This window comes from Luteimonas sp. S4-F44 (assembly GCF_022637415.1).
Lineage (GTDB): Bacteria > Pseudomonadota > Gammaproteobacteria > Xanthomonadales > Xanthomonadaceae > Luteimonas.
On sequence record NZ_CP093340.1, the window covers coordinates 797611 to 852887 of the forward strand.

The following is a 55277-nucleotide window of genomic DNA, read 5'->3' on the forward strand; positions in this document are numbered from 1 at the left end:
CCCGGCGACGGTCGAGGCGCTGGACACGGCCGCAGGCTCGGTCGCGCTGCGGCTGGCCGACGGCCCCCGGATCGAGGCGCGATTGGCGATCGCCGCCGACGGCGCCGGCTCGGCACTTCGCCGCCTGGCCGGGATCGGTGCGCAGGCCCACGACTACGGCCAGAGCGGCGTGGTGGGATATGTGCGCGGCGAGCAGCCGCACGAGGACACGGCCTGGCAGCGCTTCCTGCCGACCGGCCCGCTGGCGCTGCTGCCCTGCGGCGACGGCAGCTGTTCGATCGTCTGGACCTTGCCGGCCGACGAGGCCGCGCGCGTGCGCAGCCTGGACGATGCCGCGTTCGCCGACGCGCTGACGCGCGCCGCGGAAGGGCGCTTCGGGCGGCTGACGCCGGTCTCGGCGCGGGCGGCGTTTCCGCTGCGTCGCCAATTGGTCGACAGCCAGCACGCCGGGCGCGTGCTGGTGGTCGGCGATGCCGCGCATGTGGTCCATCCGTTGGCCGGGCAGGGCGTGAATCTGGGACTGCGCGATGTGGCCGGCCTGGCGGAGACGGTGGCGCAGGCCCGCCGCCGTGGCGCGGTCTGGGACGCGCCGCACCGGCTGGCGCGCTGGGCACGTACCCGGCGCAGCGACAACACCGTCGCGGCCTACGCGTTCGACACCATCAACCGCGTCTATTCGACCGACGCGCTGGCACCGACGCTGCTGCGCAGCCATGCGCTGGGCATCGCGCAGGCGCTGCCGCCGCTGCGCAAGCTGCTGTGGGCGCGCGCCGCCGGTCGCTGAGCCGGCGCGGCGTCGCCTGCCTGCGGACGGCGACCTGCGCGGCCGCGTGGCTGGGCGCGGGGCCTGCGCGCGCGCTGCAGCAATGTCCTGCGATCAGCGACGACGCGGGCCTGTTCGTGTTTCTCGGGGGCGCCTGCCTCGTGCTGGCGGTCGTCGTCGGCAGTGCGGTGCCCTGGATGACGTTCCGCAGGCTCCGCGGGCGGCGGGCCGCCGTGGTCGCCTTCGGGATGCTGCTGGCGATCGTCGCGATGCTGGCGATCTGGGTCGCGGGCATCTGGGTCTGGGGCGCCTGGGCGGTCATGCGCTGCTGACTGGGCGATACCCGTTGTCGCGTCAGTCCGCCGGGGCGTGCGCCTTGCCCGTCCGCAGGCGGCGGATGCCCGACATCACCGCGACCGCCAAACCGCCGGCGACCACACCTACGACTGCGTTGATCAGCGTTGGCACCAACGCGCCGAGCACGGTTCCGACGGTCGGCAATGCGCCCAGGCCGGTCGCCGCTTCTTTGATCCAGGTCGACAGGTCGTGGAAGGCGTGGGTGATGATGCCGCCACCGACCAGGAACATCGCCGCGGTGCCGACGATCGCCAGGCCCTTCATCAACCAGGGCGCGGCGCGCAGGATCGCGCGGCCTGCCGCCTGCGCCGCTGCCGAGGTGCGGCGGGTCAGCGCCAGGCCGGCGTCGTCGAGCTTGACGATGCCCGCGACCAGGCCGTAGACCCCGGCGGTCACCAGCGCCGAGATGCCGACGAGCACGCCCAACTGGGTCGCGAACGGCTGACCGGCGACCGTGCCCAGGGCGATCGCGATGATTTCGGCCGACAGGATCAGGTCGGTGCGCACCGCGCCGCGGATCTTCTCGCGCTCGAACGCCACCGGATCGACATCGGCCGCGGCCAGTGCCGCGGTCCGTGCGGGTTTGTCGGCATCGTCGCGCGCGCGGTGCACGAGCTTGTGCAGGACCTTCTCGAAGCCCTCGTAGCACAGGAACAGCCCGCCGGCCATCAACAGCGGGGTGACCAGCCACGGCAGCCAGGCGCTGATCGCCAGCGCGCCGGGCACCAGGATCAGCTTGTTGCGCGCCGAGCCCTTGGCGACCGCCCAGACCACCGGCAGTTCGCGATCGGCCTGCACCCCGGTGACCTGCTGCGCGTTGAGCGCTAGATCGTCGCCGAGCACGCCTGCGGTCTTGCGCGCGGCGACCTTGGTCATCAACGCGACGTCGTCGAGCACGGTGGCGATGTCGTCGAGCAGGGTCAGCAGGCTAAAGGCCATCGCCAGGACGCCGAAAAAGGAAGGTCGGCGCGCAGTATCCGTCAACGCGGTGAGCGCGCAATCACGCGCTCGGGGACGTCACCGGGCCAGTGCGTAGGCGGCGAGCGCGAAGGCCAGCGCCGCGGCGGTCGCGGCGGCCACGGCCAGCCGGTTGGACAGCACCAGCCGGCGCTCCAGGCGCTCGGCGCCCAGTTGCAGCACCTCGATGGTCTTCTGCATGTCGGCGGCGAGCTTGGCGATCGAGTCGGCGTTCTGGCTCGCCGCGTCCTGCAGTTCGCCGATCTGCGCGTCGATCACATCGAGCCGCCGCTGCTGGCCGAGGTCGGCCTGGGGCGGCGTGCGGGTGAAGATCGGCCGTGCCAGCCGCACGATCTCGGGCAGGTAGGGGGCGACGGCGGTGATCCAGCCTGCGGCCATGGGGTGTCCTCCGGTGCGCGTCTACTCGACGCTGGCGTAGACCGTGATCTCTTCGCGGTCGTGGTAGAGCTGGCGGGCGCGCAGCGTCAGCGTCGCGTGCTCGCCGGCGTTGTTGGCGAACAGGTCCAGCGCCAGCAGTGTTTCCTGCCAGCGCTTCTTCATCGGCAGCTTGAGATTGAAGATCGCGTGCCGGCACCAGCCCTCGCGGAACCAGGTGGCCATGCGTTCGGCTACGCGGCGCGGCTGTTCGACCATGTCGCACACCAGCCAGTCGACCGGGCCGACGGGCTGGTAGCGGAAGCCGTCGACGCGGTGGTGGTCGACCAGGCCGGTGTCGAGCAGGTCGGCCTGCATCGGCCCGTTGTCGACTGCGACCACCCGCATGTGCTCGCGCGTCAGTACCCAGGTCCAGCCGCCGGGGGCTGCGCCCAGATCGACCGCGCGCATGCCGGGCTTGATGCGGGCGTTGCGCTCGCGCTCCGTCAACAAGGTCATGAAGGCCTCTTCGAGCTTCAGCGCCGAGCGCGACGGTGCTTCGGTGTGCGTGCGCAGGCGCGGGATGCCCATCGCCCACGGGGCGCTGTCGCCGACGACCGATTGCGCGATGAACGCGTGGGTACCGCTGACGAAGAAGACATGCAGGCGCGGGAAGCGCGCCTCGTCCTTCTGACTCAGGAAGCCGCGCTTGCGCAGCGCCGGACGCAGCGCGTTGCCGAAGCTACGCGCCAGGCCGGCGAGCTGCTTGCCGTCGTCGGAGTCGGGATGCTCGACGATCAGTTCGCCATGACGTCCGCGGCCCGCCAGCGCCTCGAAGATCGGCGTGATCCGGTCGCTCGGGTCCAGATCGCGCAGCTCCGCCAGCAGCATCAGCTTCTGGCGCGCGAAGATCAGTTCGCGGAACGGCAGTTCGTGAGTCAGGGCCGGGCCGTTGTCGGAATGGAACAGCACGTAGCCGTCGCCGCGCCTGGCCTGCGCATAGCCGGCGACGTGGACGCCGGCCGCGCGCTCGGTCAGCTCCGCGGCGAGATCGGATTCGAAGCCGGGGCGGCAGTAGCACAGCAGGCCGCTGACCGGCGGCGCGGTGTCGAGGTCCGGCTGGACCGGGTCGATGTCGTGCATGTCAGTACTTCGCTCCTTCGGATTCGCCGTAGGTGCGCAGCACCGTGCAGGCCTCGTCGCGCAACAGGTCGCGTACGACCGCAATGCCCCGCCCGGTCAGGGCGCCGACCCAGTCGTCTGGCAGCGGGCCTTCATCGAATGGGGTCAGCGCCTCGACGTCCTCGGCGCGCGCGCCGATCAGCAGCCGGTCGATGCCGGCCCACACCGTGGCGCCGTAGCACATGCAGCAGGGCTGCGAGGAGGTCGCAAGCGTCACCGGGCCGATGCGATCGTTGAGCCGCGGCGTCTGCAGCCGTTGCTGCGCCAGCATGTAGGCCATCGTCTCGGCGTGGGCGACCGAGCAGGTGTGCGGCATCACCCGGTTCACGCCGACCGCGATGATGCGGTCCTGGCCGTCGAAGACCGCGGCACCGAACGGACCACCGCTGGCGGCCTCGACATTGCGCCGCGACAGCGCGATCGCGAGCGCGACCTTGGCCTCGTCGCCGGGATAGGCGCGCGCCGTGTCGACATGCTCGTGGACCCAGGCGGGCAGGGTGAGGTGGACTTGTGCGTACAGCATTGCAGATACCTTGGAAGAAGCCAGGCGGCGAAGCCGCGGTCAGCGCGTGTGCACGCGCATCGGCGCCGCTTCGCAGCGGTTGGAGACGCAGCGGCAGGCCTCGATCTCGCGGAAGCCGCAGACCGAGGCCAGGCCGCGCGCGGCGCAGTCGGCTGCGACGGCCTGCGGATCGACCGCGGCGTCGCGATGGACGCAGGCCGGGTAGACGCCGCAGCAGTTGCCGACATTCTTGATCGCGCAGTCGGCATCGACGTTGCAGCCGGTGTCGGGGGCGAGCGGGTTGCCGGCCCCGACCGACAGCGCCGGCGGCGCGCCGGCGGGCACGCCTGCCGGCGGCGTGCTCGGTGCCTGCGGCGCGGCACAGGCACCGAGCACGAGGACCGACACGAGGGCGCAGAGGCCGAACAGCAGGGCGCGCAAATGATTCATCGGCGCGATGGTACCGCTCTGGCCCCGGTGGCGTGTCGAGCGCGCACGGCGGGCGCGCATCGACACGTCCCGACCATCAGCCGCCGGTCTTGGCCGATGTCCAGACGTCGCGCAAGGTGACGCTGCGGTTGAACACCGGTTTGTCGCTGGCGTGGTCGTAGCGGTCGGCGACGAAGTAGCCCAGCCGCTCGAACTGGAACGCCTGCTCGGGCGCGGCCTGCGCGGCGGCCGGCTCCACGTAGCCGGTGGTGCTGCGCTTGGAATCAGGGTTGAGATGGTCGCGGTAGGTCTTGCCGGTGGATTCGTCGTCGGGCTTTTCGACGACGAACAGGCGGTCGTAAAGTCGCACCTCGGCTTCGACCGCATGCGCCGCACTGACCCAGTGGATCGTGCCCTTGACCTTGCGGTTGGCGCCGTCCATGCCGGGCCGCGACTCGGGATCGAGCGTGCCGCGCAACTCGACGATCGCACCGTCGGCGTCCTTGATCACCCCGTCGACGCGCACGATGCCAGCGCCGCGCAGGCGCACCTCGCCACCGGGCACCAGTCGCTTCCAGCCCTTGGGCGGCACTTCGGCGAAATCCTCGCGCTCGATCCACAGCTGCCGCGAGAACGGCACCTCGCGCGTGCCCTGCGCCTCGTCCTTGGGATGGTTGGGGAAGGTCAACGTTTCGGCATGGCCCTCGGGCAGATTGGTCAGCACCAGCTTGAGCGGGTCGATCACCGCCATGCGCCGCGGCGCGCGCGCATCGAGGTCGTCGCGCAGTGCACCTTCGAGCACCGAGAAGTCGATTACCGAGTTCTGCTTGCTGATGCCCACCCGGTCGACCAGCAACCGCAGGCTCGACGGCGTGTAGCCGCGGCGGCGCAGCCCCTGCAGGGTGTACATGCGCGGGTCGTCCCAACCGTCGACCAGGCCGTCAGCGACCAACTGGGTGAGCTTGCGCTTGCTCATCACGGTGTAGTTGATGTTCAGGCGCGAGAACTCGATCTGGCGCGGCTTGCCGGCCACCACCGGGAGGCCGCGTGCGCTCAAGGATGCGAGCAGTTCGGGATGTGCGGCCAGGTCGACCCGGTCCACGACCCAGTCGTACAGCGGGCGATGGTCCTCGAATTCCAGCGTGCACAGCGAATGGGTGATGCCTTCCACCGCATCGCCCAGCGCGTGCGCATAGTCGTACATCGGATAGATCGGCCAGGCATCGCCGGTGTTCTGGTGGGCGAGGTGCTTGATCCGGTACAGCGCCGGGTCGCGCAGGTTCATGTTGCCGCTGGCCATGTCGATCTTCGCGCGCAACGTGCGTGTGCCGTCGGCGAACTCGCCGGCGCGCATGCGCCGGAACAGGTCGAGGTTTTCGTCCACGCTGCGGTCGCGGAACGGCGAGTTCCGGCCCGGCTCGGTCAGCGTGCCGCGGTACGCGCGGACCTGCTCGGCAGTCAGGTCGCAGACGAACGCATCGCCCTGCGCGATGAGCTTCTCGGCGGCCAGGTAATAGACCTCGAAATAGTCCGAGGCGTGGCGCAGTTCGGCCCAGTCGAAGCCCAGCCAGCGGACGTCGTCCTCGATCGCGCGCACGAACGCCAGGTCTTCCTTCTCGGGGTTGGTGTCGTCGAAGCGCAGATTGCATCGCCCGCCGAACTCGTCGGCGATGCCGAAATCCAGGCAGATCGCCTTGGCGTGGCCGATATGCAGATAGCCGTTGGGCTCGGGCGGGAAACGGGTCCGGACCGTGCTGTGGCGGCCGCTGGCGAGGTCCTCGCGGACGATCTGCCGGATGAAGTCCTGGCGCACCGGAGCGGCGACATCGGTGGGCGGGGCGGCGGATTCGATCGGACCTGCGGACATGGGGCGGATGGCTCGGGAGATGCGGAATGAACTGCGCAGTGTAGCGGACCGCTCGGCAGCGCCGGCGGTGGCCGGCTCGGCCCAGGAGGACGCGCTTCTGTGACCGCGGGTGACATAATGTTGTGACGGAGTACGGATTTCCGACGGGAAGGAGCAGGATGCAGCGCGACAGCGAGAACGCGCGCGGGCGGCGTGTGGGCGACGACGTGTCGGCCGAACGCCGGCGTGTGCGAAAGGGCCCGCCGATGATGAGCAGCGAACGTGCGCGTGCAATTCCCGGCCACGGTTGGGTGCTTGCCGGCTGCCTGCTGCTATTGCTGGGCCTGTTCGTCGCGCTGGTCGCCTCCACCCAGTTGCGGCCGGGCGAGCGCCGCGCGGTCGAGATCCTGGTGCCGGCGCCCGATGCGGCGCCCGATGCGGCCCCCGGGGCGCAGGCGCGCCTGCGCTTCACGCTGCCGAGCGGCGATGCCGCCGGCGGGCGCTGGGCGCTGTGGTTTCCCCGCGAGATGGTCGAGGGGCTGCAGTTGCGTGCGGCCGATGGTTGGCGCAGCGAGCTGCGCGGCTTCTTCCAGGTCGGCGATGACGAGGGCATGTTGCCGACCGGCTACGGCTTCGTGCTGCCGGAGTGGCAAGGCCCGGTGGAACTGACCCTGCATGCCGATCGGCCGCTTCCGGCGACGATGCGGCCGGTGCTGGCCCGCGCCGTCGACGTGCGGCGGATCGAGCGCTCGGGCGTCGCGCTGGCCGGTGCGGTCTATGGCGGCCTGTTGGCGCTGGCGGCGATGGCGCTGGCGCTGGCGCACGCCTCGCGCGACCGCCTGTTCGTGGGCTTCTTCGGCTATGTGGTGGTGCTGGTGCTGCTGCTGCAGGCACGCAATGGCCATCTGTACGGATTGCCCGGCGCGTCGCTGCTGGGGGCGTGGCGCGAGCAGGGCGTCTCGGCACTCGCGCTGCTGTATGCGGCCGTCTGGCTGTCGCTGGTGCGCGCCTACGCGATGCCCGGACGGCGCGACCGTCTGGTGGCCATCGTCCGCGTGCTGGGGGGTGTGCTGACGGCGCTGGCCGCGGTCTGCGCCCTGCGCTTGCCGGCGCTCGATGCCGTCATGGAACGCATCACCGCCTACGGCTGGCTGCTGGCGGGGATCGCCGGACTGGCGATGCTGGTCGATGGCGTACGCCGCGGCGTCGCCCTGTCCGGCTGGTTGCTGGTGACCGCCTTGGTGCCGGTCGTCGCCGGCGCTTGGGCCGCCCTGGTCCGACACGGGCTCGCCGCCGACGTCCCGCTCGTCCACCTGGGCTATCAGGGCGGCGCGGTGGCGTTCGTGCTGGTGTTGGGCCTGGCTTTGGTGCAGCGGATCGGCGACTACCGCGATCAGCGCGACCGCGACCGGATCGCGCGGCTGGAGACCGAGCGCCGCATGCGAAGGGAGGCTGCCCGCGCGAATCTGTCGGCGGCCCTGCAGGCCCAGCTCGATGGCCTGGACGCGGGCGACCTGCCGGCGTGCGGCTTCCGCTTGCTGGTCGAGCACTTGATGCCGCTGGTGCCTGCCGAGTCGTGTGCGGTGATGCTGCGCGGCTATCTCGGTGTGGATCAGGTCTTCGTCGAGCCGGCCGGGGTGGCTGCGCGCGTCGAACGCAGCCTGGCCTCGCGCGAGCAGGCCATGCGCCGGCTGGCCGTCGCCGGGGTGGCGACCCAACAACCTGCGCCGGAAGAGGGGCGCGGGCCGGCGATCGAGGCGTGGGTGCCGCTGCAGATGCGCACGCCGGTCTGGGGCGTGCTGGTGATGCGCCGCGCCGGCGACGCCGGGTTCTTGCCTGAGGACATGGCGCTGATCGCCGAACTGCTGCGGCTGGTGCAGCAACACGTCGACCAGGCGGCGGCCGCGCTCAAGCTGCGCCGCTCGGCCGAAATGGACGCGCTGACCGGCACCATGAACCGCCGCATGCTCGACCAATGGGTGGCGCGGATCTTCGCCGACGCGGTGCGCGACGAACGGCCGGTCTCGGTGCTGTTCGTCGACCTGGATCACTTCAAGTCGGTCAACGACCGCTACGGCCATGCCTGCGGCGACGACTGCCTGCGCCGGGTCGCCGCCGCGCTGCAGGGGGCGTTGAGCGACGGCGCGGTGTTCGGCCGCTATGGCGGCGAGGAGTTCATCGTCGTGCTGCCGGGCCTGGAGGGCGCCCGGGCCCGGGTCATCGGCGAGCGCATGCGCATGGCGGTCGAGGAGGTCGATGTCCGGCACGAGGGCGCGCGCGTCGGGCTGTCGGTCAGCATCGGCATCGCGACCCGACGCCGCGGCGAGCGCACCGCCGCCGAGACGCTGGCGCGCGCCGACAAGGCGCTCTACGCCGCCAAGCACGAGGGCAGGAATCGCGTCCGGATGGCGCCGGCGGTCTTCGCCTGAGGTGCCGGCCGGGAGCAGGGCGCTGCTACGCTGCCGCTCCCCCATTGTTGGATCGGTGCCATGCACGACGTTCCTGCCGGCCGCGCCGCACTTGCGAGCATGTTGGTCGGCGCCGTGCTGATCGGCAGCAATGGCCTGATGGTGCGCCTGGCCGGTACGCCGCCGACGATCTCGGCGTTCTACCGCATGCTGTTCGCCGGCGCGCTGCTGACGCTCTGGGTCGCGCTGCGCCGCGATTGGCGTCCGATTCCCGCGCGGCTGTGGTGGCTGGCGCTGTTGCCTGCCGCCGCGTTCGCGGCCGACCTATGGCTGTGGCATCGCAGCATCCTGCTGATCGGCCCCGGCCTGGCGACGCTGCTGGCCAATGCGCAGGTGTTCTTCATGGCGCTCGCCGGGATGGTGCTGTTCGGTGAACGGCTCGGACCGCGCTTTCTGGGCGGCATCGCGCTCGCGTTTCTTGGCCTATGGCTGCTGCTCGGCGCAGACTGGGCCACGCTGCCGGCCGACTATCGCTGGGGCGTGTGGCTGGGGCTGGGCACCGGCCTGTGCTACGCGGTCTACAACGTCGGCTTGCGCCAGGTGCAACGCGCCGGACAGCGGCTGGCGCCGCTGCGGGCCGCGCCGATCGCACAGGTGTTGGCGCTGGTATCGCTGCTGTGCGCGGTGCTGCTGGGGCTGGCGGGCTGGGCGGAGGGCGTGTCGTTCGCGATCCCGAGCTGGCGCGCCCTGGCCTGGCTGCTGGTGCTGGCCGGGCTGGGGCACTGCCTGAGCTGGATGCTGATCTCGCGGGCGATGCAGCAGTTGCCGGTCGCGCTGGTGGGCCTGTTGTTGCTCGCCCAGCCGGTGTGCGCGTTCGTGCTCGACCTGGTGGTGCTGCAGCGGCCGACGTTGCCGCGGGAATGGCTGGGGCTGGCGTGCACGCTGGCCGGCATCTTCCTCGCCGGGCTGAAGGGCCGCGATCGTGCGCGGGCATCGCCGCCGCAGCGCCCTTGAACCCTGGGTCGGTATGCCGCATCCATGAGGAGCGGCGACCGGCCGCATCCGCAGGAGGATTCGACGATGCTGGGAATCGGAGCGTGGAAGCAGCGCCTGCCGCGGGCGCAGGACGCGCTGCCCGGCCGCGACACACCGCTGCCGCTGCACAACGCGCATGCCGTGCACGGCCGGCCGCTGCGCGATGCGTTCGCAGGTCTTGAGCAGGTGCAGTTCGGCATGGGCTGCTTCTGGGGCGCGGAGCGCAAGTTCTGGTCGTTGCCAGGCGTGGTGACGACGGCGGTCGGCTACGCCGGTGGGCTCACCCCCAACCCCACCTATCGCGAGGTGTGCTCGGGCCAGACCGGCCATGCCGAGGTCGTGCTGGTGGTCTACGACCCGGCCCAGGTCGCCTTCGAACATCTGCTGCAGCTGTTCTGGGAAGGCCACGATCCCACCCAGGGCATGCGCCAGGGCAACGACGTCGGTACCCAGTACCGCTCGGCGATCTACTGCAGCACCGCCGACCAGCATGCGTTGGCGGTGCGCAGCCGTGATGCCTATCAGGCGCGGCTGCAGGCCGCGGGCTATCCGGCGATCACCACTGAGCTGGTGGGGCCGCCTGCGCCGACGTTCTACTACGCCGAGGACGAGCACCAGCAGTACCTGCACAAGCACCCTGGCGGCTACTGCGGGCTGGGTGGCACCGGCGTCGCCTGCCCGGTGGGCGTGGCGCTGTAGCGGCGCCTGTACGAGTCCGGCTCAGGCGGCGCGCGCCGCCGTCGGGTCGAGCAGGCCGGCCGGCAGCGCGCGCAGCGCCTCGGCCAGCCGCAGCAGGAAATCGTGCATCGCCGAACTGCGGCGCCACACCATCGCGATCCGCCGCGTCGGACGGGTATCGCTGAAGTCGAGCAGGTGCAGATGCGGCGACGGCGCCACCGGCGGTTTGGTCGCGAGCACCGGCAGCAGGGTCACGCCGACGTTCGCGGCGACCATCTGACGCAGCGTCTCCAGGCTCGTGGCGCGGAACTCGGCATGCTCGGCGGCGCCCGACAACCGGCACACGTCCAGTGCCTGCTCGCGCATGCAGTGGCCGTCCTCGAGCAGCAACAGCTTCTGCTGCGACAGGGCCGGCAGGTCCAACTGGTTCTGCGCGGCCAGCGGATGGCGGTCGGAGACTGCGAGCACGAACGGCTCCTCGAACAGGAACTGGGTGTGCAGTTGCTCGTCGTCGAGCGGCAACGCAAGGATCGCCGCGTCGAGCCGGCCGTCGTGCAGCCGCGACAACAGCACGTCGCTCTTCTCCTCGATCAGCAGCAGTTCGAGCTCGGGGAACCTTGCGCGTACCAGCGGCACGGCGTGCGGGAGCAGATAGGGCCCGAGCGTGGGAAACACGCCGAGCCGGATCGAGCCGGCCTCGGGATCGGCACTGCGCCGCGCGACGTCTTTCATCTGTTCGATGTCGGCGACGATCCGCCGCGCGCGCTCGGCGATCTGCTGGCCGGTCGGGGTCAGCATGACCTTGCGCGGCGCACGCTCGACCAGCGCCACGCCCAGTTCCTCTTCCAGCTTGCGGATCTGCGTCGACAGCGTTGGCTGGCTGACAAAGCAACTGGCCGCGGCGCGGCCGAAATGCCGATGCTCGGCCAATGCGACGAAGTAGCGCAGATCCCGCAGGTTCATCGCTGCGCGCTCCGGTGGCCGCGCGCCGACGCGCTGCCCGGTCGCCGCACTGCGACGACCAGGCAGGTCGCATGGTCTGCGGGCGCGCCCATGCTCAGGCGGCCGCCGCCTGCGGTGCCGGCGCGGAGTGCCGGATCAGGTGGTCGAACGCGCTCAGTGCCGCCTTCGAGCCTTCGCCCATCGCGATGACGATCTGCTTGTAGGGCACCGTGGTCACATCGCCAGCGGCGAACACGCCCGGCACGCTGGTCTGGCCGCGGGCATCGACGACGATCTCGCCGCGCGGGCTCAACTCGACCACGCCCTTCAACCACTCGGTGTTGGGCAGCAGGCCGATCTGCACGAACACGCCCTCGAGCTCGACGCGGTGATCGCCGCCGCCGACGCGATCGCGATACACCAGGCCGTTGACCCGACTGCCGTCGCCGAGCACCTCGGTCGTCTGCGCGCTGGTGACGATGCGTACGTTCGCCAGACTGCGCAGCTTGCGCTGCAGCACCTCGTCGGCGCGCAGCTGCGCGTCGAACTCGATCAGCGTGACGTGGGCGACGATGCCGGCCAGGTCGATCGCGGCCTCGACGCCGGAGTTACCGCCGCCGATCACCGCCACGCGCTTGCCCTTGAACAGCGGCCCGTCGCAATGCGGGCAGTAGGCCACGCCCTTGTTGCGGTACTGATCCTCGCCCGGCACGTTCATCTGCCGCCAGCGTGCGCCGGTGGCCAGCACCACGGTCCGCGAGCGCAGCGACGCGCCGTTCTCCAACTGCACCTCGATCAGCCCGTCGTCGACGGCCGGCACCAGCCGCGTGCCGCGCTGCAGGTTCATGATGTCGACCTCGTACTCGCGCACGTGCTGCTCGAGCGCAGCGGCGAGCTTCGGGCCCTCGGTCTCTTTGACCGAAATGAAATTCTCGATCGCCATCGTGTCGAGCACCTGGCCGCCGAAACGCTCGGCGGCGATGCCGGTGCGGATGCCCTTGCGCGCAGCGTAGATCGCCGCGGCCGCGCCGGCCGGGCCGCCACCCACGACCAGGACCTCGAACGGCGCCTTGTCGGCGATCTTCGCGGCCTCGCGTTTTGCCGCGCCGGTGTCGAGCTTGGCAACGATCTGCTCGAGCGTCATCCGGCCCTGATCGAACTTCTCGCCGTTGAGGAATACGGTCGGCACCGACATGATCTCGCGTGCCTCGACCTCGTCCTGGAACAATGCGCCGTCGATGGCCACGTGGCGGATGCGCGGATTGAGCACCGCCGCCAGATTCAGCGCCTGCACCACGTCCGGGCAGTTCTGGCACGACAGCGAGTAGTAGGTCTCGAACAGGTACTCGCCTTCGAGCGCGGCGACCTGCTCGAGCGTCTCCTGCGCAGCCTTCGACGGGTGGCCGCCGACCTGCAGCAGCGCCAGCACCAGCGAGGTGAACTCATGTCCCATCGGCAGGCCGGCGAAGCGCAGCGAGATGTCGTGACCGGGGGAGGTCAGCGCGAACGACGGGCGTCGCGCATCGTCGCCGCCCAGGTCGATCGTGATGCGATCGCTGGCTTCGGCGAGGTCATCGAGCAGGCTGCGCAGCTCGGCGGACTTGGGGCTGTCGTCGAGCGAGGCCACGATGTGGATCGGGCGCACGGCGCGGGCCAGGTAGCCCTTGAGCTGGGCTTTGAGGTCGGCTTCCAACATGGTCGGCTCCTGGAGGCAGGGTGGGGCGGTACGCGACGTGCCATGACGGCGCATCGGACGGCGGGAGGGAGGCGAACCGGAAACCGCGCACGCACGGGTTCCGGTTCGCCTCCATCCCCGAAGCGGGGATGGAGGCGGCCGCGGCACACGCCGCGGCCGGTTCGCAGATCAGATCTTGCCGACCAGATCCAGCGACGGTGCCAGCGTCTTCTCGCCTTCCTTCCACTTGGCCGGGCAGACCTCGTTCGGATGGGCGGCGACGTACTGCGCGGCCTTGAGCTTGCGCAGGGTCTCGGTGACGTCGCGGGCGATGGCGTTGTCGTGGATCTCCAGCGTCTTGATCACGCCTTCGGGATTGATGATGAATGTGCCACGCAGCGCGAGGCCTTCTTCCTCGATGTGCACGCCGAACGCGCGGGTCAGCTGGTGGGTCGGGTCGCCGACCAGCGGGAACTGCGCCTTGCCGACGGCAGGCGAGGTCTCGTGCCACACCTTGTGCGAGAAGTGCGTGTCGGTGGTGACGATGTAGACCTCGGCGCCGGCCTTCTGGAACTCGGCGTAATGCTCGGCGGCGTCCTCGACCTCGGTCGGGCAATTGAAGGTGAAGGCGGCCGGCATGAAGATCAGCACCGACCACTTGCCCTTCAGGCTCTCGTTGCTGACTTCGACGAACTCGCCGTTCTGGAACGCAGTGGCCTTGAACGGCTTGATTTCGGTGTTGATGAGGGACATGGAAACTCCTTGGGTGAAGAGGGTGCGGCCGTGGCTGGCCGGCGGCCGGAGAGACCGGCTGGGCATAGGTTAGGCCTGGTCTATCGATATGTAAAATCGATAAGTCGAATCCTATCGATAGGTTCAGGCTATCGGTTGTGGATTCGGCGAATGCCTCTCTGAAATCGCTTGCAATCGCTGCTGCACTGCAGCAATATCAGGCGCAAGGGGCTGGTCGACGCAACACCGGTGACCCGCCCAGGCGGTCCAGGCCGCACACCCCATTCCGTGTCCGTACCTCCCTCCCACACGTGTCACGGAATCTTTGAAGGCGGCTTCGGCCGCCTTCATTTTGTCTGTCTGCAAGTGAGAGGACGGGCCTTACTCCGGATGGGCAGCCGCCTGCCGGCCGGAAACCGCTCTCCCCTCGGCAAGGCCGCTGCGCGGTCCGGCCACGCGAAGCGCGCGTGGCGCTCACATCGATGCGCGGCAATGTTGCGCACACCATCCATGCTCTCCCTGCCTTGATAGGGGCGTGCACCCGCTCCGCTTCGCGGATCGGTCCGGCCCGGCGCAGCGCGCCGGGCGTTCGCCCACTCGCGCGGCATGCCGCACAAGCTAAAGTGGGCTCACCCATGGCGCGCTTGACGCGGTCACCGGCCACCAGTCAGCTGCTATGACCGCTTGCAACCCGACTTCGGATGTACGTTGAGTCGCCCGCTTGAAGAAGTCGCGCGCCGTCGGCCCCAGCGCGTTCAGGACTGCTCCCCGGCTCGGTCAGTCAGCATAAAACCGGAGTCTAAAACCGGGGTCAGAGTGCAATTTCGCGAGGCGAAAATACACTCTGACCCCGGTTTTGCGAAGGGGGGCGTCAAGGCAGGCGAGCGCCATCAGTGCTTGCGTGGCCGGACCGCGCAGCGGCCTTGCCGAGGGGAGAGCGGCTTCCGGCCGGCAAGCGGCTGCCCATCCGAAGAGGCAACTCCGGGCCCTGCGCTCGGGAATAGAACGCTTATCTTGCCCGCGCACCGGGCACAGCCCGATGGGGATCCGGGCCTTGTTCGGCGCCTGCGCGCCGCGTCGACGACACGAAGTCCAGCACCGCAGGCAATACCGTCGGGGCCCGCGCTGGGTTGTAGAACGCCGCCGCGGGCGCGAAATGATGCGCGCCGGGCAGGATCAGCAGCGTCGAGGCCTCGCCGTGACTGCGTAGCGCCGCGTCCAGGCGCCGGCTCTCGTCCACATCGACGGTGCGGTCGGCATCGCCGTGCACCAACAGGAACGGCGGCTCGTCACCATCGACGAACCGCAGCGGCATCGCGTCCGGCCATTGCGTGCGCGGCCCGAACACCGTCGCCAGGTGCGAGTCGATTGCGAAATCGTAGGGGCCAGCCAGGCCGATCACCCCGGCCAGATCGCGCGGCGCCATGCCGACCGCGGCCAGATGACGTGCATCGGTGCCCAACAGCGCCGCGATCTGCGCGCCGGCCGAGTGCCCGGCGACAAACAGCCGTCGAGGATCGCCGCCATAGGCCTGTGCGTGGTCGCGGGTCCAGCGCACCGCCCGTGCCGCGTCGCCGACGAAATCGGGAAAACCGGCGGCCGGAAACGTCCGGTAGTCGGCGACGATCGCGACGATGCCGTGCTGCGCCAACCGGCTGCCGACGAAGCGGTACTGCGCGCGGTTGCCACGCCGCCACGAACCGCCGTAGAAGAACACCACGACGGCGGCGCCGCTGACCGGCGCGGCCGGGCGGTAGAGGTCGAGCGACAGTCCACGGTCGGCGTCGTATACGGCGCTGACAGCGGGTCGGTCGCTGTGTCGGTTGACCACTGCGAAGAACGCGCTCTGGCAGGCGGACAGCGTGAGCGCGAACAGCGCCGCAAGGCAGATGCGCAAGGCAGAAGGCATCAGCGGTCGCTCGAGCGAGAAGGCGACCACCATGCCCGACGCCCGCGCCGCTACGATGTGAAGCCATGGATACGCCTTCTCTCCGACTCGATGCGGTGCTGCGTGCCGCTGCATCGCGCATCGACGCCACCGATGCTCGCTGGCTGCTCGCGCATGCCGTCGGGCGTCCGCACAGCTGGTTGTTCGCGCATGGCGACGACCCGATTGAGCCGGCACTGGCCGCGCGCTTCGACGCGCTGGTGGCGCGCCGCGCTGCCGGTGAGCCGGTCGCCTACCTGATCGGACGCCGCGGCTTCTGGCGGTTTGATTTGGCGGTGTCGCGAGCGACGCTGATTCCCCGGCCCGAGACCGAGCGGCTGGTCGAGCTGACGTTGGCGCGGCTGCCGGCCGGGCCTGACGCGGCGGTGGCCGACCTGGGCACCGGCAGCGGCGCGGTCGCGCTCGCGCTTGCGGTCGAGCGCCCGGACGTCGAGGTGATTGCGACCGACTTGAGCGAGGACGCACTCGCCGTCGCGCGTGCCAATGCCGCCGAACTGGGGCTGGCGCGCGTGACGTTCCTGGCTGGCGACTGGTACGCGCCGCTCGCGGATCGGCGCTTCGATGTGCTGGTCAGCAACCCGCCGTACATCGAGGCGGACGATCCGCATCTGGCCCGTGGCGACCTGCGCTTCGAACCGCCGACCGCACTGGTCTCCGGCGATGACGGCCTCGATGCGATCCGCGTACTGGCCGGTGGTGCCTGTGCGCACCTGCGCCCCGGCGGCTGGCTGCTGGTCGAGCACGGTCTGGCGCAAGGCGAGGCGGTGCGCGCGCTGTTCAAAGCGGCAGGGCTTGGTGATGTGGAGACCGCGCGTGATCTCGAGCAGCGCGACCGCGTGACCCTCGGACGCGCGCCGGGGGCGCCCGACCGCGGCTGTTAGACTGGCGGCCGGTTCCTTTCGGATGCCCGTGCATGCGACAGCTCTATCCCGCCATCGAACCCTACGACACCGGTTCGCTGGCCGTCGACGATCGACACGTCCTGTACTACGAACAGTGCGGTAACCCGAAGGGCAAGCCGGTCGTGCTGCTGCATGGCGGCCCGGGCGGCGGTTGCAGCCCGAAGATGCGCTGCTTCCACGATCCGGCGAAGTACCGCATCGTGCTGTTCGACCAGCGTGGCGCGGGACGCTCGACGCCGCATGCCGATCTTGTCGCCAACACGACCTGGGATCTGGTCGCTGACATCGAGCGCCTGCGCGAGCACCTGGGCATCGAGCAGTGGCAGATCTTCGGTGGCTCGTGGGGGTCGACGCTGGCGCTGGCCTACGCCCAGAGCCACGCGCGCCGGGTCACCGAACTGGTCCTGCGCGGCATCTTCATGCTGCGGCGCTGGGAGCTGGAATGGTTCTACCAGGAAGGCGCGTCGCGCCTGTTCCCGGAAGCCTGGCAGCAGTACATCGCCGCGATTCCGCAGAACGAGCGTGGCGACCTGATCGCCGCGTTCCACAAGCGTCTGACCAGCGACGACGAAGGCGTGCGCCTGGACGCCGCCCGCGCGTGGAGCGTCTGGGAAGGCGCCACGAGCTTTTTGCACATCGACGAGGACTTCGCCGGCAGCCATGCCGATGCGCGGTTCGCGCTCGCGTTCGCACGCATCGAGAACCACTATTTCGTCAACGGCGGGTTCTTCGAAGTCGACGACCAGTTGCTGCGCGACGCCTACCGCATCGTCGATATCCCCGGCGTCATCGTGCACGGCCGCTACGACGTCGTCTGTCCGGTGCAGAACGCCTGGGACCTGCATCAGGTCTGGCCGAAGGCCGAGCTGGTGATCACGCCGGCCTCGGGCCACTCGGCGTTCGAAGCCGAGAACATCGACGCGCTGGTCCGCGCGACCGACCGCTTCGCCTGATCCACTGCGCGCCCGCATGTGCGGGCGCGATCATCCACGCGCGCTCGCGTGGCACGTATCCACTGCTCATGCGCCGGACACCGGCGCGCACCACGGGACATCGCACCATGTCGGAAGAAGACACCCTCGTCGTCAAGGACAGCAACGGCACCGCGCTCGCCGACGGCGACTCGGTCACGCTGATCAAGGACCTCAAGGTCAAGGGCACCAGTGTCACGCTCAAGCGCGGCACGCTGGTCAAGAACATCCGTCTCACCGACGACGCCGACCTGATCGAGTGCAACGCCGAGAAGGTCAAGGGCCTGGTGCTGCGCACCGAGTTCCTCAAGAAGGCCTGAGTGCAGGTGGGCCGGGCGCAGGCCCGGCCCGCGACCGTCAGTCGGCCGGCGTGCCGTCGGGCTGGTGGTCGATCATCCACAGCCCCGCCCAGAGTTTGAGGTCGAGCTCGTAGCCTTCGGCATGCTTGCGCATCAGCCAGGCCGGCGCGGTGGCGCGCGGCACGGTGTGGACGATGATGTCTTCGTCGTCGATGCCGCCGCCTTTGCCGACCCGGGTCAACTCGCGGGCGCGGACGAAGGCCACGCGCTCGTTGCTCATGCCCGCCGTCGTCGGGCCGGTCAGCAGCACGTCGACACGCCCGGCCGACCAGCCGGTCTCCTCGATCAGTTCGCGCCGGGCCGCGTCCTCGAGCGAATCGGAGCTGCCGTGGTCGCCGACCAGGCCGGCGGGCATTTCGATCGTGCGCGCACCCAGCGGCACCCGGTACTGCTCGACGAACAGCACCTCGTCATCCGGCGTGACTGCGATGATCAGCACCGCCATGCCGTTGCCGCCGTGCGTGCGCTCGCACGATTCCCACTTGCCCCGGCGGACCAACCGCAGCCAATCGCCCTGGTAGAGCACCTCCGCCGCGTCGGCGGGTCCCGCGTCCTGGTTCGTCATGCGTCGATGGTAGTCGCCCGGCCGCAGCGCCGGTAGCACGCGGCGGCGCGCCGGTCAGGCCTCGGCCACCGGCGCCCAGGTCAGGCCGGCCGCCGCGTACAGGCGCCGCCGGGTCAACGGACCGAAACGCAACGCGGTGCACAGGGCAGACAGCGCCTGCGCATCGCCCTCGCGCCGTGCGAAGCCGTCCGCGCCCTCGCCCAGTGGCGCATCGCAGGCGATCGTCGTCAGCTGTCGATACAACTGCGCGGCTTCGGCGTGCTGGCGCAACTTCGCTCCCGCCTGGGCGGCGCCGCGGAAACGCAGGAACCCGATCTCGTCGCTGCGTGCCAGCAGCGCGTCGAGCGTGCCGAAGTGGTGCAGCAGGCTGGCCGCGGTCTTGCAGCCGATGCCCGGCACGCCGGGAATGTTGTCGATCGCGTCGCCGCACAGCGCGAGGTAGTCGGCGATCTGGTGCGCCTCCACGCCGTGGCGCGCACGCACGCCGGCCGCCGTCCAACGTTGGCCGCGGGCGTAATCCCACTGCTCGTCGGCGCCCTGGAGCAGTTGCGAGAGATCCTTGTCGGCCGAGACGATGACGCCGTGGTGCGCGCGGCGGCGACCGGCGTGCAGCGCGCTGCCGATCAGGTCGTCGGCCTCGTACTCGGTGTCGGCGAGCACCACCAGGCCGAGCGCGCGACACAGCGCCTTGCAGTGCGCGAACTGCCGGCGCAATGCGTCGGGCGCGGGCGGGCGATTGGCCTTGTAGGCCGGGTACAGGCGGTTGCGGAAACAGCTGTCGAGCGCTTCGTCGAAGGCGACTGCGATGTGTCGCGGGCGCTCGCGCTCGATGAGTTCGGCAAGAAACCGTGCGAAGCCCTGCACCGCATTGGTCGGCCAGCCTTCGGCGTCGTGGAACTCGTCGGGCATCGAGTGCCAGGCGCGGAACACGTAGAGGCTGGCGTCGACCAGGTATAGCGGCGCGGTGGGCGAGGGGGCGGGCGACTGGACGGCGGGGGGCGTCAAACTCACGGCGCGACCCAGTCCTGCAGCAGCGCGGCCGGGTCCGGGCGCTCGCGTTCGGGCGGATCGAGCCGTGGGCTGCCGATGTGGATGAAGCCGGCGATGCGCTCGTGCTCGCCCAAGCCGAGGGCGGCGAGGACTTCGGAGTCGTAGGCCGGCCAGCCGGTCAGCCAGGAGGCGCCAAAGCCGCAGGCCTGGGCGGCCTGCAACAGCGCAAAGCACACGCTGCCGGCGGTCAGTAGCCGTTCGATGTCGGGAATTGCGGTGTCGTGCGGGTCCAGAATCGCGACGACCGCGATCACCAGCGGCGCGTGCGAGAACCGGTGCCGATCCTTGTCCAGCGCGCTGGCGCCGATCTCCGGATCGCGTGCGCGTGCGCGGTCGACCAACTGCTCACCGAGCGCGTGACGCGCATCGCCGGCGATGCGCAGGAAACGGAACGGCACCCGCTTGCCGTGGTCGGGGACCCGAACCGCCGAGCGCAGCATGCGCAGCAGGGTCGCGTCGTCGGGGCCAGGCGCATCGAGTTGGCGCGCCGGCACCGAGCGTCGCGCATCGAGCGCGTCGAGAAGGCGTTCAGCATTTGGGAGTATCGTCACGGACTTGTGCCTCTGGTTTCGGAAAGCTAAGTGCGGGGGCACTGTGCCCCATGCCCCCGATTCTCCCCCAAGATGACGCATCCCCACGACATCGGTCCGGCGCCGCATGCGCGCCGACCTACGCCGGGCGAGCCCGAGGCGGTGTTCGACGCGCTGCGACGCGACGCGGTGACGGCGCTGGGCGAGGTGTTGTCGACGCTGTGGGACGAGGTCGAGGCCCAGGTCGAGCGCGATGCGCTCGGCGCTGCCGTCGACTACATGGCCGCACAGGACGCACGATTGGCTGCGCGCGCGTTGCGCATGCGTGCCCCGGTGCTGGCAGCGAGCTTCCGTGCCGCCATCGAGGCGGCGTTCGAACGTTGGCGCAGCGCCGCCTCGCCGCGGCCGGCACACGATGCGATGGCGCTGATGTCCGAAGGCCAGCTGGAACTGCATCTGGCGGTCGAGCAGCAGGTCGACCTGCTCGAACACCAGTGGACGGGCCCGTTGACCGCGCTCGATGGCCGGATGGCGGTGCTGGCATCGCGCCTCGGGGTCGCCGACGGCGCGGCGCATCCGCTGCGTCCGGCCGTGCCGGTCCAGGCGTTTGCCGGTCTGCTCGATCCCGATGCGCTGCCGCGCGACCTGCGCGCCCAGTTGTTCCAGCAACTCGGTGCACGGCTGCCGGCGGTTCTGGCCGGGCTCTACGCCCGCGCCGATACGCTGCTCGACACCGCGTTCGGGCCGGTGCCTGCGACACCGGCCGCCGGCCGTGGCGGTCGCGCGCCCGCGTGGCAACCCGAGGGTGGGCTGGCCGAGGCGCGGGCGGATACGGCCGACGTCGCCGACGCCGCGCGCGACAGCGCCCGGCCCGCGCAGCGGCCGTTGTCGCCGGATCTGGCCCGGCTGCTGGCCGCCAGCGGCCCGGATACGACCGACACCGATCCGCGGGGCGCCGAGCTCGTGCTGGTTCGCGCGCAGTTGCACCGCTGGCGGGCGCAACGCGCGCGTACGCCTGCGTCCCCGTCGGAGGATGCGCCCGCGCTCGATGTGCCGCCCCGCGCAACCCAGACCCTCGAGGCGGCGAAGCTGCTCAGCGTGGCGCGGCTGCTGCAGGGGGACGACCCCTCCCCGTATGCCCGGGTGCTGGCCGGTGACGATCGTCGGCGGTTGGGCGATGTGATCCGGCTCGAACTCGCGCGCGGCCTGCGTGGCGTCGGCATCGATCCCGACCGCGCGCCGCTGAGCGGCGACGACGAAGACGTGATCGACCTGGTCGGCCTGCTGTTCCAGGCGCTGTTCGAGGCCAACGACCTGATGCAGCAGGCTCGCGATCTCTACGGCCGGCTGGTCATGCCCTGCCTCAAGGTCGCTTTGACTGACGAAACGCTGTTCAGCCAGCGCGGCCATCCAGCGCGCCGGTTGCTCGATGCAGTCACCGAGGCCTGCGACGGCAATACCGGCGACACCGCGGTCGACCGCGACCTGCTCGAGCATGCCGGGCGGCTCGTCGACCGGGTCGTGGAGGAATACGAAACCGACCAGGCGGTGTTCGCGCTCGCGGCCGAAGAATTGCGCGACCGCCTGGACCAGCAACGCCGTCGCACGGAAGTTGCCGAGCGCCGTGCCGCCGAGGCGATCCACGGCCGCGAACGCCTGCAACAGGCACGCCGCGGCGTAGCTGCGCTCGTGGCCGAGCGCATGACCGCGCAGCCGCTGACCGACGCGGTCGCCCGGTTTCTCGACCAGCACTGGCGCCACCACCTGACCCAGACCTGGCTGCGCGACGGTCCCGATTCGCCACGCCACCGCGCCGCGGTCGCGATCGGCGATGCGATGATCGGCATCGACCTCGACGCCGCAGCGGCCGATGGCACCGCGGTCGCCGCGTCCTTGCGTGCGCTGCAGGGGCCGCTGGCCGATTGCTACGCCAGCGGCGGTCTCGACGCGGCCGCCGCGCGCGAGGAGGTCACGCGCATCGTGGCCGCGCTCGCGCGTTGCGATGCGCCCAGGCGCCTGCATACGCCGCTGCCGGAAGACGAGGCGCTGGACGAGCCGTCCGATCCGCTGCTGCGCCTGGTCGACGGCACCGCGACGCCTGCATTCGATCCGACCATCGCCGCGCGGATGCGCCAGCTTCGGCCGGGTCAGGGCCTGCGGCTGATCGACGAGCACGGTCGCCAATCGGTGGCCCGGGTGGCGTGGATCAGTCCGCTGACCTCGCGGCTGCTGATCGTCAACCGGCGCGGTGTGCGCCGGATGGTCGTCTCGCCCGAGGAACTGGCCGCGTTGGTCGGGGCCGGGCGTGCGCTCGTGCGTTCGATCGATGCCCCGTTCGACGAGGCCATGAAGCATCTCTGGCAGCACCTGAGTGCGGCCAACGACGACGTCGACAGCGCTGCGGTGGGGTGATCGCAGCGATCGGCGGCACGACGGCGCGTGTCGAGGCTGGCGTCAGCGCGGCGTTGCGGCGCCATCACGCGGCTCAGGCGCGGGATTGGCCTGCGCCCAGCGGCGGCGCTGTTCAGGGGTCATCTGCTGCCAGCGTTCGCGCAGCGCGGTGCGCTCGGCCTCGGGCAGCGTGCGCAGCTTGGAATACAACGCACGGGCTTCTTCGCGCTGCTCGGGCGGCAGCCGCTTCCAACTGTGCATGCCGTGGCGGGCGTGTTCGCGCTCGGCCGGCGTCATCGTTTGCCAACGCTGGGCGTGGCCGAGCATGCGGCGGCGTTTGTCGGCATCGGCGTCGTTCCAGCGCTCGCGGATCGGCGCGACCAGTTGGTCGCGCTGCTCGGGCGTGAGCCGGTCCCACTCGGGCAGGGCCGGGCCGGACTGGGCGGCCACAAAACCGGTTGCCGACAGGCCGCCCAGCAGCAGGACCGTACGCAGGAAGGGGGAAGACAGGCGCATGGGGTCACTCCATCGCAAGCAAGGTGGACTCGTTCGCGGCGAGCCACAGGTAGAAGTCCGGCGATTCCTCGTACGTCGCCAGGGCGTCGGCCACGCCGTCGTCGAGGGCGGCCGCGCCGTCGGCTTCGGCCAGGACCGGCGCGGGCGTGGCAGTCGGCGGCGCCGGCGGGGCGAGCGATTGCATGCCAATCGCCAGCGCGAACAGCGCGGCGAAGCCGGCGGCGGCCGGCCAGGCCCAACTGCGCCGCGCAGGGGAGGCGGTCGAACCGGTCGTGGCGGCATGACGCGCGCGATGCAGGCGCGCGGTGGTGCCGGCCGAGATCTGCGCCTGGGCACGGCCGTAGAGCGCACGCAGCGCGGCGTCGTCGTCCGCGGCCGTGCGCGGGTCGTTCGGCGGGTTCATCGAAACTCCTCCAGTTGCGTCTGCAGCGCCTCGCGGGCACGGAACAGATGGGTTTTCACCGAGCCCTCGCCGCAGCCCATGATGCGGGCGGTGGTCCCGACGTCGAATTCCTCCAACACCCGCAGCGTGAACGCCTCGCGCTGACGCCGCGGCAGTTGGCGCAGCGCCTCGGCCAATCGCTGCCAGGCCTCGCGGCCGTCGTGCGAGCGCGACGGATCGGGGCCGGCATCGGCCCAGTCGATCTCCTCGCCCTCGGGCGTGCGGGCATCGGTGAGCCAGCTCAGCCGGAACGTGCGCCGGCGCTGGGTGTCGACGATCCGGCTGCGCAGCACCGTCCAGAACAGCGGCGTCCATTCCGACGCCGGCCGGTCGCGATAGCCGAGCATCCGGATCATTGTGTCCTGCACCGCGTCGAGCGCGTCGTCGCGATGGCGCAGGCCCAGCTCGGCGAAACGAAACGCCCGGCGTTCGACGCTCGCCAGAAACGCCTCGAGCGTGGCCGGCGGCGCGGTGTCGGGGGCGGCCGTCGCCGCAGGCAGGGGAGCGCTCACCGGCGCCAGCCTACCGTGCACGGCATGCGTCTGCGGGTCGAACGGGCGGCTGCCATCCATCGTCGGGTCGTTGCGCCACGGGCGGGGTCGTCATGGATAACGCCTCGCGGCACCGGCGGTTGACGCGGACGCCGCAGATGGTTCCATACGCCGCCGCTGCTCATCGGCGATTGCGGCGCCTGGCCTGGCGCGCGACCGCGACGGTGCTCGGCCGCTCGTGCCGGCCGGTGCAGGTCCGGATGGCGCCTGCCGGACGGCGGCGGAGCTAATGCCCGCCGTCGAGCGCCTTGAGCTCGGTGACCAGGGCGCCGGCCGCCTCGGCGCCGTCGCCGTAGAGCATGCGCGTGTTGTCGGCGTAGAACAGCGCGTTCTCGATGCCGGCAAAGCCCGTGCCCTTGCCGCGCTTGATGACCACGACGTTCTTCGAATCGATCACGTCCAGTATCGGCATGCCGTAGATCGGGCTCGCCGGGTCGGTCTTGGCAACCGGGTTGACGACGTCGTTGGCGCCGATGACCAGGGTGACGTCGGTGCTGGCGAACTCGGGATTGATGTCGTCCATGTCGACGATCAGGTCGTAGGGCACCCCGGCCTCGGCCAGCAGCACGTTCATGTGCCCGGGCATGCGACCGGCGACGGGGTGGATCGCGAACTTGACCTTGACCCCGCGCTCGATCAGCCGCTGACTCAGTTCGCGGATCTTGTGCTGCGCCTGGGCGACGGCCATGCCGTAGCCGGGCACGATCACCACCCGCTCGGCGTAGGCCATCATCGCCGCCACGTCGCCGGCCTCGATCGGCTTCTGCGTGCCCTCGATCGCCTGCGCCTGCGCGCCGCCGCCGAAGCTTGCGAACAGCACGCTGCGGATCGAGCGGTTCATCGCCTTGGCCATCAGCCGGGTCAGCAGCATGCCGGCCGCACCGACCATCGTGCCGGCGATCATCAACGCCTCGTTGCCCAGCACATAGCCCTCGAAGGCCACCGCCAGGCCGGTCAGCGCGTTGTACAGCGAGATCACCACCGGCATGTCGGCGCCGCCGATCGGCAGCGTCATCAGCACGCCCAGCGCGAGCGCCAATGCGAAGAACGCGACGATCGCCGGCAATTGGAGCGCATGCACCACCAGGCCGCCGACGATGAGCGCGGCGACGAACACCGCCAGGTTGAACAGTTGCTGGCCGGGGAAGGCGTAGCGCTTGTCCATGCGCCCGTCGAGCTTGGCCCAGGCGATCACCGAGCCCGAGAGCGCGATCGCGCCGATCAGTGCGCCCAGCGTCGCCAGCACCAACGGCACCGAAGCAGGTGCGGTGGCGTGCTGCGACCAGCGCAGCAGCTCGACCGCGCCGATCGCCGCCGCCGAGCCGCCGCCCAAACCGTTGTAGAGCGCGACCATCTGCGGCATGTCGGTGATCGCGACCTTCTTGCCCGACACCCACGCCAGCACGGTGCCCAGCGCGATCGCTGTCGCCATCAGGCCAAGGTTGTGCAGGCCCGGCACGAAGAACGTGGCCGCGGTCGCCAGCAGCATGCCGACGCCCGCCCACTGGATGCCCGAGCGCGCGGTCTTCGGCGAGGCCATGCGCTGCAGGCCGAGCAGGAACAGGGTTGCGGCGACGAAGTAGCTCGCCGCGATCAGTCCTGTGCGCAGGTCGAGGCCGCTCATCGTGCCGTCACCATCGTGGCGCCTGCGACCAGGGCTGGACGGTCGCGCCGCCACTGGAGCGCGGGACGGGCCGAGGGCAGGCCCCGCGACAGTGGCGAGACGGGCAGGTCGGTCACGGCGCCTCGCTCCGCTTGGCGGTGGGCTTGAACATCTCCAGCATCCGCTCGGTGACGACGTAGCCGCCGGCGGCGTTGCCGGCGCCCATCAGCACCGCGAGGAACCCGATCGCCTTCTCCAGCGTGGTATCGGCGTGGCCGAGTACGACCATCGCCCCGATCAGGACGATGCCGTGGATGAAGTTCGACCCCGACATCAGCGGCGTGTGCAGGATCACCGGCACGCGCGAAATGATTACATGGCCGGCGATTGCGGCCAGCATCACGATGTACAGCGCCACGACTCCATCGATCATGCGGGAACTCCGGACATGGGGGCGGCAGCCGGCACCTGCGGCCACACCGTTCGGGCCAGCAATTCGTCGGTCCAGTCGAAGGCGAGGGCGCCGTCGGCGAGCAGCAGCGATACGAAGTGCTGGAGGTTGCGTGCGTACATCTCGCTGGCATGCGTCGCGCCCAGGCTCGCCAGATCCAGCGGGCCCGCGACCGTGACGCCTGCGACCTCGACGGTCTGCCCGGGCACGGTGGCCGCGCAGTTGCCGCCGGTCTCGGCGGCCAGATCGACGATCACGCTGCCCGGCCGCATGCCGGCGACCATGGTGGCGTCGATGAGCGTCGGTGCCCGCCGCCCGGGCACGGCAGCAGTGCAGACCACGACATCGATGCCGGCCAGGTGCGCGGCCAGACGCCGTTGCTGTTCGGCGCGCTCTTCGTCGGTCAAGGCGCGCGCATAGCCGCCCTCGCCGGCAGCGCTCACGCCTAGATCGAGGAAACGTGCGCCCAGCGATTCGATCTGCTCGCGCGTCTCGGGCCGCACGTCGAAGCCCTCGACCTGCGCCCCAAGGCGCCGCGCGGTCGCGATCGCCTGCAGTCCCGCAACGCCGGCGCCGATCACCAGCACCTTCGAGGGCCGGATCGTGCCGGCGGCGGTGGTCAGCATCGGGAAGAACCGCGGCGCCAGCTGCGCGCCGATCAGCACGGCCTTGTAGCCGGCCATGCCGGCCTGCGAACTGAGCACGTCCATCGCCTGCGCGCGGGTGGTGCGCGGCAGTCGCTCGAGCGGGAAGGCGAGAATGCCGTGCGTGCGCAGCGCATCGGCCCGCGACGGTTCGGCGTCGGGCTGCAACGTGCCGATCAAGGCGGCGCCTGCTTTGAGCCGGGCGATCGCGTCGGTGGACGGCGCCTGCACGCACAGCACCAGATCGGCCTGCGGCAGCGCTTCATCGCCGACCAGATGTGCGCCGGCCTCGGCATAGGCGGCATCGGCGAAATGCGCGCCGTCGCCCAGGCCACGCTGCGCGAGCACGGTGGCCCCGGCGGCAGTCAGTTTGCGCGCCGTTTCCGGCGTCAGCGCCACCCGGCGTTCGCCAGGTGCGGTTTCTTTCATCGCAAGCACGACGACCGCCATCACCACTCCCCGTGGGTCTAGGACACCGGACGCTGTCGTCCGGGCCGGGCACGCTGTTGCCGGCGTCGATCCTAGCCTGAATGCTGCTGCAGGTCAGCGGGTAGGGGAGGGCGTGGCGGTCATGCGGTCGGTCAGCGCCAGGGGCGCGAGGCGAGTTCCAGGCCGAGCAGCAGCAGGCAGACGAGGAACCACACGCGAAACCGCGCCGGCGGGATGCGCTGGCGTAACCGCCCGCCGAGCCACATGCCGGCCAGCGCGGGCACGACCACCAGCGTCGACAGACCGGCCTGTTCGAAGCGGAACGCGCCGTGGACGCCCAGCCCGATCGCCAGCGCCAGCGTCGAGACCGTGAACGAGAGCCCCAGTGCCTGCACCAGCGTATCGCGCTGCAGCCCCAACGCCTGCAGGTACGGCACGGCCGGGATCACGAACACGCCGGTGGCGCCGGTGACCGCGCCAGTCGCGACGCCGACCGTCGGTGACCACCAGCGCTCATGGCGTGCAGGCACGGTCAGCGGCGGCGCGAGCAGGGCGTGGCCGGCGTAGGCGATGAGCGCCAGACCGAGCGCGAACCCCGACCAGGTCGGATCGGTCGTGGCTAGTGCGCCGGCACCGGCGACCGTGCCGACCACGATGCCTAGCAGCATCGGCCAGAGCCGGCGCATCAGCGGTCCCAGTTCGGGGCCGGCGGCCAGTTGCCAGACATTGGTCACCATCGAGGGCACCACCAGCATCGCCGCGGCTGCCGCGGGCGGCATGCCCAGCCCGAGCAGTCCCATGGCGATCGTGGGCAGGCCCATGCCGGTCAGGCCCTTCACTGCGCCTGCGAGCAGGAAGGTGCCGATCAGTGCCGCGAGGGGGAAAGCGATTGCCGTGTCCATGGCGCCATTGGGCGCCGGGCCGGCGACGGGCACAATGCGGCTTTGGCCGTGTCGTCCTTCGGATGAACCGAAGGGCGCGTCCTGGAGGTTCCGTGCGAATCGACCTGTCCGACCTGCGCCTGTTTCTGCACATCATCGATGCCGGCAGCATCAGCCAGGGCGCGGCGCGTGCACACCTGGCGCTGGCCTCGGCCAGCGAACGGCTGCGACGGATCGAGGCCGATGCCGGTATCGCCTTGCTCGAGCGACACGCCCGCGGTGTCCGCGCGACCGAGGCCGGCGAGGCGCTTGCGCACCATGCGCGGCGCATGCTGCGACGACACGGCATGCTGCATGAAGAACTGCAGGCGTTCGCCGCCGGCGCGCGCGGGACCTTGCGGCTGTATGCCAATACCGCGGCAGTGACCGGCTTCCTGCCCAGGGCGCTGGCGCCGTGGCTGGCGGCGCGTCCGGCGGTCCGCATTGAGTTGAAGGAACGCACCAGCCCGGAGATCGTGCGTGCAGTTTCCTCGGGCCGCATCGAGGCCGGTGTGGTCGCCGACAGTGTCGACGCCGGTCGTTTGCACCTGGCGCCGGTGGCGGAGGACCGGCTGGTGCTGATCGTGCCGGTCGACCATCCGCTCGCCGCCGTGCGCGAGGCGGCGTTCGCCGATGCGCTCGCCCTGCCGTTCGTCGGTCTGGCTCCGGGCAGCGCATTGCAGGATCACCTCGATGCGCACGCGGCTGACGCGGGCCGCGCGTTCGCGTTCCGCATCCGTGTCCGGACTTTCGAGGACCTGTGCCTGCTGGTCGCGCGCGGCGTCGGCGTGGGCATCGTGCCGGCCGGCGCCTCGCAGCGTTACCGTCGCCGCCATCCCCATCGCACGATCGCGCTGCGCGAGGCCTGGACGCGCCGCCGGCTATGCGTCTGTGTCCGCGACTGGCGAGGCCTGGCGCCGCCGATGCGCGATCTGCTCGTGCATCTGGGCGCGGATGCGCCGACGACTCACATCTAAGCGGCGCCAACCTTGCTTCGCATGCGACTGCTGCCGTGGCGCAGGATCTAGCGCGCGAGTACCGCCGCGATCACCAGCCCGGCGCCGAGCCAGGCTAGATCGGCCGGTGTGTTGGCCAGGCTGGCCAGGGTCCAGGCGTGGTGCGGCCCGAGCTTGAGCGCCGATTCCCAGGGCATCAGTCCCATCGGGCGGGCGAGTTGGGTGGCGATGATGCCCCAGTTGGCGATGATGATCGCCAGCAGCGTCGCGGCCGTGCCTGCGAGCGCGCGCACCAGCCCGGGGCGGAGCCGCGCCAGGCGCACCAGCAGCGCGGCATCGAGCGCGGCGACCACGGCCATCCAGGCGCCTTGCGCGCCCAGCGCGTCGGCCAGCAGGATCCAGGCGGCCGCGATGCCGGCGCTGCCGAGCAGCAGCAGACCGATCGCCAGCGGCCAGCGCCGGGCGCGGGCGGGTTCGGACATGGAAGACAGCATCGCGGGAATGGTCGGTCAGCATACCGGCGCGCGGCGATACAATGACAGCCTTGTCGCGGCCGCTTCCGGCCCTCATGTCCTGGGCCATGTACTCTCGCAGCAGCGAACCCGTCCGTTTCGAACGCGATTGCGAAGCCGTTCTCGTCCCCCAGGGCGAGGAGGTGACGCTGCCGGCCGGCAGTGCCGGCTACATCACTCAGGCGTTGGGCGGTAGTTACACCGTGTTCGTCGAGGGCAATCTGTTCCGGATCGCGGGCCGCGATGCCGATGCGATCGGCAAAGAGCCGCCGATGCCGCTGGAACTGCCCGACGACGCCGACGACGCGGCGGTCGAACGCATGGTCTGGCACCAGCTGCGCACCTGCTTCGACCCCGAGATCCCGATCAACGTCGTCGATCTGGGCCTGGTCTACGAGGCCGTGGTGATTCCCGTCGACAACGGGCACCGCAAGGTCGAGGTGCGGATGACGCTGACTGCGCCGGGCTGCGGCATGGGCGAGATCCTGGTCGACGATGTGCGCAGCAAGCTCGAGCTCATCCCGACCGTCGACGAGGCCGATGTCGAGCTGGTGTTCGATCCGCCGTGGAACCGGTCGATGATGTCCGAGGCCGCGCAACTCGAGACCGGCATGCTCTGACGGCGCCGCCGCGCCGTCCATCCTCAGATCCACATGTCCACATGGCAGGTGCGCCGGGCTTGCTGCTGCGTGGTGGTGGCTCGATGGTCCGATACCCGACGCCGCCTGTCGGCATTCGTGCAACACGCCTCGAGTGTGTTCGGCCGATAGGGTGCGCGTGCGCAAACTTGGCCACGCCCACCTCGCAGCCGTAAGACATCCCGGACGCTGCTCACATGGCTGAACGCAAAGCATCATGCAGAAATGTGATGCTTATCACTCTTATTGTCGAAAAATTAACGTGACCCGCCATTGCGCGCGAACAGGGCTGTCGCGTAGCGTCAGTTTGCGGTCAGTTTCGTCATGCCGCGTACGTTGCGGGTCGGCCATCGCCCATCGCGATGTGTCCGACCCCGGCCCCGCGCCGCGGCTCCGGCGCGCCCACGGTTTCGAGGGTTTCCCATGTCGAAGACGTCCATTCCCTTCCGTCGCCTTCAGCGCCGTGTGCTGGCGGCGGCCACGTTGCTGGCCCTTGCCGCGCCGCTGGCCGCGGCCCAGGCTGTCGAGCGGCTCGATCTTGCCGGGTTGCAGTCCGCCGAGCAGCACGACCGTTTCATCGTCAAGTACCGGGACGGCAGCGCCGCGCAGGCGCAGCCGGCCTCGATCAACGCGGCACTGGGGTCGGTGGCCGGTCGCTTGGCCGTCGGCGGCGGCAAGCAATTGCGACTCGAGCACCTGCGCCGCACGGCCGTCGGCGCCGATGTCGTGCGTACCAGCCGCAAGTTGGATCGGGCCGATGCCGAATCGGTGATGCGCCAGCTCGCGGCCGACCCCGATGTCGAGTACGTCGAGGTCGACAAGCGCAATCGGGTGTTCTGGACGCCCAACGATCCGCGCTTCAGCCAGCAGTACGGCTTCGGTACCGGCGCCGGGGGCATTCGCGCGACCACCGCCTGGGACGTGACGCGCGGTGCGGGCGCCGTCGTCGCGGTGCTCGATACCGGCATCACCTCGCACAGCGACCTCAATGCCAACATCCTGCCCGGATACGACTTCATCAGCGATCCGACGATCGCAGGCGATGGCAATGGCCGCGATGCCGATCCCAGCGATCCGGGCGATTTCGACGGCATCTATGCTTCGAGCTGGCACGGCACGCATGTTGCGGGCACGGTCGCGGCGGTGACCAACAACGGGGTCGGCGTCGCCGGCACTGCGCCGCTGGCCAAGGTGGTGCCCGTCCGCGTGCTCGGCCGTGGCGGCGGCTACGACTCCGACATCGCCGACGCGGTGATCTGGGCCTCGGGCGGCACGGTTGCCGGGGTGCCCGCCAACCAGAATCCGGCCGAGGTCATCAACCTGAGCCTGGGCGGACGCGGCAGCTGCGGCAACACGATGCAGAGTGCGATCAACGGCGCGGTCGGTCGTGGCACCACGCTGGTCATCGCCGCCGGCAACAGCAATGCCAACGTCTCGGGCTTCTCGCCGGCCAACTGCGCCAACGTCATTGCGGTCGCTTCCAATACCAGCACCGGCGCGCGTTCGAGCTTCTCCAACTACGGCACAGGCATCACGATCTCGGCGCCTGGCTCGGGCATCGTCTCCACGCTCAACAGTGGCCAGACCACGCCGGGCAGCGAGAGCTATGCCTCCTACGACGGCACCTCGATGGCCGCGCCGCATGTCGCCGGTGTGGTCGCGCTGGTGCAGTCGGTGTCCAATCCGGCCAAGACGCCAGCCCAGATCAAGGCCCTGCTGACCAGCACGGCGCGCGCGTTCCCCTCGACCCCGTCCCAGCCGATCGGCGCGGGCATCGTCGATGCGAAGGCTGCGGTGGATGCCGCGTCAGGCGGCGGCACCGGCCCGGGGCCCGATCCGGGCGACGGCAGCCTGGTCGTCGGCACGCCGATCACCGGCCTGTCGGGCGGCACCGGCAGCAGTCAGTTCTGGACGGTCAACGTGCCGTCGGGGGCGACCAACCTTGTCATCGCGCTGTCTGGGGGCAGCGGCGATGCCGACCTGTACGTCCGGCGCGGCGCGCAACCGACGACCTCGACCTGGGACTGCCGTCCTTACCGGTCGGGCAACAACGAAAGCTGCGCGTTCGCCACGCCTCAGGCCGGGACGTACCACGTCCTGGTGCGCGGTTATTCATCGTTCTCGGGAGTCACGTTGCGCGCCGATCACGACTAGCGCGACGGGGATGCAGGGCTCGGGGATAGAGGGCAGGCGGCACGCCGTGATCGTCGCGCGTGTCGCCGGCGGAGCACACCGGTCTTCGGCGTGCTCCGTTTTTTCTGTGCAATCCAACCAGGGGTAGAAAGGGATGAAGACTCTGATCGCAAGCCTCACCGCCGGCGTGTTATCGCTCGGCATCGCGACGGCGGCGCCACGCGACGCGCGACCCGCGGCGTTCGCCCACCGGCTGCCGGCCGAACACACCGTCGAACTCAAGCGCATGCCGGGCGTGGACGTCGCCCGGCTGCGCGCCGAGGACGCCCGGCAATCGCGCACCCAGGGCTTGCGCCCGGTGCGATTCGCCGCGCCGCTGGCCGTGGACCTGACGCCGGCCGATGCCGGCGACTGGGACGAGATCGCCGGCGGCAACCTTGTCTGGCGGCTGCGGGTGGAATCGAAGGATGCGCTGTCGCTGAACTTCGGTTTTTCCGAGTACCACATGCCCGAGGGCGGGCGCCTGCTGGTCTATCCGACGGGGCTGGACCGCAACGCCGATCCCGAAGCGATCCGCGCCTTCGACGCGACCGACAACAAGCCGCATGGCGCGCTGTGGACGCCGATCGTGCCGGGCGACAGCGCGGTGCTGGAAGTCGTGGTGCCGAAGGCCAAGCTGCCCGAACTCAAGTTGCGGCTGACCAGCGTCAACCACGACTATGTCGGCTTCGGCCGGCTCGCGCGCGAAGGCGCGCTGGCGCAGACCAAGGGCGTGTCTGGCAGTTGCAACGTCGATGTGGTGTGTCCCGACGGCGACGACTTCCGCGACGAGATTCCCTCGGTCGGCGCGTACTCGCGCTTTGGCATGTTTTATTGCAGCGGGTCGTTGCTCAACAACACCGCCGGCGACCGCAAGATGTACTTCCTGACCGCGCACCATTGCAGCATGGGCACGGCGGACGCGGCGGCCAGCATCGTCGTGTACTGGAACTACGAGAACTCCACCTGCCGCACGCCGGGCAGTTCCGCCAGCGGAGCCAATGGCGACGGCAGCCTGGCGCAGAACCAGACCGGTGCGGTCGTGCGCGCGACCCATGCCGGCTCGGACTTCACCTTGCTCGAGCTCGACACGCCGGCCGACCCGGCGTTCGCACTGAGCTGGTCGGGCTGGGACCGCCGCGACCTCGCACCAAGCGGCGCCACCGGTATCCACCACCCGCGGGTGGCCGAGAAGCGCATCACCCATTCCGACAATCCGCTGCGCGTCGAAGGCTATCTGGGCGCCAGCGGTAACAGCCATCTGTGGGTGCAGTGGAACCCGCGCGGCACCACCGAAGGCGGATCCTCGGGCTCGCCGCTCTACAGCCCCGAGGGCCGTGTGATCGGCCAGTTGCACGGCGGCTATGCCTCGTGCACGACGACCGGCGCCGATCACGTCGACTGGTACGGCCGGCTGTTCACCTCCTGGACCGGCGGCGGCACCGCAGCGACCTCGCTGGCGAGCTGGCTCGATGCGGCCGGCACCGGTGCGCAATTCGTCGACACCCTGACCGCCGACGGCGGCGTGGAGCCGGGCGCGCCGACCGCCGACTTCACCTATGCGATCGATCCCGACACGCTGACCGTGACCTTCACCGACACGTCCACCGCAGGCGAGGACGCGATCGACAGCCGCGCCTGGACGTTCGGCGACGGCGCCAGCTCGACCCAGGCCAGCCCGGTGCATACCTATGCCGAAGCCGGGACTTACACGGTCACGTTGACGGTGACCGACACCGAGGGCCGCAGCCACAGCCGCAGCGAGACCCTGGAGGTCGGTGATACCGGACCGGACGCGATCGCGATCGAGAACGGCGTGGCCGTCCCGGGCCTGGGCGGCGCGGCGGGCAGCGAGCAGCTCTACAGCCTGGTCGTGCCCGAGGGCGTCAGCGGGCCGCTGCTGATCACGACCTCCGGCGGCACCGGCAACGTCTCGCTGTATGTCAGCCGCGACGTCGAACCCGCCCTGGACGCGTTCGATTTCCGCTCCCAGCGGCCGGGCAACAACGAATCGGTGCGCATCGTCGACCCCGAGGCCGGTACCTACTACATCAAGCTGGTCGGCGCCGCGGCCTTCGCCAATGTCACGCTCCAGGCGCGCCATGCCGAGCCCAGCGACGGCGGCGGCCAGGGATCGCTGCGCAACGGGGTGCCGGTGACCGGCATCTCGGGTGACGCGGGCAGCGCACAGTATTGGACGGTGCAGGTGCCGGCCGGCACCATGAGTCTGGATGTGACGATGACCGGCGGCACCGGTGACGGTGACCTGTATGTGCGTTACGGCGAGCAGCCCACGACCAGTGCCTACGATTGCCGGCCCTTCCGCTTCGGCAACGAGGAGAGCTGCTCGTTCGTCAATCCGCAGCCGGGCACATGGCATGTGATGGTGCACGCCTACTCGGCGATCTCCGGCATCACGCTGACGGCGACGTACTGAGTGTGAACGTCCGGTCGGCGGTGGTCGCAGGCAGGGATGCCTGCGGCGGCCGTCGACCGGCGCGCGATGTGGGGCCAGTCGCTGTTTGGCCGGACCATTCAGCATGTCGCGCAATCGTCTTGCGGCCTTCATTCCGGCATCGCCAGCATGAAGGCATGCTCGACCACGCCGCAGTCCGCGGTTTCAACAGGGCAGGGCCATGCGTCCGATTTCGATGGGCTACGCCATTCTGGCCGTGGCGGTGCTGTGCGCACCGGTCGCGGCGCTGATGGCATCGCGTGGCCCCGACGCGCCCGCGCCGCACAATGAGCCCGCCATGCAGCAGCGTTTCATCGTCAAGTACCGGGCCGGCACCGAGCCGGCACGCGACCCGCACGCCGTGCAGGCGCACTTGGACCAGGTCGCCGACGCGCTGCCGCGGACCGGCAAGGCGGCCTCTGCGCCGAAGCTGTCGTGGCTGCGGCGATTGGCAGTCGGGGCGGATGTGTTCTCGGTCGCCCCCGCGCTGGATGCGGACGGCACCCGGCGGTTGCTCGATGCACTCCAGGCCGATACCGAGGTCGACTACGCCGAACCCGACGGCATCATGACCATCCAGCGCTGAGGCGCCGCCGCTTGCTCAGAGCACCGGCTCGAAGCGGTTGGCCTCGACGTTCTTGCGCACCTTGAGCGGGTCCCAGATCCGGCCGTTCATCGCCACGTAGACCCCCGGCGGTTTGGACTGCACGGCGCCCACGGCGGTGCCGATGTTGAACTCCGCGTCCGAGCCGCGGAAGCGCGCCGGGCTCAGCGCCCCGGTCAGCACAATGGTCTTGTCGGTGATCGAGGCCAGCACCTTCGCAGTCTCGACCATCGAATCGGTGCCGTGGGTCAACAGCACGTGGCGTGCGGGCTGCGCGGCGATCGTCGCGCGGATCAGCTCGCGGTCGTCGTCGGTGATGTGCAGCGAGTCCTTGCGGATGATCGGAATGACCCGGAACCGGAACGCGACGCCCAGCTCCTCGAGCATGCGTCCGATCTGCGGTTCGCCGACCTGGTAGTCCGATTTGTCGTCGAAGTAGATCTTGTCGATCGTGCCACCGGTGGTGACGATCAGCAGCTCGTCCATTGCCATGCAGTCTGTGTGGAGTGGTGGGAATGATAGCGGGCGGGATTGTGGCTGCGCGATCGGCGATCGCGGCCCCGGCACGTTCCGCCCGGCCTCGGCCTGTCCTCGATCATGCATCGCCGCGCTTGCGCGAGAAGCGCGCACGCAGGCCCGGCAGGCTGGCCGAGAATACGACGGTCAGCGACAGCGCGATGGCGGCCCAGGCAAAGTGCCCCTGCTCGGGCTGCGACCAGGCGTACATCACGCCGTGCGAGAACCAGAACAGCGCCGCGATGCCCGACCACAACGGCGCGCTGGGCGCGCCGCGCAACACGCCGGCGAGCAGCAGCAGCGGCGGCAGCACGAACACCAGCAAGGCTGCACCGAACTGCGCATCGCCCCAGTGCCAGGCTAGGTACAGCAACGCGATCGCGGCGAGCGCACCGGCGAGCACGGGGCGCGAACCTCTCGCCCTCATGCTGCGAGCTTGCCGGCCAGCATCGCGATGCGCCGCCCCAGCGCGCGGGCGAGCACCGACTCGTCGTCGCTCGGCTGTGGGTCGTCCTGCTGACCGGCGACGTGGCTGGCGCCGTACGGCGTGCCGCCGCCGCGCGTGCTGGTCAGCGCGGGCTCGGTATAGGGAATGCCGGCGATCACGCAGCCGTGGTGCAGCAGCGGCACGAGCATCGTCAGCAACGTCGCCTCCTGGCCGCCGTGCTGGGTGGCGGTCGAGGTGAACACCCCGGCCGGCTTGCCGACCAGCGTGCCGCTTGCCCATTCGGCGCCCAGGCCGTCGAGGAAGTGCTTGAGCGGGGCGGCCATGTTGCCGAACCGGGTCGGGCTGCCGAGCAGCAGCCCGGCGCACTCGGCCAGGTCGGCGCGCTCGACGTAGGGCGCGCCGTCTTCGGGCACCGGCGGCGCGGCGGCCTGGGTGACGGCGGCGACCGGCGGTACGGTGCGCAGCCGGGCCTGCATGCCGTCGACTTCGCCGATGCCCCGGGCGATCTGGCGGGCGAGGCGGGCGACCGAGCCGTTGCGGCTGTAGTAAAGAACGAGGATCTCGGGCATCGATGCGATCTGCGGTGCTGGACGTTCAGTGTGACAGGCCCGGGCGGCGGTGTCCGGTGCGCAGGCACGGGGCTTCCGCGCTGTCTGCGTCATCGCTTTGCTACGCTGCGTCGATGGAACCGCTCGATACCCTGAGCCGCTGGAGCGAGCGCGTCACCGACCGCGCACGGGCGCTGTCGTTCGCGCGTTTTCTGTGGCGGCGCTTTCTCGACGACCGCCTGTTCGAGGCCGCTGGCGCGCTGGCGTTCACGACCGTGTTCGCGCTGGTGCCGCTGTCGATGGTCGTGTTCGGTGTGCTGACCGCGTTCCCCGCATTCGGCCAATGGCGCGACCAGCTCAGCGACTACATCTTCTCCAACTTCGTGCCCAGCAGCGCCCGCGCCGTGGAAGCGGTGCTGCTGCAGCTGTCGGCCAACACCGGCCAGCTGACGACCATCGGCGTCGTGGCACTGGTGATCTCGGTGCTGGTCACCCTGCTCAGCGTCGAGGGCACCTTCAACCGGATCTGGCGGGTGAAGTCGGCGCGGCCGACGGTCGGCCGTTTCCTGGTGTACTGGACCGTGCTCACACTCGGCGCGCTGATCGCGACCGCGAGCCTGGCGGTGTCGGCGCGGTTCTTCGCGCTGGAGATCTTCAGCACCGATTCGGGGCGCTGGCTGCGCGGCGCGATGCTGTGGGCGGCGCCGATGCTGATCGAACTGGTCGCGTTCGCGACGATCTTCCGGGTCGTCCCGCATCGCACCGTGCAATGGCGGCACGCGTTTGCCGGCGCCGCGCTGTCGGTGCTGCTGTCGGAACTGGTGAAGTGGGGCATCGGCCTGTATCTGGGCAGCTTCAGCGCCTACGAGAAGATCTACGGCCAGATCGCGTTTCTGCCGATCTTCCTGCTGTGGGTGTACCTGGGCTGGGTCGCGATCCTGCTCGGGGCCTCGTTCGCCTCCTCGATCTCGGCCTTCCGGTACCAGCCGGCGCACCTGCGCCTGCCGCGCGGCTATGAGCTCTACGGTCTGCTGCGCATGCTCGGCCGCTTCGCCGAGGCGCGACCGGCCGGACGCGGCCTGCAAAGCGACGAGATCCAGGCGCTGGAGCCGATGCTGACCGACACGCTGGTCCAGCAGATGCTCGCGCAATTGGAGGAGATCCAACTGCTGCGCCGTGCCGAGACCGGCGAGTGGCTGCTGGCCCGCGATCTGGAGGGCCTGAGCCTGGCCGAGCTCTACGAAGCCTGCCATCTGCGCATCCCGATCGAGGAAGCGCTTCTGCCGTGCCGTGACGACCGCCTGGGCGTCGCCGCGTCGGCCGCCCTCGACGATCTGCGCGTGCCCCTGCGCGACCTGCTCAAGCGCCGGGTCGCCAACGTCTATGCCCCACCGGAGACTTCTGCATGATCCGCCGCCTCGTTCCCTGCCTCGCCCTTGCCGTCGCCCTCGTCGCCTGTCAGCGCGGTGAGGACGCCGCCGCCCCGGTCGATGACCGCGCCACGGCCACACCTGCCGGCGACACGGCGCCGGCATCGTCGCGCGAGCATCCGGCGCTGCGGGTCGAGACGATCGACGGCGGCACCTTCGATCTGGCCGACCATCGTGGGCAATGGGTCGTCGTCAATTTCTGGGCCACCTGGTGCGCGCCGTGCCTGAAGGAGATGCCCGAGCTGTCCGCGCTCGATGCGATGCGCGAGCATGTGCAGGTGGTGGGGCTGGCCTACGAGGACACCACCGCCGAGGACCTGCGCACGTTCCTCGAGGCGCGTCCTGTGGTCTACCCGATCGCAATCGTCGACACCTTCGAGCCACCGGCCGATTTCGAGACGCCCAAGGGCCTGCCGATGACCTACCTCATCGGGCCCGACGGTCGGGTGGTCGAGAAGATCCTCGGACCGGTCACCGCGGCGCGCCTCGAGGCGTTGATCGCCCAGGCGGGCGGGCCCGCGGCCGGCTGAGCGGCGATCAAAGCCCGGTACGCGCCGGGCCTGTCGACCTCATTCCGGGGTGGCGGCGGCGCGGTGCGTGGTGCTGCCACCGCTCGGCGTGTGCGTCGGCGCGTGGCTGCGCTGGGCGTGCAGCAGCTCGATGTTCGGATTGACGTCGAGCCAGCGTTGCGGCGGCAGGCCGATGGCGCGGTCGAGAATCGTCGGCATCAGCCCGGACGGCAGGCTGCTCTCGCTGTTCCACAGCACGACGATGCCCAGGTCGCGCTCGGGCATCATCGCCATCAGACCGCGGTAACCCTGGACGGCGCCGCCGTGGAAGACCACGCGCTCGCCCGAGTAGTCGAAGACGCGCCAGCCCAGCCCGTAGCCGGCCGCCTCGAGCCGGTCGCGGCGCCAGGACGAATTGCGCATCTCGGGTGGGGTGCCGACGATCGGCGCCTGTAGCGTCGCCAGCAGCGGCGCCGGCAGCACGTCGGGGCGGTGCCCGGTCTGGCCGAGCATCCACTGGGCCATGTCGGCGATGCTGGCGTTGACGCCGGCCGCCGGTGCGAGCCGGTAGTAGGTCGGCTTGGGCATCAACGAGGTCCAGCCGCCGCCGGCTCGCACATGCGGCTTGGCCCAGCGCGGGCTGGCCTGGATGCCCTCCAAGCCATAGCTGGCGTCGTTCATGCCCAGTGGCTTGAAGATCCGCCGCGATACTGCCTCGCTGTAAAACTGGCCGGACGTCGCGAAGACGACGTCGCCGATCAGGCTGAATGCGACATTCTGGTAGGCGTAGCAGTTGCCGGGCTGGCAGGTCATCGGCGCGGCCGAGAGCCGCTGCACCAGATCGTGATAGTCGGCGTTGCGCTCGATGTCGCGGTCGTAGGTGTTGCGGCCCAGGCCGACGCGATGGCTGAGCACGTCGGCGACGGTGAGTTGCTGGGCGGCTGAAGGATCGGAGAAGCGCAGCGACGGCATGTAATCGACCACATGGCTGTCCCAGCGCAGCGCGCCCTCGGACACCAGCAGGCCGGTGATAGTGCCGGCGAAAGATTTCGACAGCGAGGCGAGCCGGAATACGGTATGCGCATCGACCGGCTCGGCCGACTTGACGTCGGTGATGCCGTAGCCTCGGGCACTGAGCACCTGACCGTTGTGGACGATCGCCATCGCCAGGCCGGGCACGCGCTGGTTGGCGACCAGGTCCTGCGCCATCGCCTCGAACAGCGCGACATCGAATCCGCTTGCCAGCGGCTTGGGCTGGCGCACCGGCATCAACGGCTCGGGCTTGACCGCGTCCTCGCGGCTGCGCGCTATGGGACGCTCGCTTAGCGGCACCACCGAAGCGACCTCGGCGATGTCGTCGGCGGCCTCGCTCTCGGCAGGCGGACTCTGCGCGGCCGACCCGAGCGCGGCGGGCAGCAACAGACCGATCAGGCCGAGCCGGGCCAGGGGGCGACGAGCTGGATGTCGGCGTTTCATCGGGCCTTCCCCTGCGTATGCATCCGGCAATGCGGCGATCATATAGCGCTCCCGCTCCGTTTTGCATGAACAAGGGGAGGTTTGATGGGTAGCATGCTGATCCTGCTCGTTTTTGTTGGTGTGATCGTTGTGCTCGTCCTGTGGGGCGTGGGGATCTACAACGGGCCGATCACTGCCCGCAACGCCTATCGCAACGCGTGCTCGCAGATCGATGTGCAACTCCAGCGTCGCTTCGACCTGTGTCCCAACCTTGTGGAGACCGCCAAGGACTATCTGCAGCATGAGCGGCAGACGCTCGAGGCGGTTGCTGCCGCACGCGGGGCCGCGCAGGCCGCGCTCGAGCCGGCGCCCGACCGGCTGCTTGGCGCAGCGTGATCAGGTCTGCCGGATCAGGCCTGCTGGATCAAGGCGGCGGCGCGTTCGGCGAGCATGATCACCGGTGCGTTGAGCTCGCCGCCGGGCAGCGTCGGCATGACCGAGGCATCGACAACACGCAAGCCGTCGACCCCGCGGACCCGCAGTCGCGGATCGACGACGGCCTGCGCGTCGCTGCCCATGCGGCAGGTGCCGGCCGCGCGATGGACCGACTCGGCCTGGTCGCGCACGAACGCGGCGAGGTCGGCATCCGAGGCGTCCTCGCCCGGCGGCAGCGGCGCGTTGCGGATGCCATCGAAGGCGGCCTGCGCCAGAATCGTGCGCGCGATGCGGGCGCATTCGAACAGCATCCGCAGATCGAAACCCGCCGGATCGCTGAGGTAGCCGGGGTCGATCCGCGGCCGGTCGGAGATCCGGTTGCCGGTCAGGCGCACGTCGCCGCGACTGCGCGGCCGCAGGATGCAGGCGCGCAGGCTGCAGCCCGCACCGAGCGATCGCGCGTCGTGCACATCGAGGTGCGCCGGCGCGAAGTGGAACTGGATGTCGGCACGGTCGTCGCCGGCGAGCGGCGAGCGGAAGAACCCGCCCGCCTCGAGCCCATTGCTGGTCCCCGCGCCACGCCGGCCGCGCACGAAGTAGTCCCAGGCCATCGCCGCCTCGCGCATGCGGCCACCGCGCGGAGGCGTCTTGCTCTTGAGCGCGATGCGGATGCCGAGGGCATCCTGCAGGTGGCGCCCGACGTCCGGCGCGTCGTGCACCACCGGCAGCCCATGCCGACGCAGCGCCATCGCCGGGCCGATGCCAGAGAGCATCAGCAGTTGCGGCGAGTTGACCGCGCCGCCGCACAGCAGCACCTCGCGCGTTGCAGGTTGGTGGAACGCACCGCGTGCGCTCGCGTAGACCACGCCGGTCGCGCGGCCGTGCTCGAACGTCACCCGGTTGACCCGCGCCCCGGTCACGATCGTGAGGTTGGGCCGCGTCCTGGTCGCACGGTCGAGATACGCGGTCGCCGCCGAGCAGCGTGCGCCATCGCGCTGGGTCACCTGGTACAGGCCCACGCCGTGCTGCGCCGGGCCGTTGAAATCGGCATTGGCCGGCAGCCCGGCCTGCCGCGCCGCCTCGATGAACCTCCGCGTGCGCGGGTCGACATGGCGCAGGTCGGAGACCGTCAGCGGACCGTCGCCGCCGTGCAATGGATCGTGGCCGCGGACATTGCCTTCGGCTTGCCGGAACCACGGCAGCACGTCGCGCCAGGCCCAGCCCTCGGCGCCGTGGGCGGCCCAGTCGTCATAATCGGCCGGGGCGCCGCGGGTGTAGCACATCGCGTCGATCGCGCTCGAACCGCCCAGCACCCGACCGTGCGGCCACCGTAGGGTGCGTCCGGCGAGCTGTGGCTGCGGCGCGGTGGTGTCGTCCCAGGTCATGCCACGTCCGCGGAGTTTGCCCGCCGCCGCGGGCATGCGCAGGAACGGGTGGGTGTCGTTCGGACCGGCCTCGAGCAGCAGCACCCGGACCTGCGGGTCGGCGCTGAGCCGATGCGCGAGCACGCAGCCGGCGGAGCCGGCGCCGACGATGATGTAGTCGTAGACAGGCGGAGGCGTTGGAGGCATCGGATGCGAGGGCAGTGCGGGCCGACAAGGATAGGCGTGCGCCGTGTCCGACGCTGGCGGCGGCCCGGGGCATCGGCTAACGTGCGCGTCGACAGCCGCCTCCTGCACGTGTCCCGATGACCGACGTTGACGCCGATGCTCCCCACGGGCGCGGCCAGTTCCGGCGTGCGCTGCGCGAGTCGCCGCCGCTGTGGTGGGCGCTGCTGTACTTCTTCTGCCTGCTGTGCGGCTACTACGTGCTGCGCCCGGTGCGCGATGCGATGGGCGCCTCGACCGACGCGGTGGCCGTCTTTCCGGGCTTCATGCTCGACTGGACCTCAGCGCGCGGTATCGCACTGGGCGAGTTCACGCTGCAGGTGCTGTTCACCGGCACGTTCTTCGTGATGCTGGTGCTGCAGCCGCTCTACGGCGCACTGGTCTCGCGCTTTCCCAGGCGGATCTTCCTGCCGGTGGTCTACCTGATCTTCATCGCGTGTCTCATGGCGTTCCGGTGGGCGTTCGACAGCGCCTTGCCCGGGCGTGGCGCGTTGTTCTTCATCTGGATCGCGGTGTTCAACCTGTTCGCGGTCAGCGTGTTCTGGAGCTTCATGGCCGATGTCTTCGATGATGCGCACGCCAAACGCTATTACGGTTACATCGGCGCCGGCGGGACGATCGGCGCATTCATCGGGCCCTTGATCACGACGTTGCTGGTCGGACACCTCGGGGTGCAGGCCCTGCCGCTGATCAGCGCGGGCTTTCTGGCGGTCTGCTTGCTGTGCATCCTTAAGTTGCGGGCCTGGGCGCGCCGCAACGAAGCGCACCGCGCCGCGCAGGACGAGCGCGCGATCGGCGGCTCGATCTGGGCCGGGCTCAAGCTGATCATCCGCGATCCGCTGTTGCGCGGGTTGGCGCTGCTGATGTTCTTCGGAGTCGGCGTCGGCACGCTGCTCTACAACGAACAGGCGGCGATCGTGCGCGCGTCGTATGCGACCGCCGAGGCGGCCACGCGCTATTACTCGACGATCGACTGGGCCGTGAACGGACTGACGATCGTCGTCCAGTTGCTGCTCACGCGCTGGTTGCTGCGTCGTTACGGCGTGGCGCCGCTGCTGCTGCTACCGGCTTGCGCGATCCTGGTCGGCTTCTCGCTGCTCGCGGCCTCGCCGTACCCGCTGCTGGTGGCGGTGGTCCAGGTCGTGACCCGGGCCAGCGAGTTCTCGCTGTCGAAGCCGGCGCGCGAGACGCTCTACACCCGGGTGGACCGGGAATCGCGCTACAAGGCCAAGGCGGTCATCGACACCGCGGTCTATCGCGGCGGCGATGTCACTTTCGTGTGGGTGCACAAGGCGCTGGCGGCGTTCGGGTCGAAGATCGTGTTCCTGGCCGGCATCGGCATTGCGCTGGGCATGCTGGCCGGCGCCTGGCGCGTGGTCCGTGCCGAGCGCCGGCTGCCCGATCGCGGACGCGAACCGGTCGTCTAGCTGGATCTGCGTAGGCTGTGCACGCCGCAGGCGACGAGCAGAGCGGCGTCGAAAGCCGGCGAGCTGTTCGATCGCAGGCAGGGCGCCAGAGACAAGAACGGGCACGGCCTGCAGGAGGACCGTGCCCACTTGGGTTCGCAGATCGCTGCCTCAGGCCGCTTCGCGGGACCCGTCTTCTCGGCGTCGTGCGACCAAGTCGCGATAGCCGGCCGAGCGCAGCTCCTCGGGGTCGAAGTCGTCGACGGTGATCGCGTCGAGCGTCAGCGCGCGCAGCTCCTCGAGCAGCGCACGTTCCTCGCTGCTGATGTGGCCCTCGCGCACTGCCTCGTCCAACTGGGCGTCGTAGTCCAGCGCCTCGATGCCCTTGCTCTTGAGCGCCTTGAGGAACTTGCGCTCCACCGGCTCGGCCGCGACCGCCTTGGCGAGGTAGCTGGCGATGCGACCACCGGGATTGCGCTCGGTCGGCTGCAGGAACACGCCATCGGCCAGGCGCTCGCGCGCATCGTTGAGGCTCATCAGCAATGCCGCCACACGGTGCCCCAGGCGGTCGCCGGGTGCCTCGGCACGGCGGCCGAGCGGGAAGATCAGCGCCCACATCAGCCAGCCGACCGGACGGATCGGGAAGTTGCGCAGCGCCGCCGACAGCGCGGTCTCGATCTTGTGCACGCTGTCGTGGAACGCCCACGCCAGCAGCGGCTTGTCCGCTTCGGGGGCGCCCTCGTCGTGATAGCGCTTGAGAATCGCGCTGGTCATGTAGATGTGGCTGAGCACGTCGCCGAGCCGGCCCGACAGGGACTCCTTGAACTTCAACTTGCCGCCGAGCATCAGCATCGACACGTCGGCCATCAGTGCGAGATTGGCCGAGTAACGGTCGAGCTTGCGGAAGTAGCGTCGGGTGTAGGCATCACCGGGGGCCGCACCGATGCGCGCACCGGTCAGGCCGAACCAGAACGAACGCACCGCGTTGGAGATCGCAAAGCCGATGTGGCCGAACAAACTGCGGTCGAACGCCTCCAGGCCGGCCGCGGTATCGGGGTCCTGCGCGGCCTTCATCTCCTTCATGACCCACGGATGGCACAGGATCGCACCCTGGCCGAAGATCAACAGGCTGCGCGTCATGATGTTCGCGCCCTCGACGGTGATCGCGATCGGCGCGGCCTGCCAGTTGCGGCCAGCGAAGTTGCGCGGTCCCAGGATGATGCCCTTGCCGCCGATCACGTCCATGACGTCGCTGATGACCTCGCGGCTCATCGTCGTGCAGTGGTACTTGGCGATCGCCGACGGCACCGACGGCACATCGCCACGGTCCACCGCGGCTGCGGTGGCCTGCGACAACGCGCTGATCGCATAGGCTTTGGCACCGATGCGCGCCAGTGCTTCCTCGACCCCCTCGAAGCGCCCGACCGACAGCCCGAACTGCTTGCGGATGCGCGCATAAGCACCGGTGATCACCGCGCCGGCCTTGGCGCCGCCACTGGCCGTCGACGGCAGCGTGATCGAGCGCCCGACTGCCAGGCACTCGTTGAGCATGTTCCAACCCTTGCCGGCCATCTCGGCGCCGCCGATCAACTGGCTCAGCGGAATGAACACGTCCTTGCCGCGGATCGGGCCGTTCTGGAACGGCGAGTTGAGCGGGAAATGGCGGCGGCCGATCTCGACCCCGGGGGTGTCGCGCGGCAGCAGCGCCAGCGTGATGCCGATGTCCTGGTTGTCGCCGATCAGACCTTCAGGGTCGTACATGCGGAAGGCCAGGCCGATGAGTGTCGCGACCGGGGCCAGCGTGATGTAGCGCTTGTCGAACGTTAGCCGCACACCAAGCACGTTGGCGCCGTTCCACTCGCCTTTGCAGACGATGCCGTAGTCGGGGATTGAGGTCGCGTCCGAGCCCGCGAACGGCCCGGTCAGGCCGAAGCAGGGCACTTCCTGGCCGACCGCCAGGCGCGGCAGGTAGTAGTCCTTCTGCTCCTGGGTGCCGTAGTGGTTGAGCAACTCGCCCGGACCGAGCGAGTTCGGCACGCCGACCGTGGAGCTGACCACGCTCGAGACCGACGCCAGCTTTTGGATGACCTTGTGGTGCGCGAGCGCCGAAAAGCCCAGGCCGCCGTAGGCCTTGGGGATGATCATCCCGAAGAAGCGGTTCTCCTTGATGTAGGTCCACAACTCCGGCGGCAGGTCGGCATAGACATGCGTCAGCTCCCAGTCGTCGACCATCGCACACAGCGTCTCGACCGGCCCATCGAGGAAGGCCTGCTCCTCGGCCGTCAGTTGCGGCTTGGGGTAGTTCAGCAGGATGTTCCAGTCCGGATCGCCGGTGAAAAGTTCGCCCTCGAAACCGACCGAACCGGTTTCCAGCGCGATGCGCTCGGTCTTCGACAGCGGCGGCAACACCTTGCGGAAGAACGTCAGCAAAGGCGCTGTGATCAGCGCCTTGCGTACCGGTGCGATCAGCAGCGGCACCGCGATCAGCGCGACGACGACGGCTGCGATGACGGTCGCGGTGGCATTGGCGCCGAGCAGCCAGCAGGCCAGCAACAACGTAATAGTGATCGCGGCCCAGTAGGCGAGCCGCAGCCGGTGGTAGGCGGCGAACGCGCCGGCAAGGAGGAAGGCGAGGAAGGGGATCGCAACGCTCATCATGGACTCCGACAATCGGCATGGCAGGCAGGAAGGCGACGGATGACGTCGCCCGGTGGGCCGATCTTGACCGTACGGTCGAGTATGGTAACGCGAGCGACCGAAGTCAATGCTGCGCCGCGGCGCGTCTTCGCAGCGTCGATACTGTTGCCGACGCAGGCGTATGGATAGACTGTCGCGATGAGCAGATCCGCTTCATCGCCCGCCGCGGGCACCGCCCGGACCGGCACCGCCGCGACCGAACGCCAGGGACGCCTGAGCGCCGACGACTGGGCCCAGGCGGCGCTGGACCTGATCGCCGAAGCCGGCGTGCAGGCCGTCGCCGTCGAACCTCTGGCCCGCCGCCTCGGCGTGACCAAGGGCAGCTTCTACTGGCACTTCCCGTCCCGTGACGCCTTGCTGCAGGCCGCCCTCGAGCGCTGGGAGAACGTCGAGCAGGAAGCGCTGTTCGGCGCGCTCGAATCGATGCCCGACGCGCGCGAGCGCCTGCGCGCGCTGTTCCACATGGTCGCGCGCGAGTACAAATCGCACGTCATCTACAGCGCGCTGCTCAAAGCGCAGGACCACGCCACGGTGCAGCCGGTCATCGAGCGCGTGTCCAAGCGTCGCCTCGACTATCTGACCGCGTCCTTCCGCCAGGCCGGACTTGGCCGCGAGGACGCCCAGCACCGCGCGCGCCTCACCTACGCCGCCTATGTCGGCTTTCTGCAGCTAAACCTGCAACTGCACCAGGCCCGCATGCAGCAGGAGGAATTCGACGCCTACGTTGAGCACCTGGCGAGGACGTTGGTGCCGAGGTGAGGGGAGCGTGCCGGCCGCCCATTGGGTCGCTTGGTGCGTACATGTGACCCATCGGCAGCCTATGCGCCGATCATCGGAAGGCTGAGCGTCACTCACGACGCTTCAACGGAAGGGTCATCAACGCCGAATTTTCAGTCTGCTCCGTACTGCGGCAGAGAGCAGTTCATAAGATCCAGCTTGAGCGCGACTCGGCGCCTTCTGCAATCTATAACCCGACTGGTGCTTTGGGAGGCTCGACACCTAGCAACTTGAATCGTGTGTTGAACGCAACCGTAATCCGCAGTCCTTCGCCAACAGGATCGAATGGCGTGACTTCGTGGAGCAGCCACGACGGGAATAGAACGAGTTGCCCTGGCTGCAGCCGAATTGGAATGCCACCCAACTGATAGGGCGGTTTCAGCTTGTGCGAAGTCATGTCTACGAACATTGTGTTCGATGCATAAGGGCTAATGAACGTCAAACGTCCGCTATCCGGATTGTCTTCGTCCCCTTCTTGGCATACGCAATACACACCCGACCAAGAGTGCATCGGGTGGTTGTGAACGCCGAAGTATCCGCCTTTGTGAGTGACGTGGAACCAGGATTCATGGGCGATGTGTAGTCGACGAAGCGTGGAAAGGTCGTAGTCGTTGAGTTTTCCGATCGCCTGGTAAAGATTGGCCCAACAGAAGTCCCGCAAGGCCACGACGGCGGGATTGCGCCACTCAAACAGCGTGAACTGGCTTTCAAACAGGGCGCTATTGCGATGCGTGAACGGCTCCGGATTTGCGTATTTGTCACCTTGGGACATGCAGCCGACAAAGAAACTACGCAATGCTGCGTTCAGTTCGCTGCAGTCATCCAAATGGACAGAAATGATGGGAACCGCAAATGCAGTGATAATCGAAGACATGCGTAGGCCGTGTCGAGTGGGGGCGTGTTCAGAATGGCGACAAGGCGACTCAAGGAACACCTGTCAGGCGGACAGAACAATGTCGATAATGATGGTGATGGCAAGTCTGGGCAGTCATTCGGGCTTGCGATGGTTATACGCGACCGGGCTGCGAGTGAACTGAAGCGATGATCATCCACGAACCTATTAGGACCGTGTTGGTCTGCTTGTTATATCGCACAGTTCGACCTTAGCTTGGTCCGGAGGAGCGTTGACGCTGTTGCGTCGACGTGCCGCGCTTCCATGCGGTCCAGCGCGTGCTGGCCTGCCCGCCGGTCGCCTTGCTTTATCTCCAAAGGTCTATCCCCATTGGTGAAATCCGTCAGAGGCTGTGCTGCATGAAGATGGAGCATGAAGGTAAACTCCGCACGGAACTCGACTACGCTGTCTACCGCAGTTGGCGGTGGCTTGCAAAGAAAGGGGCCCTTTGGAAGAGCCCCTTCGCATTGCATCAGCCTAGATCAGAAACGTTGGGTGTAGCGGACGTAAGGCACGCGACCCCAAGGATCGTAAAGGTACGAATCGTAGCTCGTGCCGCCAGTCGACCTGTCATACACAGGAATCCTGTTGGCGACATTGCTCACGCCGAGGGTGACCGTCGCGTTCCAAGGTGCCCTGTAGTTTATCTGCAGATCGTGCGTCAGATACGATGGAAGGCGGTCAGGGTACGTGTCAAGGCGCGCCATCTCTGCATTTTGTGACGCGGTGCGATCCTGATTTCGTTCCAGTGCGAGCCACTGACGATAGGACGTCGACTGGGTGCCGTGAATATAGTTAACGTTCCAGTTGACATCGACATCACCCATAGACCAGCTGTTGGTAAGCACAGCGCGTAAGCGCGGATAGCTCGGATTGCCGACGACGCTGGCATTTCCGTTCGAGGCGTAATTGCTCACGTACCCCACGGTCAACTGGTTGCGCAGGCGGCCGCTATCTCCAAGGTCGATATTGGTGCGCGCGGTTAAATCATAGCCTTCGGTCTCGATCCAGCCGATATTCGCAGACCCCGTCTGCGCATTGAGGATCCCGCCGAAAACATCGTTATTGTTGAAGGAAGCACCCAGGCCGAGCGATTCGTTCGGAAGGCTTGTGCCGGCCGGGAACTGGGTCAGTCCGCTCGGGCAGACTTGAATCGTACCGCGCAAGCAGCCGACGACAGTAGCTAATCCAATGCTCTGGATCGAGTCTTGGATCTCGATGTTGTAGTAGTCGAGGGTCAGATTCAGCCAGGCGCTCGCGTCCCAAACTGCACCCAAGCCCCACTGCTTAGATTGTTCTGACGTCAGGTTTGGGTTGGAGATGGAGTAGCTGTTCACCTGAGTCGAGCAGCTATCGCGGCCGGCCAGCATCTGGCATGTCGCTGGATCGGTAGTTGCGGCAGCGCTAAACGCGGTCTTCTGGGTCAGCACGTTCAGCGGCGGGGCCCGGAAGCCTTCGCCATAGGTGGCACGCAGTGTCAGATTGTCCAATGGCTGCCAGCGGAACGAGATCTTAGGGGCGAAATCGTTGCCGTAATCGCTGTAGCGCTCATATCGGCCAGCCAGATTGATCTCGAAGCCATCGACCACCGGCAGTAGCAGTTCGCCGTAGGCCGCATAGACATCCCGCCCGCCCGCAGCCGAGTTACCGGCAGAACCCACAATCTGATTGGCCTCGGACAGCGGGTCGTAGTTGTCCTGGTAGTACTCCTCGCGGAACTCGGCGCCTACAACCCCCGCGACAGTTCCGCCCGGGAGGCTGAACAGATCGAACGCAGCGCTTCCGAAGACCTCTTTGTTGGTGGTCTTCATGTCACGCGAAATGGTGGCGGTAAACCCCAGTGCCGAAGGATCACCAGCATACGGATCGTAGATATTGTAATCGCCATTGTCGATCGCTTGCTGTGCGAGCCCACCAACTACATAGTTGGTACCGAGGCTAACAGCGCGCGACTCCACATATCTCGCTCCGAACTCGACATCCACTTCGCCCACACGGCCTTCGAAGCCTCCGAGGAAGTTGTACGTCGTGTTCTCGACGGATCCATCGCGTTCACCCAGCGCAGCGAAGCGATGGAACAGATACAGATCACGTCCGACCAAGCTCTGGTAATAGGCATCGCTGGCGTAGGGATTGTTGCCTCCGATGGTGCCCGGATGATTCGCTGTGCCGTCCCTGATGACGATCGCACCACCCGGCCATGGGCTGGAGGGAACCGAGGCAAAGCGGCCAAAGGTCTCAGATCGGGCGACGTTGGCACGGAAATAGGTAGTCCAATCGTCGTTGATCTGATAATCGCCGTTGAAGAAAATCGAGGTGTTCTCGACGCTCGTCAGATTGGCGGAAGTCGCACTGTGGTTGAACTGACAGACCTTGTTGACGTCTTGGTAGAACAGGTCGCTGTCATCGCCATTGGTGCACAGTCCGGGCACTGAGGTGCCGAAGATTGGATGGACTAACCGTTGGCCCGCCGCAGTGGAGGGGGACAGTGCAAAGTTGTTCGCGTATACAGAGGTGCCCGGAGCGTCGTACCAGTAGTCGCGGTCACGAGTGAAGATGACGTCACGCTTGTTGTAGGAGGCGCCGGCAAGCACGCGGCTGCGATCGCTGGACGAGCCGAAGACGATGCTCATTTCTTCAGTGTCACCGCCCGGTTCCGTAGGGCGGCCGATGCCATAGGTGAATTCGACGCCGTCGAAGTCCTTGCGAGTGATGATGTTCACCACGCCACCCAGGGCATCCGAGCCGTAGATGGCCGATGCGCCGTCGGACAGAATTTCGATACGCTCAATGGCGGCCATCGGAATCGAGTTGAGATCCTGTGAGTTGCCGAGCATCGGCGCGGTAGGCGCGCGTCGGCCATCGATCAGGATCAGGGTACGGGCTGTGCCGAGACCACGCAGGCTGATGCCTGAGAAACCGCCCCAGGAACTTCCCGACGTGGATTGATAAGAGCCGAATGAGTTCAGGCTGGTATTGCGCAGGTAGTCTGCAACGGATACGTCGCCGCTAGCCTCGAGTTGAGCGCGATCGATGACAACGACCGGCAACGCGCCCTCGATTTCGGCGCGTTTGATGCGAGAGCCAGTAACCTCAATGCGATCGAGCGTGGTGGCCTCCTCCGTACTGTCCTGTGCGAAGGCGGTTCCGGTAGCCGAGACCGTGGCGGTACCTGCAACGAGCGCGCACACAATCGAATCGCGAAGCCTGTTCGTCTTCAACTTCATTCCTCTCTCTCCAAGTCAGTCTTGGGATTTCCCCAGGGGAACCCGCCGCAGGCGTCAAGCGAAACGCCAAATCCAGCAAGGTTGCGTCCGATACTAGCGGGGGGGAGAGAAAAATTAAAGCTCCGTTAACGAAATGCTTGCGCGATGTGAAATCGCTTGAAACGACGATACGACGCCATTCAAGCTGAATAGACATTCAGCTTGGTCGATGCGTTGTTCTGTGTGGAAGTGGGGCAAAAAAAGGGCGCCGATGGCGCCCTTCTTACAGATCCTGTTGGTACCGGATGTACGGCACGGCGCCGTCGTCGTCGGGCAGGTCGGCCATCCGCGAGAACGGGTTCTTGCCGCGGGTGATGACGTTCTCGGCACCGACGGTGAGCTGACCGCTCCAGGGCGTGCGCCAGCTGACGCCCACACCCAAGCCTTCCCACTTCGGAAGTCCCGGGGTATCGACCACCTGGCCGACGATGTTCGCGCTGAAGCGCCCGATGCCGCCGCCGACGCTGACGCTGCTGCTGGTCCACTGGTCGCTGAGGTCGGGCGGTGCGGTCGCCGATGGGATCAGGGTGGCCTTGGCCAGCGTTCCGGCCAGCGAGACATACGCGTCGTCGCCGATGTTCTTCCGTGCGAACACGGTCAGGTCGTGGACGTCGACCTGGCCGGCCGAGCCGCCACGCGCGGGCGTCAGCCAGCCCGGCAGGGTGTCGCGGCCTTCGCCGAGCGTCATGCCGACACCGCCGCCAGGGCGGCTGAAAGATGCGGTCGCGGTGGCCCGGCGGTTGCCGGGCACCGGGTCGTCGAGGGAGGCGAGCTGGCAATTGCGCGCCAGGCTGCTGACGGCACCGTTGAAGCTGCTGCCGGGGCTGCACAGCAAGGCGAGCGAACTGCCGGGTTCGAGGCCGAAGGCGGCATCGAATCGGTTCTCGCCCAGGCGCCAGCGTCCGCCGGCCTGATGCGGCGTGGCCGGTTCCAGGACGAGGAAGGCTTCGACCTTGCCGGATGTATCGAGGACCGGCAGCACGGTCTGGTTACGCCTGTCCTGCGCATGCGCACCCGCCGCCACGCAGAGCGCGAGGGAGGAGGCAAGCAGCAGTGGCGTCAAGGACAGTCGCATGGCCGATGTGACCCGGTCGTCGCCGGGAAGTTCCCCAGATTCACCGACCCTACTCTAGAGGGTTTATGTTTATTTAACAATCCTGCCCATGCCCCGGCAGGGCCCCTATTGCAACCGATCCGAGGCCTCGCCGCTGGCCACCGGGGCCGCGAGCAGATTCTCGATCTCGTCCGCGGAGAACCGGTAGACACGACCGCAGAATTCGCAGGTGACCGAGGCCTCACCGTCGACCGCCGCTGCGCGGGCTTCCGTTTCGCCCAGCGAGACCAGCATCGCCTCCACGCGCTCGCGCGAACATGAGCAGGCGAAGGCCAGCGGACGCTCGCCGAGCAACTGCGGGTCATCGTCGGGAAACAACCGCGCCAACAGCGTTTCGACGGGCCATCGAAGCAACTCGCCGGTCGAGAGCGTGTCAAACAGGATGCTCGCCCGGTTCCAGCCGTCCTCGTCGCCCTCGTCGCCCGGCAGCTTCTGCAGCATCAATCCGGCGGCGTGGTCGCCCTCGACCGCGAGCAGCACGCGCGTGGGCAACTGCTCGGACTGGCGGAAGTAGTCCTCGAACGCGCCAGACAGCGATTCAGACTGCAGGCCGACCAGGCCCTGGTACCGCATCGGCTCGCGGCCCTGTGCGGGGTTTTCGATCGTCAGCGCCAGGATCGCGTCGTCGCCGAGCGTGCGCAGGTCGCGCGAGATGGTCTCCGCGCCGACCTCGGCGATCCGCGCGATGCCGCGGATGGTGCCGGCCGCGGTGCACTCGGCAAACAGCGCCCGCAGCGGTCCGGATGCGCGCAGTTGCACCGACAGCCGGCCATCGACCTTGGCATGGCCGGTGAACAGCGCGGCCGCGGCGCAGGCCTCGCCCAGCAGGACTTCGACCGAGGCGGGATAGCGGGCGTTCGCCAAGACCCGGCGCCAGGTCTCGGTCAGGTGCACCCGGACGCCGCGCACGCCGGCGCGCTGAAGCAGGAAGCGGGACAGCCGGTCGCTGTCGGGAGCGGAGGTTTCGGTCATGAGGTCGTCGGGAAGCAGCGGCGATTGGCGGCATCGGGCATGCCCGATACAGTGGCCGCCATGATGCAGTCGGTTCGAGAAGATGGGGACGAGGGCGGCGCTGCGCAAGCAGGCTTTGGCCATCGAGGCAAGCCGCCGCGTCGGCGCCGATGGCTGCGCCGGCTGCTGTGGCTGCCGGCGCTGGCGATTGGGTTCACCGTGCTGCAGGTCCTGGTGCTGCGTGTCGTCGATCCGCCATTCTCGACAGTCATGGCACTCCGCCAGATCGAGGCTTGGACGGGCGGCGAGGACGAGTTCGTGCTCTATCACCAGTGGCGTGATCTGGACCAGATCGCGCCATCGCTCGCGGTCTCGGTGATTGCTGCCGAGGACCAGAACTTCGCGCGGCATCGCGGCTTCGACCTCGAGGCGATCGAGCGTGCACGCGCACACAACGCGCGCGGCCGTTCGACACGGGGTGCGAGCACGATCAGCCAGCAGACAGCCAAGAACCTGTTCCTGTGGAGCGGACGCAGTTGGGTGCGCAAGGGCCTGGAGGCCTGGTACACAGTGCTGATTGAATGGCTTTGGCCCAAGACCCGGATTCTGGAGGTCTACCTGAACGTCGCCGAGTTCGGCGACGGGATCTACGGTGCCCAGGCGGCCGCGCGCGCGCATTTCGGCAAGGACGCGGCGCAACTGTCGCGTGCGCAGAGTGCGCGGTTGGCGGCGGTGCTGCCGAGCCCGCGGCGCTACAACGCCGCCCATCCTGGGCCTTATGTCCAGCGCCGAGCGCAGTGGATCGAACGCAATGCCCGCCAGATCGGCGGCGAGGCCTATCTGGACGCGCTGCGATGAGCGCCGGCGCGCTGGCCGAGCGCCTGACGATCGTCATCGCCGCCTTCGACGAAGCGCGGTCGCTGCCGCTGTTGCATCCCAGGATCGCCGCGGTCATGGAGGCGCTCGCCGGCGATGGGATCGACGCGGGCGTGTTGTATGTCGACGACGGCAGTACCGACGGGACCTGGGACGTGCTGCAGGCGCTGGCGGTATCGGATCGGCGGGTGTCGCTGCTGCGGCTGTCGCGTAATTTCGGCAAGGAGATCGCGCTGACCGCCGGCCTGGACCTGGTGACCGAGGGGGCGGCGATGATCCTCGATGCCGATGGCCAGGATCCGCCGGAGCTGATCCCGCGCTTCGTCGCGCTCTGGCGCCAGGGCTACGACGACGTCCACGGGACCCGGGCCAGCCGAGAGGGCGAGCGGTGGTTCAAGAAGCTCACCGCGCACGTGTTCTACCGGGTGATGCAGCGGCTCGCCAAGACCCCGGTGCCGGCCGATACCGGTGACTACCGGCTGCTGTCGCCGCGCGCGCTGGCCGCGCTGCGCCAGTTGCGCGAGCGGCACCGGTTCATGAAGGGCTTGTTCGGCTGGATCGGGTTCAATCGGGTCGCGCTGCCCTACGAGCGGCACGCGCGTCTGGCGGGGCGCACGAAGTTCGGCTTCTGGCGATTGTGGAATTTCGCGCTCGAAGGCGTGACCAGTTTCTCGACCGCGCCGTTGCGGCTGGCGACCTATGTCGGCGTGTTCACCGCGCTCGGCGCGTTCGCCTTCGCATTGTGGGTCATCACCAAGGCGATGCTGTTCGGCGATCGCGTGGCCGGCTGGCCGACGATGATGGCCGTGATCCTGTTTCTCGGGGGCGTGCAACTGGTGGCGCTGGGCGTGATCGGCGAG

At 68.9% G+C, this 55277-nt stretch carries 51 protein-coding genes and 1 pseudogene (2 of these 52 only partly in view); 21 read left to right on the plus strand and 31 right to left on the minus strand.

Features of this window, described 5'->3' with window-relative positions; translation table 11 throughout:
- Positions 1–784, plus strand: partial view of an FAD-dependent oxidoreductase gene (locus MNO14_RS03565; RefSeq protein ID WP_241945416.1) — the 3' portion only. It extends 395 nt beyond the left edge of the window; 784 of the gene's 1179 nt are visible here — the last part of the coding sequence; its start codon lies off the left edge, out of view; it ends in the stop codon at positions 782–784.
- Positions 760–1095: a hypothetical protein gene (locus tag MNO14_RS03570; RefSeq protein WP_241945417.1), complete on the plus strand. Its 336-nt coding sequence runs from the start codon at positions 760–762 to the stop codon at positions 1093–1095. Before MNO14_RS03565 ends, MNO14_RS03570 begins: the two co-directional genes overlap by 25 nt.
- 22 nt (positions 1096–1117) lie before the next feature.
- Here MNO14_RS03570 and MNO14_RS03575 read toward each other — a convergent pair whose 3' ends face one another.
- The 6 genes from MNO14_RS03575 to MNO14_RS03600 form a co-directional block, all read right to left on the minus strand.
- Positions 1118–2059 (minus strand): DUF808 domain-containing protein, encoded by a 942-nt coding sequence (locus tag MNO14_RS03575; protein WP_241945418.1) that lies wholly within the window; start codon positions 2057–2059, stop codon positions 1118–1120.
- Positions 2060–2137: 78 nt separating this feature from the next.
- Complete coding sequence (locus MNO14_RS03580) at positions 2138–2476, minus strand: hypothetical protein (RefSeq protein ID WP_241945419.1); 339 nt, start codon at positions 2474–2476, stop codon at positions 2138–2140.
- A 21-nt stretch (positions 2477–2497) separates the two neighbouring features.
- The gene (rlmM, locus tag MNO14_RS03585; RefSeq protein WP_241945420.1) at positions 2498–3595 is read right to left on the minus strand and encodes a 23S rRNA (cytidine(2498)-2'-O)-methyltransferase RlmM; all 1098 of its coding nucleotides are present in this window, start codon (positions 3593–3595) and stop codon (positions 2498–2500) included.
- 1 nt (position 3596) lies between these two features.
- Positions 3597–4157 (minus strand): nucleoside deaminase, encoded by a 561-nt coding sequence (locus MNO14_RS03590; protein WP_241945421.1) that lies wholly within the window; start codon positions 4155–4157, stop codon positions 3597–3599.
- Between the two features lie 39 nt (positions 4158–4196).
- Positions 4197–4586 (minus strand): hypothetical protein, encoded by a 390-nt coding sequence (locus tag MNO14_RS03595; protein WP_241945422.1) that lies wholly within the window; start codon positions 4584–4586, stop codon positions 4197–4199.
- Between the two features lie 76 nt (positions 4587–4662).
- Positions 4663–6432: a glutamine--tRNA ligase/YqeY domain fusion protein gene (locus tag MNO14_RS03600; RefSeq protein ID WP_241945423.1), complete on the minus strand. Its 1770-nt coding sequence runs from the start codon at positions 6430–6432 to the stop codon at positions 4663–4665.
- A gap of 248 nt (positions 6433–6680) precedes the next feature.
- Here MNO14_RS03600 and MNO14_RS03605 point away from each other — a divergent pair, with 248 nt between their 5' ends.
- The 3 genes from MNO14_RS03605 (at position 6681) to msrA (ending at position 10553) form a co-directional block, all read left to right on the plus strand.
- Entirely contained in the window at positions 6681–8840 is a 2160-nt protein-coding gene (locus tag MNO14_RS03605; RefSeq protein WP_241945424.1) for a GGDEF domain-containing protein, read from the plus strand.
- A 60-nt stretch (positions 8841–8900) separates the two neighbouring features.
- Positions 8901–9833, plus strand: coding sequence for a DMT family transporter (locus MNO14_RS03610; RefSeq protein ID WP_241945425.1), 933 nt, complete (start codon positions 8901–8903; stop codon positions 9831–9833).
- A 66-nt stretch (positions 9834–9899) separates the two neighbouring features.
- Positions 9900–10553, plus strand: coding sequence for a peptide-methionine (S)-S-oxide reductase MsrA (msrA, locus tag MNO14_RS03615; RefSeq protein WP_241945426.1), 654 nt, complete (start codon positions 9900–9902; stop codon positions 10551–10553).
- A 21-nt stretch (positions 10554–10574) separates the two neighbouring features.
- Here msrA and MNO14_RS03620 read toward each other — a convergent pair whose 3' ends face one another.
- The 4 genes from MNO14_RS03620 to MNO14_RS03635 form a co-directional block, all read right to left on the minus strand.
- Positions 10575–11495 (minus strand): LysR substrate-binding domain-containing protein, encoded by a 921-nt coding sequence (locus tag MNO14_RS03620; protein ID WP_241945427.1) that lies wholly within the window; start codon positions 11493–11495, stop codon positions 10575–10577.
- A gap of 94 nt (positions 11496–11589) precedes the next feature.
- On the minus strand, positions 11590–13170 hold the full coding sequence (gene ahpF / locus MNO14_RS03625; protein ID WP_241945428.1) for an alkyl hydroperoxide reductase subunit F: 1581 nt from the start codon (positions 13168–13170) through the stop codon (positions 11590–11592).
- Between the two features lie 168 nt (positions 13171–13338).
- Complete coding sequence (gene ahpC, locus MNO14_RS03630; RefSeq protein ID WP_183427488.1) at positions 13339–13902, minus strand: alkyl hydroperoxide reductase subunit C; 564 nt, start codon at positions 13900–13902, stop codon at positions 13339–13341.
- A gap of 988 nt (positions 13903–14890) precedes the next feature.
- The gene (locus tag MNO14_RS03635) at positions 14891–15790 is read right to left on the minus strand and encodes an alpha/beta hydrolase (RefSeq protein ID WP_241945429.1); all 900 of its coding nucleotides are present in this window, start codon (positions 15788–15790) and stop codon (positions 14891–14893) included.
- A gap of 65 nt (positions 15791–15855) precedes the next feature.
- Between MNO14_RS03635 and prmC the strand changes: the two genes are divergently transcribed.
- The 3 genes and pseudogenes from prmC to MNO14_RS03650 all read left to right on the plus strand — a co-directional run.
- A complete protein-coding gene (gene prmC, locus MNO14_RS03640) occupies positions 15856–16710 on the plus strand; it encodes a peptide chain release factor N(5)-glutamine methyltransferase (RefSeq protein ID WP_241945430.1) in 855 nt (284 codons plus the stop codon).
- A gap of 32 nt (positions 16711–16742) precedes the next feature.
- Complete coding sequence (gene pip, locus MNO14_RS03645; protein ID WP_241945431.1) at positions 16743–17684, plus strand: prolyl aminopeptidase; 942 nt, start codon at positions 16743–16745, stop codon at positions 17682–17684.
- 119 nt (positions 17685–17803) lie between these two features.
- Positions 17804–18022 (plus strand): annotated as a pseudogene (locus MNO14_RS03650) (alkylphosphonate utilization protein); the annotation flags it as partial.
- Positions 18023–18059: 37 nt separating this feature from the next.
- On the opposite strand, the gene MNO14_RS03655 reads toward MNO14_RS03650, so the two are convergent.
- Genes MNO14_RS03655 through MNO14_RS03665 form a run of 3 tightly spaced genes read right to left on the minus strand, consistent with a single transcriptional unit; the run spans position 18060 to position 20227 of the window.
- Entirely contained in the window at positions 18060–18626 is a 567-nt protein-coding gene (locus MNO14_RS03655) for an NUDIX hydrolase (protein ID WP_241945432.1), read from the minus strand.
- Between the two features lie 54 nt (positions 18627–18680).
- A complete protein-coding gene (locus tag MNO14_RS03660; protein ID WP_241945433.1) occupies positions 18681–19637 on the minus strand; it encodes a 5'-3' exonuclease H3TH domain-containing protein in 957 nt (318 codons plus the stop codon).
- A complete protein-coding gene (locus MNO14_RS03665; protein WP_241945434.1) occupies positions 19634–20227 on the minus strand; it encodes a nitroreductase in 594 nt (197 codons plus the stop codon). Before MNO14_RS03665 ends, MNO14_RS03660 begins: the two co-directional genes overlap by 4 nt.
- A 72-nt stretch (positions 20228–20299) precedes the next feature.
- Here MNO14_RS03665 and MNO14_RS03670 point away from each other — a divergent pair, with 72 nt between their 5' ends.
- Positions 20300–22618 carry a DUF1631 family protein gene (locus tag MNO14_RS03670; protein ID WP_241945435.1) on the plus strand — a complete coding sequence of 773 codons (2319 nt, stop codon included), beginning with the start codon at positions 20300–20302 and terminating at the stop codon, positions 22616–22618.
- 42 nt (positions 22619–22660) lie between these two features.
- On the opposite strand, the gene MNO14_RS03675 is transcribed toward MNO14_RS03670, so the two are convergent.
- The 7 genes from MNO14_RS03675 to MNO14_RS03705 all read right to left on the minus strand — a co-directional run bounded on the left by MNO14_RS03675 (position 22661) and on the right by MNO14_RS03705 (position 28135).
- Entirely contained in the window at positions 22661–23113 is a 453-nt protein-coding gene (locus tag MNO14_RS03675; protein ID WP_241945436.1) for a DUF3106 domain-containing protein, read from the minus strand.
- 4 nt (positions 23114–23117) lie between these two features.
- The gene (locus MNO14_RS03680) at positions 23118–23516 is read right to left on the minus strand and encodes a hypothetical protein (RefSeq protein ID WP_241945437.1); all 399 of its coding nucleotides are present in this window, start codon (positions 23514–23516) and stop codon (positions 23118–23120) included.
- Entirely contained in the window at positions 23513–24127 is a 615-nt protein-coding gene (locus tag MNO14_RS03685; protein ID WP_241945438.1) for an RNA polymerase sigma factor, read from the minus strand. Before MNO14_RS03685 ends, MNO14_RS03680 begins: the two co-directional genes overlap by 4 nt.
- Positions 24128–24332: 205 nt before the next feature.
- Positions 24333–25730 carry an NAD(P)(+) transhydrogenase (Re/Si-specific) subunit beta gene (locus MNO14_RS03690; protein ID WP_241945439.1) on the minus strand — a complete coding sequence of 466 codons (1398 nt, stop codon included), beginning with the start codon at positions 25728–25730 and terminating at the stop codon, positions 24333–24335.
- Positions 25731–25842: 112 nt separating this feature from the next.
- Positions 25843–26142 (minus strand): NAD(P) transhydrogenase subunit alpha, encoded by a 300-nt coding sequence (locus tag MNO14_RS03695; RefSeq protein WP_241945440.1) that lies wholly within the window; start codon positions 26140–26142, stop codon positions 25843–25845.
- Complete coding sequence (locus MNO14_RS03700) at positions 26139–27254, minus strand: NAD(P) transhydrogenase subunit alpha (RefSeq protein WP_241945441.1); 1116 nt, start codon at positions 27252–27254, stop codon at positions 26139–26141. Before MNO14_RS03700 ends, MNO14_RS03695 begins: the two co-directional genes overlap by 4 nt.
- Positions 27255–27385: 131 nt before the next feature.
- Positions 27386–28135 carry a sulfite exporter TauE/SafE family protein gene (locus MNO14_RS03705; RefSeq protein WP_241945442.1) on the minus strand — a complete coding sequence of 250 codons (750 nt, stop codon included), beginning with the start codon at positions 28133–28135 and terminating at the stop codon, positions 27386–27388.
- Between the two features lie 92 nt (positions 28136–28227).
- On the opposite strand from MNO14_RS03705, the gene MNO14_RS03710 reads away from it, so the two are divergent.
- The gene (locus MNO14_RS03710; RefSeq protein WP_241945443.1) at positions 28228–29130 is read left to right on the plus strand and encodes a LysR family transcriptional regulator; all 903 of its coding nucleotides are present in this window, start codon (positions 28228–28230) and stop codon (positions 29128–29130) included.
- A gap of 47 nt (positions 29131–29177) precedes the next feature.
- Here MNO14_RS03710 and MNO14_RS03715 read toward each other — a convergent pair whose 3' ends face one another.
- Positions 29178–29591, minus strand: a complete 414-nt coding sequence (locus MNO14_RS03715) for a hypothetical protein (RefSeq protein ID WP_241945444.1) — start codon at positions 29589–29591, stop codon at positions 29178–29180.
- Positions 29592–29689: 98 nt separating this feature from the next.
- On the opposite strand from MNO14_RS03715, the gene sufT reads away from it, so the two are divergent.
- From sufT to MNO14_RS03735, 4 genes are all read left to right on the plus strand, one after another.
- Positions 29690–30241 carry a putative Fe-S cluster assembly protein SufT gene (gene sufT, locus MNO14_RS03720; RefSeq protein WP_241945445.1) on the plus strand — a complete coding sequence of 184 codons (552 nt, stop codon included), beginning with the start codon at positions 29690–29692 and terminating at the stop codon, positions 30239–30241.
- Positions 30242–30682: 441 nt separating this feature from the next.
- The gene (locus tag MNO14_RS03725) at positions 30683–32413 is read left to right on the plus strand and encodes a S8 family peptidase (RefSeq protein ID WP_241945446.1); all 1731 of its coding nucleotides are present in this window, start codon (positions 30683–30685) and stop codon (positions 32411–32413) included.
- A gap of 133 nt (positions 32414–32546) precedes the next feature.
- Positions 32547–34868, plus strand: coding sequence for a pre-peptidase C-terminal domain-containing protein (locus MNO14_RS03730; RefSeq protein ID WP_305879407.1), 2322 nt, complete (start codon positions 32547–32549; stop codon positions 34866–34868).
- A gap of 199 nt (positions 34869–35067) precedes the next feature.
- The gene (locus tag MNO14_RS03735; protein WP_241945447.1) at positions 35068–35472 is read left to right on the plus strand and encodes a hypothetical protein; all 405 of its coding nucleotides are present in this window, start codon (positions 35068–35070) and stop codon (positions 35470–35472) included.
- A gap of 15 nt (positions 35473–35487) precedes the next feature.
- Here the strand turns inward: MNO14_RS03735 and MNO14_RS03740 are convergent, their stop codons facing one another.
- The 3 genes from MNO14_RS03740 to wrbA form a co-directional block, all read right to left on the minus strand.
- A complete protein-coding gene (locus tag MNO14_RS03740; protein ID WP_241946250.1) occupies positions 35488–35976 on the minus strand; it encodes an asparaginase domain-containing protein in 489 nt (162 codons plus the stop codon).
- A 109-nt stretch (positions 35977–36085) separates the two neighbouring features.
- A complete protein-coding gene (locus tag MNO14_RS03745; RefSeq protein ID WP_241945448.1) occupies positions 36086–36433 on the minus strand; it encodes a DUF2069 domain-containing protein in 348 nt (115 codons plus the stop codon).
- Positions 36430–37023, minus strand: coding sequence for an NAD(P)H:quinone oxidoreductase (gene wrbA / locus MNO14_RS03750; protein WP_241945449.1), 594 nt, complete (start codon positions 37021–37023; stop codon positions 36430–36432). Before wrbA ends, MNO14_RS03745 begins: the two co-directional genes overlap by 4 nt.
- 113 nt (positions 37024–37136) lie before the next feature.
- On the opposite strand from wrbA, the gene MNO14_RS03755 reads away from it, so the two are divergent.
- Both MNO14_RS03755 and MNO14_RS03760 read left to right on the plus strand, forming a co-directional pair.
- A complete protein-coding gene (locus MNO14_RS03755) occupies positions 37137–38411 on the plus strand; it encodes a YihY family inner membrane protein (protein ID WP_241945450.1) in 1275 nt (424 codons plus the stop codon).
- Entirely contained in the window at positions 38408–38962 is a 555-nt protein-coding gene (locus MNO14_RS03760; protein WP_343226411.1) for a TlpA disulfide reductase family protein, read from the plus strand. The genes MNO14_RS03755 and MNO14_RS03760 overlap by 4 nt, the downstream gene beginning before the upstream one ends.
- Positions 38963–39001: 39 nt before the next feature.
- Here the strand turns inward: MNO14_RS03760 and MNO14_RS03765 are convergent, their stop codons facing one another.
- The gene (locus MNO14_RS03765) at positions 39002–40417 is read right to left on the minus strand and encodes a serine hydrolase domain-containing protein (RefSeq protein WP_241945451.1); all 1416 of its coding nucleotides are present in this window, start codon (positions 40415–40417) and stop codon (positions 39002–39004) included.
- A 93-nt stretch (positions 40418–40510) separates the two neighbouring features.
- On the opposite strand from MNO14_RS03765, the gene MNO14_RS03770 reads away from it, so the two are divergent.
- Positions 40511–40792: a LemA family protein gene (locus tag MNO14_RS03770; protein WP_241945452.1), complete on the plus strand. Its 282-nt coding sequence runs from the start codon at positions 40511–40513 to the stop codon at positions 40790–40792.
- 14 nt (positions 40793–40806) lie between these two features.
- Here the strand turns inward: MNO14_RS03770 and MNO14_RS03775 are convergent, their stop codons facing one another.
- Complete coding sequence (locus MNO14_RS03775) at positions 40807–42402, minus strand: GMC family oxidoreductase N-terminal domain-containing protein (RefSeq protein ID WP_241945453.1); 1596 nt, start codon at positions 42400–42402, stop codon at positions 40807–40809.
- Between the two features lie 116 nt (positions 42403–42518).
- On the opposite strand from MNO14_RS03775, the gene MNO14_RS03780 reads away from it, so the two are divergent.
- Positions 42519–43865 carry an MFS transporter gene (locus MNO14_RS03780; protein ID WP_241945454.1) on the plus strand — a complete coding sequence of 449 codons (1347 nt, stop codon included), beginning with the start codon at positions 42519–42521 and terminating at the stop codon, positions 43863–43865.
- Positions 43866–44015: 150 nt separating this feature from the next.
- Here the strand turns inward: MNO14_RS03780 and MNO14_RS03785 are convergent, their stop codons facing one another.
- Positions 44016–46499 (minus strand): acyl-CoA dehydrogenase, encoded by a 2484-nt coding sequence (locus tag MNO14_RS03785; RefSeq protein ID WP_241945455.1) that lies wholly within the window; start codon positions 46497–46499, stop codon positions 44016–44018.
- Between the two features lie 180 nt (positions 46500–46679).
- On the opposite strand from MNO14_RS03785, the gene MNO14_RS03790 reads away from it, so the two are divergent.
- The gene (locus tag MNO14_RS03790; RefSeq protein WP_241945456.1) at positions 46680–47300 is read left to right on the plus strand and encodes a TetR/AcrR family transcriptional regulator; all 621 of its coding nucleotides are present in this window, start codon (positions 46680–46682) and stop codon (positions 47298–47300) included.
- A gap of 205 nt (positions 47301–47505) precedes the next feature.
- On the opposite strand, the gene MNO14_RS03795 is transcribed toward MNO14_RS03790, so the two are convergent.
- From MNO14_RS03795 to MNO14_RS03810, 4 genes are all read right to left on the minus strand, one after another.
- Complete coding sequence (locus tag MNO14_RS03795) at positions 47506–48192, minus strand: putative 2OG-Fe(II) oxygenase (RefSeq protein WP_241945457.1); 687 nt, start codon at positions 48190–48192, stop codon at positions 47506–47508.
- 500 nt (positions 48193–48692) lie between these two features.
- Complete coding sequence (locus MNO14_RS03800) at positions 48693–51437, minus strand: TonB-dependent receptor (protein WP_241945458.1); 2745 nt, start codon at positions 51435–51437, stop codon at positions 48693–48695.
- A gap of 262 nt (positions 51438–51699) precedes the next feature.
- A complete protein-coding gene (locus MNO14_RS03805) occupies positions 51700–52551 on the minus strand; it encodes a hypothetical protein (RefSeq protein ID WP_241945459.1) in 852 nt (283 codons plus the stop codon).
- A 105-nt stretch (positions 52552–52656) separates the two neighbouring features.
- Entirely contained in the window at positions 52657–53562 is a 906-nt protein-coding gene (locus MNO14_RS03810; protein ID WP_343226412.1) for an Hsp33 family molecular chaperone HslO, read from the minus strand.
- A 63-nt stretch (positions 53563–53625) separates the two neighbouring features.
- Between MNO14_RS03810 and mtgA the strand changes: the two genes are divergently transcribed.
- On the plus strand, positions 53626–54399 hold the full coding sequence (mtgA, locus tag MNO14_RS03815; RefSeq protein ID WP_241946251.1) for a monofunctional biosynthetic peptidoglycan transglycosylase: 774 nt from the start codon (positions 53626–53628) through the stop codon (positions 54397–54399).
- Positions 54396–55277, plus strand: the 5' portion of a protein-coding gene (locus MNO14_RS03820) for a glycosyltransferase family 2 protein (RefSeq protein WP_241945460.1). The gene runs 138 nt beyond the window's last position; only the first 882 of its 1020 coding nucleotides appear in the window; its start codon is at positions 54396–54398; its stop codon lies off the right edge, out of view. Before mtgA ends, MNO14_RS03820 begins: the two co-directional genes overlap by 4 nt.

Excerpts from the sequence above, each read along its gene's own strand:
- MNO14_RS03575 (WP_241945418.1), bottom strand. The coding sequence starts at position 2,059 with ATGGCCTTTAGCCTGCTGACCCTGCTCGACGACATCGCCACCGTGCTC.
- MNO14_RS03580 (WP_241945419.1), bottom strand. The coding sequence starts at position 2,476 with ATGGCCGCAGGCTGGATCACCGCCGTCGCCCCCTACCTGCCCGAGATC.
- rlmM (WP_241945420.1), bottom strand. The coding sequence starts at position 3,595 with ATGCACGACATCGACCCGGTCCAGCCGGACCTCGACACCGCGCCGCCG.
- MNO14_RS03590 (WP_241945421.1), bottom strand. The coding sequence starts at position 4,157 with ATGCTGTACGCACAAGTCCACCTCACCCTGCCCGCCTGGGTCCACGAG.
- MNO14_RS03595 (WP_241945422.1), bottom strand. The coding sequence starts at position 4,586 with ATGAATCATTTGCGCGCCCTGCTGTTCGGCCTCTGCGCCCTCGTGTCG.
- MNO14_RS03600 (WP_241945423.1), bottom strand. The coding sequence starts at position 6,432 with ATGTCCGCAGGTCCGATCGAATCCGCCGCCCCGCCCACCGATGTCGCC.
- MNO14_RS03605 (WP_241945424.1), top strand. The coding sequence starts at position 6,681 with ATGAGCAGCGAACGTGCGCGTGCAATTCCCGGCCACGGTTGGGTGCTT.
- MNO14_RS03610 (WP_241945425.1), top strand. The coding sequence starts at position 8,901 with ATGCACGACGTTCCTGCCGGCCGCGCCGCACTTGCGAGCATGTTGGTC.
- msrA (WP_241945426.1), top strand. The coding sequence starts at position 9,900 with ATGCTGGGAATCGGAGCGTGGAAGCAGCGCCTGCCGCGGGCGCAGGAC.
- MNO14_RS03620 (WP_241945427.1), bottom strand. The coding sequence starts at position 11,495 with ATGAACCTGCGGGATCTGCGCTACTTCGTCGCATTGGCCGAGCATCGG.
- ahpF (WP_241945428.1), bottom strand. The coding sequence starts at position 13,170 with ATGTTGGAAGCCGACCTCAAAGCCCAGCTCAAGGGCTACCTGGCCCGC.
- ahpC (WP_183427488.1), bottom strand. The coding sequence starts at position 13,902 with ATGTCCCTCATCAACACCGAAATCAAGCCGTTCAAGGCCACTGCGTTC.
- MNO14_RS03635 (WP_241945429.1), bottom strand. The coding sequence starts at position 15,790 with ATGCCTTCTGCCTTGCGCATCTGCCTTGCGGCGCTGTTCGCGCTCACG.
- prmC (WP_241945430.1), top strand. The coding sequence starts at position 15,856 with ATGGATACGCCTTCTCTCCGACTCGATGCGGTGCTGCGTGCCGCTGCA.
- pip (WP_241945431.1), top strand. The coding sequence starts at position 16,743 with ATGCGACAGCTCTATCCCGCCATCGAACCCTACGACACCGGTTCGCTG.
- MNO14_RS03655 (WP_241945432.1), bottom strand. The coding sequence starts at position 18,626 with ATGACGAACCAGGACGCGGGACCCGCCGACGCGGCGGAGGTGCTCTAC.
- MNO14_RS03670 (WP_241945435.1), top strand. The coding sequence starts at position 20,300 with ATGACGCATCCCCACGACATCGGTCCGGCGCCGCATGCGCGCCGACCT.
- MNO14_RS03675 (WP_241945436.1), bottom strand. The coding sequence starts at position 23,113 with ATGCGCCTGTCTTCCCCCTTCCTGCGTACGGTCCTGCTGCTGGGCGGC.
- MNO14_RS03680 (WP_241945437.1), bottom strand. The coding sequence starts at position 23,516 with ATGAACCCGCCGAACGACCCGCGCACGGCCGCGGACGACGACGCCGCG.
- MNO14_RS03685 (WP_241945438.1), bottom strand. The coding sequence starts at position 24,127 with ATGGATGGCAGCCGCCCGTTCGACCCGCAGACGCATGCCGTGCACGGT.
- MNO14_RS03690 (WP_241945439.1), bottom strand. The coding sequence starts at position 25,730 with ATGAGCGGCCTCGACCTGCGCACAGGACTGATCGCGGCGAGCTACTTC.
- MNO14_RS03695 (WP_241945440.1), bottom strand. The coding sequence starts at position 26,142 with ATGATCGATGGAGTCGTGGCGCTGTACATCGTGATGCTGGCCGCAATC.
- MNO14_RS03700 (WP_241945441.1), bottom strand. The coding sequence starts at position 27,254 with ATGGCGGTCGTCGTGCTTGCGATGAAAGAAACCGCACCTGGCGAACGC.
- MNO14_RS03705 (WP_241945442.1), bottom strand. The coding sequence starts at position 28,135 with ATGGACACGGCAATCGCTTTCCCCCTCGCGGCACTGATCGGCACCTTC.
- MNO14_RS03715 (WP_241945444.1), bottom strand. The coding sequence starts at position 29,591 with ATGTCCGAACCCGCCCGCGCCCGGCGCTGGCCGCTGGCGATCGGTCTG.
- sufT (WP_241945445.1), top strand. The coding sequence starts at position 29,690 with ATGTACTCTCGCAGCAGCGAACCCGTCCGTTTCGAACGCGATTGCGAA.
- MNO14_RS03725 (WP_241945446.1), top strand. The coding sequence starts at position 30,683 with ATGTCGAAGACGTCCATTCCCTTCCGTCGCCTTCAGCGCCGTGTGCTG.
- MNO14_RS03730 (WP_305879407.1), top strand. The coding sequence starts at position 32,547 with ATGAAGACTCTGATCGCAAGCCTCACCGCCGGCGTGTTATCGCTCGGC.
- MNO14_RS03735 (WP_241945447.1), top strand. The coding sequence starts at position 35,068 with ATGCGTCCGATTTCGATGGGCTACGCCATTCTGGCCGTGGCGGTGCTG.
- MNO14_RS03740 (WP_241946250.1), bottom strand. The coding sequence starts at position 35,976 with ATGGACGAGCTGCTGATCGTCACCACCGGTGGCACGATCGACAAGATC.
- MNO14_RS03745 (WP_241945448.1), bottom strand. The coding sequence starts at position 36,433 with ATGAGGGCGAGAGGTTCGCGCCCCGTGCTCGCCGGTGCGCTCGCCGCG.
- wrbA (WP_241945449.1), bottom strand. The coding sequence starts at position 37,023 with ATGCCCGAGATCCTCGTTCTTTACTACAGCCGCAACGGCTCGGTCGCC.
- MNO14_RS03755 (WP_241945450.1), top strand. The coding sequence starts at position 37,137 with ATGGAACCGCTCGATACCCTGAGCCGCTGGAGCGAGCGCGTCACCGAC.
- MNO14_RS03760 (WP_343226411.1), top strand. The coding sequence starts at position 38,408 with ATGATCCGCCGCCTCGTTCCCTGCCTCGCCCTTGCCGTCGCCCTCGTC.
- MNO14_RS03765 (WP_241945451.1), bottom strand. The coding sequence starts at position 40,417 with ATGAAACGCCGACATCCAGCTCGTCGCCCCCTGGCCCGGCTCGGCCTG.
- MNO14_RS03770 (WP_241945452.1), top strand. The coding sequence starts at position 40,511 with ATGCTGATCCTGCTCGTTTTTGTTGGTGTGATCGTTGTGCTCGTCCTG.
- MNO14_RS03775 (WP_241945453.1), bottom strand. The coding sequence starts at position 42,402 with ATGCCTCCAACGCCTCCGCCTGTCTACGACTACATCATCGTCGGCGCC.
- MNO14_RS03780 (WP_241945454.1), top strand. The coding sequence starts at position 42,519 with ATGACCGACGTTGACGCCGATGCTCCCCACGGGCGCGGCCAGTTCCGG.
- MNO14_RS03785 (WP_241945455.1), bottom strand. The coding sequence starts at position 46,499 with ATGAGCGTTGCGATCCCCTTCCTCGCCTTCCTCCTTGCCGGCGCGTTC.
- MNO14_RS03790 (WP_241945456.1), top strand. The coding sequence starts at position 46,680 with ATGAGCAGATCCGCTTCATCGCCCGCCGCGGGCACCGCCCGGACCGGC.
- MNO14_RS03795 (WP_241945457.1), bottom strand. The coding sequence starts at position 48,192 with ATGTCTTCGATTATCACTGCATTTGCGGTTCCCATCATTTCTGTCCAT.
- MNO14_RS03800 (WP_241945458.1), bottom strand. The coding sequence starts at position 51,437 with ATGAAGTTGAAGACGAACAGGCTTCGCGATTCGATTGTGTGCGCGCTC.
- MNO14_RS03805 (WP_241945459.1), bottom strand. The coding sequence starts at position 52,551 with ATGCGACTGTCCTTGACGCCACTGCTGCTTGCCTCCTCCCTCGCGCTC.
- MNO14_RS03810 (WP_343226412.1), bottom strand. The coding sequence starts at position 53,562 with ATGACCGAAACCTCCGCTCCCGACAGCGACCGGCTGTCCCGCTTCCTG.
- mtgA (WP_241946251.1), top strand. The coding sequence starts at position 53,626 with ATGCAGTCGGTTCGAGAAGATGGGGACGAGGGCGGCGCTGCGCAAGCA.